50 protein-coding genes and 1 riboswitch (1 of these 51 running past the window's edge) are annotated in these 57,671 nt (G+C 55.4%); of the genes, 21 read left to right on the forward strand and 29 right to left on the reverse strand.

The features are described from left to right. Window positions 1–158: 158 nt before the first annotated feature. The 5 genes from ACRZ9U_RS05840 to ugpB all read right to left on the reverse strand — a co-directional run bounded on the left by ACRZ9U_RS05840 (window position 159) and on the right by ugpB (window position 5,275). Window positions 159–1,106, reverse strand: coding sequence for a glycerophosphodiester phosphodiesterase family protein (locus ACRZ9U_RS05840; RefSeq protein ID WP_480901402.1), 948 nt, complete (start codon window positions 1,104–1,106; stop codon window positions 159–161). Further along, window positions 1,106–2,161 carry a sn-glycerol-3-phosphate ABC transporter ATP-binding protein UgpC gene (ugpC, locus tag ACRZ9U_RS05845; RefSeq protein WP_480901404.1) on the reverse strand — a complete coding sequence of 352 codons (1,056 nt, stop codon included), beginning with the start codon at window positions 2,159–2,161 and terminating at the stop codon, window positions 1,106–1,108. Before ugpC ends, ACRZ9U_RS05840 begins: the two co-directional genes overlap by 1 nt. Window positions 2,162–2,164: 3 nt before the next feature. Next, a complete protein-coding gene (ugpE, locus tag ACRZ9U_RS05850) occupies window positions 2,165–3,001 on the reverse strand; it encodes a sn-glycerol-3-phosphate ABC transporter permease UgpE (RefSeq protein ID WP_170392936.1) in 837 nt (278 codons plus the stop codon). A gap of 20 nt (window positions 3,002–3,021) precedes the next feature. Then, window positions 3,022–3,903 (reverse strand): sn-glycerol-3-phosphate ABC transporter permease UgpA, encoded by an 882-nt coding sequence (gene ugpA / locus ACRZ9U_RS05855; protein ID WP_155150415.1) that lies wholly within the window; start codon window positions 3,901–3,903, stop codon window positions 3,022–3,024. 61 nt (window positions 3,904–3,964) lie between these two features. After that, window positions 3,965–5,275, reverse strand: a complete 1,311-nt coding sequence (ugpB, locus tag ACRZ9U_RS05860) for a sn-glycerol-3-phosphate ABC transporter substrate-binding protein UgpB (RefSeq protein WP_170392713.1) — start codon at window positions 5,273–5,275, stop codon at window positions 3,965–3,967. A 181-nt stretch (window positions 5,276–5,456) separates the two neighbouring features. On the opposite strand from ugpB, the gene ACRZ9U_RS05865 reads away from it, so the two are divergent. Beyond that, the gene (locus tag ACRZ9U_RS05865) at window positions 5,457–6,359 is read left to right on the forward strand and encodes a LysR substrate-binding domain-containing protein (protein ID WP_170402476.1); all 903 of its coding nucleotides are present in this window, start codon (window positions 5,457–5,459) and stop codon (window positions 6,357–6,359) included. 206 nt (window positions 6,360–6,565) lie between these two features. Here ACRZ9U_RS05865 and ACRZ9U_RS05870 read toward each other — a convergent pair whose 3' ends face one another. Both ACRZ9U_RS05870 and ACRZ9U_RS05875 read right to left on the reverse strand, forming a co-directional pair. After that, window positions 6,566–7,600, reverse strand: coding sequence for a hypothetical protein (locus ACRZ9U_RS05870; RefSeq protein WP_170402479.1), 1,035 nt, complete (start codon window positions 7,598–7,600; stop codon window positions 6,566–6,568). Beyond that, the gene (locus ACRZ9U_RS05875; RefSeq protein WP_170402481.1) at window positions 7,597–7,896 is read right to left on the reverse strand and encodes a hypothetical protein; all 300 of its coding nucleotides are present in this window, start codon (window positions 7,894–7,896) and stop codon (window positions 7,597–7,599) included. Before ACRZ9U_RS05875 ends, ACRZ9U_RS05870 begins: the two co-directional genes overlap by 4 nt. A 375-nt stretch (window positions 7,897–8,271) precedes the next feature. Between ACRZ9U_RS05875 and ACRZ9U_RS05880 the strand changes: the two genes are divergently transcribed. Beyond that, a complete protein-coding gene (locus ACRZ9U_RS05880) occupies window positions 8,272–11,364 on the forward strand; it encodes a hypothetical protein (protein WP_480901407.1) in 3,093 nt (1,030 codons plus the stop codon). A gap of 226 nt (window positions 11,365–11,590) precedes the next feature. On the opposite strand, the gene tcuB is transcribed toward ACRZ9U_RS05880, so the two are convergent. Genes tcuB through ACRZ9U_RS05895 form a run of 3 tightly spaced genes read right to left on the reverse strand, consistent with a single transcriptional unit; the run spans window position 11,591 to window position 14,737 of the window. Further along, on the reverse strand, window positions 11,591–12,661 hold the full coding sequence (gene tcuB / locus ACRZ9U_RS05885; protein ID WP_170402484.1) for a tricarballylate utilization 4Fe-4S protein TcuB: 1,071 nt from the start codon (window positions 12,659–12,661) through the stop codon (window positions 11,591–11,593). Next, window positions 12,651–14,045, reverse strand: a complete 1,395-nt coding sequence (gene tcuA / locus ACRZ9U_RS05890; protein WP_170402488.1) for an FAD-dependent tricarballylate dehydrogenase TcuA — start codon at window positions 14,043–14,045, stop codon at window positions 12,651–12,653. The genes tcuB and tcuA overlap by 11 nt, the downstream gene beginning before the upstream one ends. An 11-nt stretch (window positions 14,046–14,056) precedes the next feature. Continuing rightward, complete coding sequence (locus ACRZ9U_RS05895) at window positions 14,057–14,737, reverse strand: GntR family transcriptional regulator (protein WP_170402491.1); 681 nt, start codon at window positions 14,735–14,737, stop codon at window positions 14,057–14,059. A 78-nt stretch (window positions 14,738–14,815) separates the two neighbouring features. Between ACRZ9U_RS05895 and ACRZ9U_RS05900 the strand changes: the two genes are divergently transcribed. After that, window positions 14,816–15,880 carry an AbrB family transcriptional regulator gene (locus ACRZ9U_RS05900; RefSeq protein ID WP_170402494.1) on the forward strand — a complete coding sequence of 355 codons (1,065 nt, stop codon included), beginning with the start codon at window positions 14,816–14,818 and terminating at the stop codon, window positions 15,878–15,880. On the opposite strand, the gene ACRZ9U_RS05905 is transcribed toward ACRZ9U_RS05900, so the two are convergent. The 5 genes from ACRZ9U_RS05905 to ACRZ9U_RS05925 form a co-directional block, all read right to left on the reverse strand. Beyond that, a complete protein-coding gene (locus ACRZ9U_RS05905; protein WP_170402496.1) occupies window positions 15,849–16,829 on the reverse strand; it encodes a D-2-hydroxyacid dehydrogenase family protein in 981 nt (326 codons plus the stop codon). The two genes, ACRZ9U_RS05900 and ACRZ9U_RS05905, sit on opposite strands and share 32 nt — an antisense overlap. Next, entirely contained in the window at window positions 16,826–17,062 is a 237-nt protein-coding gene (locus ACRZ9U_RS05910; protein WP_170401171.1) for a hypothetical protein, read from the reverse strand. Before ACRZ9U_RS05910 ends, ACRZ9U_RS05905 begins: the two co-directional genes overlap by 4 nt. Before the next feature lie 51 nt (window positions 17,063–17,113). Then, entirely contained in the window at window positions 17,114–18,202 is a 1,089-nt protein-coding gene (locus ACRZ9U_RS05915) for a 4-oxalomesaconate tautomerase (protein WP_170402499.1), read from the reverse strand. Window positions 18,203–18,294: 92 nt separating this feature from the next. Then, on the reverse strand, window positions 18,295–20,325 hold the full coding sequence (locus tag ACRZ9U_RS05920; protein WP_170402503.1) for a tripartite tricarboxylate transporter permease: 2,031 nt from the start codon (window positions 20,323–20,325) through the stop codon (window positions 18,295–18,297). A gap of 79 nt (window positions 20,326–20,404) precedes the next feature. Further along, a complete protein-coding gene (locus tag ACRZ9U_RS05925) occupies window positions 20,405–21,493 on the reverse strand; it encodes a type 2 periplasmic-binding domain-containing protein (protein ID WP_170402506.1) in 1,089 nt (362 codons plus the stop codon). 139 nt (window positions 21,494–21,632) lie between these two features. Between ACRZ9U_RS05925 and ACRZ9U_RS05930 the strand changes: the two genes are divergently transcribed. From ACRZ9U_RS05930 to ACRZ9U_RS05975, 10 genes are all read left to right on the forward strand, one after another. Then, the gene (locus ACRZ9U_RS05930; RefSeq protein WP_170402509.1) at window positions 21,633–22,301 is read left to right on the forward strand and encodes a response regulator transcription factor; all 669 of its coding nucleotides are present in this window, start codon (window positions 21,633–21,635) and stop codon (window positions 22,299–22,301) included. Window positions 22,302–22,354: 53 nt separating this feature from the next. After that, window positions 22,355–23,665 carry a sensor histidine kinase gene (locus ACRZ9U_RS05935; RefSeq protein ID WP_480901490.1) on the forward strand — a complete coding sequence of 437 codons (1,311 nt, stop codon included), beginning with the start codon at window positions 22,355–22,357 and terminating at the stop codon, window positions 23,663–23,665. 421 nt (window positions 23,666–24,086) lie between these two features. Further along, complete coding sequence (locus ACRZ9U_RS05940) at window positions 24,087–25,274, forward strand: hydroxymethylglutaryl-CoA reductase (RefSeq protein WP_480901411.1); 1,188 nt, start codon at window positions 24,087–24,089, stop codon at window positions 25,272–25,274. Further along, complete coding sequence (locus ACRZ9U_RS05945; RefSeq protein ID WP_170402515.1) at window positions 25,271–26,182, forward strand: UbiA family prenyltransferase; 912 nt, start codon at window positions 25,271–25,273, stop codon at window positions 26,180–26,182. Before ACRZ9U_RS05940 ends, ACRZ9U_RS05945 begins: the two co-directional genes overlap by 4 nt. After that, window positions 26,179–28,635: a PEP/pyruvate-binding domain-containing protein gene (locus ACRZ9U_RS05950; RefSeq protein WP_170402518.1), complete on the forward strand. Its 2,457-nt coding sequence runs from the start codon at window positions 26,179–26,181 to the stop codon at window positions 28,633–28,635. Before ACRZ9U_RS05945 ends, ACRZ9U_RS05950 begins: the two co-directional genes overlap by 4 nt. After that, entirely contained in the window at window positions 28,610–29,728 is a 1,119-nt protein-coding gene (locus ACRZ9U_RS05955; protein WP_480901413.1) for a BtaA family protein, read from the forward strand. The genes ACRZ9U_RS05950 and ACRZ9U_RS05955 overlap by 26 nt, the downstream gene beginning before the upstream one ends. Next, window positions 29,725–31,056: a hypothetical protein gene (locus ACRZ9U_RS05960; protein ID WP_170402521.1), complete on the forward strand. Its 1,332-nt coding sequence runs from the start codon at window positions 29,725–29,727 to the stop codon at window positions 31,054–31,056. Before ACRZ9U_RS05955 ends, ACRZ9U_RS05960 begins: the two co-directional genes overlap by 4 nt. Then, window positions 31,053–31,898 (forward strand): hypothetical protein, encoded by an 846-nt coding sequence (locus tag ACRZ9U_RS05965; RefSeq protein WP_170402524.1) that lies wholly within the window; start codon window positions 31,053–31,055, stop codon window positions 31,896–31,898. The genes ACRZ9U_RS05960 and ACRZ9U_RS05965 overlap by 4 nt, the downstream gene beginning before the upstream one ends. Further along, window positions 31,891–33,312 (forward strand): AMP-binding protein, encoded by a 1,422-nt coding sequence (locus ACRZ9U_RS05970; RefSeq protein ID WP_170402527.1) that lies wholly within the window; start codon window positions 31,891–31,893, stop codon window positions 33,310–33,312. Before ACRZ9U_RS05965 ends, ACRZ9U_RS05970 begins: the two co-directional genes overlap by 8 nt. 504 nt (window positions 33,313–33,816) lie before the next feature. Next, window positions 33,817–34,440, forward strand: coding sequence for a transglutaminase-like cysteine peptidase (locus tag ACRZ9U_RS05975; RefSeq protein ID WP_255611833.1), 624 nt, complete (start codon window positions 33,817–33,819; stop codon window positions 34,438–34,440). A 105-nt stretch (window positions 34,441–34,545) separates the two neighbouring features. Here the strand turns inward: ACRZ9U_RS05975 and ACRZ9U_RS05980 are convergent, their stop codons facing one another. Next, on the reverse strand, window positions 34,546–35,229 hold the full coding sequence (locus ACRZ9U_RS05980) for an energy-coupling factor ABC transporter permease (RefSeq protein WP_170392744.1): 684 nt from the start codon (window positions 35,227–35,229) through the stop codon (window positions 34,546–34,548). Between the two features lie 76 nt (window positions 35,230–35,305). Further along, window positions 35,306–35,518, reverse strand: a riboswitch (cobalamin riboswitch). Window positions 35,519–35,733: 215 nt separating this feature from the next. On the opposite strand from ACRZ9U_RS05980, the gene ACRZ9U_RS05985 reads away from it, so the two are divergent. After that, entirely contained in the window at window positions 35,734–36,396 is a 663-nt protein-coding gene (locus tag ACRZ9U_RS05985) for a L,D-transpeptidase (protein WP_170402530.1), read from the forward strand. A gap of 41 nt (window positions 36,397–36,437) precedes the next feature. On the opposite strand, the gene ACRZ9U_RS05990 is transcribed toward ACRZ9U_RS05985, so the two are convergent. Beyond that, window positions 36,438–36,737: a hypothetical protein gene (locus ACRZ9U_RS05990; protein ID WP_480537045.1), complete on the reverse strand. Its 300-nt coding sequence runs from the start codon at window positions 36,735–36,737 to the stop codon at window positions 36,438–36,440. A 318-nt stretch (window positions 36,738–37,055) separates the two neighbouring features. Between ACRZ9U_RS05990 and ACRZ9U_RS05995 the strand changes: the two genes are divergently transcribed. Next, window positions 37,056–37,484 carry a MerR family transcriptional regulator gene (locus ACRZ9U_RS05995; protein WP_170402534.1) on the forward strand — a complete coding sequence of 143 codons (429 nt, stop codon included), beginning with the start codon at window positions 37,056–37,058 and terminating at the stop codon, window positions 37,482–37,484. 71 nt (window positions 37,485–37,555) lie between these two features. On the opposite strand, the gene ACRZ9U_RS06000 is transcribed toward ACRZ9U_RS05995, so the two are convergent. The 4 genes from ACRZ9U_RS06000 to ACRZ9U_RS06015 form a co-directional block, all read right to left on the reverse strand. Beyond that, a complete protein-coding gene (locus tag ACRZ9U_RS06000) occupies window positions 37,556–38,011 on the reverse strand; it encodes a hypothetical protein (protein WP_480901417.1) in 456 nt (151 codons plus the stop codon). Between the two features lie 134 nt (window positions 38,012–38,145). Then, window positions 38,146–39,027, reverse strand: coding sequence for a cation diffusion facilitator family transporter (locus tag ACRZ9U_RS06005; protein ID WP_170402537.1), 882 nt, complete (start codon window positions 39,025–39,027; stop codon window positions 38,146–38,148). A gap of 158 nt (window positions 39,028–39,185) precedes the next feature. Beyond that, window positions 39,186–40,094 (reverse strand): c-type cytochrome, encoded by a 909-nt coding sequence (locus ACRZ9U_RS06010; protein ID WP_480901419.1) that lies wholly within the window; start codon window positions 40,092–40,094, stop codon window positions 39,186–39,188. A 13-nt stretch (window positions 40,095–40,107) separates the two neighbouring features. After that, window positions 40,108–40,575, reverse strand: coding sequence for a cytochrome c (locus tag ACRZ9U_RS06015; protein WP_170402540.1), 468 nt, complete (start codon window positions 40,573–40,575; stop codon window positions 40,108–40,110). Window positions 40,576–40,661: 86 nt separating this feature from the next. On the opposite strand from ACRZ9U_RS06015, the gene ACRZ9U_RS06020 reads away from it, so the two are divergent. After that, entirely contained in the window at window positions 40,662–41,510 is an 849-nt protein-coding gene (locus ACRZ9U_RS06020; protein WP_170402543.1) for a LysR family transcriptional regulator, read from the forward strand. A 737-nt stretch (window positions 41,511–42,247) separates the two neighbouring features. Here ACRZ9U_RS06020 and ACRZ9U_RS06025 read toward each other — a convergent pair. Continuing rightward, window positions 42,248–43,258, reverse strand: a complete 1,011-nt coding sequence (locus ACRZ9U_RS06025) for a LacI family DNA-binding transcriptional regulator (protein WP_170402546.1) — start codon at window positions 43,256–43,258, stop codon at window positions 42,248–42,250. 203 nt (window positions 43,259–43,461) lie between these two features. Between ACRZ9U_RS06025 and ACRZ9U_RS06030 the strand changes: the two genes are divergently transcribed. The 4 genes from ACRZ9U_RS06030 to ACRZ9U_RS06045 are packed head-to-tail and all read left to right on the forward strand — an operon-like array spanning window position 43,462 to window position 49,327. Next, window positions 43,462–45,687: a DUF1989 domain-containing protein gene (locus ACRZ9U_RS06030; RefSeq protein WP_480886794.1), complete on the forward strand. Its 2,226-nt coding sequence runs from the start codon at window positions 43,462–43,464 to the stop codon at window positions 45,685–45,687. Between the two features lie 35 nt (window positions 45,688–45,722). Further along, window positions 45,723–46,691, forward strand: coding sequence for an ABC transporter substrate-binding protein (locus ACRZ9U_RS06035; RefSeq protein ID WP_170392767.1), 969 nt, complete (start codon window positions 45,723–45,725; stop codon window positions 46,689–46,691). Between the two features lie 58 nt (window positions 46,692–46,749). Then, window positions 46,750–47,799, forward strand: a complete 1,050-nt coding sequence (locus ACRZ9U_RS06040; RefSeq protein WP_170392768.1) for a quaternary amine ABC transporter ATP-binding protein — start codon at window positions 46,750–46,752, stop codon at window positions 47,797–47,799. Between the two features lie 10 nt (window positions 47,800–47,809). Continuing rightward, window positions 47,810–49,327: an ABC transporter permease subunit gene (locus ACRZ9U_RS06045; RefSeq protein ID WP_170402552.1), complete on the forward strand. Its 1,518-nt coding sequence runs from the start codon at window positions 47,810–47,812 to the stop codon at window positions 49,325–49,327. 331 nt (window positions 49,328–49,658) lie between these two features. Here the strand turns inward: ACRZ9U_RS06045 and ACRZ9U_RS06050 are convergent, their stop codons facing one another. From ACRZ9U_RS06050 to urtA, 7 genes are all read right to left on the reverse strand, one after another. Beyond that, window positions 49,659–50,168, reverse strand: a complete 510-nt coding sequence (locus ACRZ9U_RS06050) for a hypothetical protein (RefSeq protein WP_170402555.1) — start codon at window positions 50,166–50,168, stop codon at window positions 49,659–49,661. After that, on the reverse strand, window positions 50,123–50,620 hold the full coding sequence (locus tag ACRZ9U_RS06055) for a hypothetical protein (protein ID WP_170746918.1): 498 nt from the start codon (window positions 50,618–50,620) through the stop codon (window positions 50,123–50,125). Before ACRZ9U_RS06055 ends, ACRZ9U_RS06050 begins: the two co-directional genes overlap by 46 nt. Before the next feature lie 292 nt (window positions 50,621–50,912). Then, on the reverse strand, window positions 50,913–51,608 hold the full coding sequence (gene urtE / locus ACRZ9U_RS06060; protein WP_170402562.1) for an urea ABC transporter ATP-binding subunit UrtE: 696 nt from the start codon (window positions 51,606–51,608) through the stop codon (window positions 50,913–50,915). Window positions 51,609–51,611: 3 nt separating this feature from the next. Then, window positions 51,612–52,352 carry an urea ABC transporter ATP-binding protein UrtD gene (urtD, locus tag ACRZ9U_RS06065; RefSeq protein ID WP_170402565.1) on the reverse strand — a complete coding sequence of 247 codons (741 nt, stop codon included), beginning with the start codon at window positions 52,350–52,352 and terminating at the stop codon, window positions 51,612–51,614. Beyond that, window positions 52,349–53,578 (reverse strand): urea ABC transporter permease subunit UrtC, encoded by a 1,230-nt coding sequence (gene urtC, locus ACRZ9U_RS06070; protein ID WP_170402569.1) that lies wholly within the window; start codon window positions 53,576–53,578, stop codon window positions 52,349–52,351. The genes urtD and urtC overlap by 4 nt, the downstream gene beginning before the upstream one ends. A gap of 3 nt (window positions 53,579–53,581) precedes the next feature. Next, the gene (gene urtB / locus ACRZ9U_RS06075) at window positions 53,582–55,534 is read right to left on the reverse strand and encodes an urea ABC transporter permease subunit UrtB (RefSeq protein WP_170402572.1); all 1,953 of its coding nucleotides are present in this window, start codon (window positions 55,532–55,534) and stop codon (window positions 53,582–53,584) included. 62 nt (window positions 55,535–55,596) lie between these two features. After that, on the reverse strand, window positions 55,597–56,877 hold the full coding sequence (gene urtA, locus ACRZ9U_RS06080) for an urea ABC transporter substrate-binding protein (RefSeq protein WP_170392782.1): 1,281 nt from the start codon (window positions 56,875–56,877) through the stop codon (window positions 55,597–55,599). A gap of 395 nt (window positions 56,878–57,272) precedes the next feature. On the opposite strand from urtA, the gene ACRZ9U_RS06085 reads away from it, so the two are divergent. Then, window positions 57,273–57,671 carry the start of an urease accessory protein UreD gene (locus ACRZ9U_RS06085; RefSeq protein WP_480901424.1) on the forward strand. 417 nt of this gene lie beyond the right edge of the window, so 399 of the gene's 816 nt are visible here — the first part of the coding sequence; it begins with the start codon at window positions 57,273–57,275; its stop codon lies off the right edge, out of view.

Here is a 57,671-nt window from a genome sequence, read left to right on the forward strand (position 1 = left end):
AAATGCTCGACAGTTCTTCCAGTCTTATCGGCTACCTGTCAATTGCACGGCACTTCAAGCGATGGTGCTTTTTCAGATTTAAGCTAGTTGAAGTGTCTGATCCTTCCCAACTGCAACTGAAAAGAACATGAACGGCGTCAGCTTTTGTGGCGCGGTGCTCACCGGCAATCGACACTCCACCTCATGCCCAAATCCGACAGATGCCTTTGAACCCGCCCAGGATAATCAGATACAATTGCATCCACGCGCAGGTCGATCATCCTGTCTATTTCTTCGTGCTCATTGACCGTCCAAACGGCAACACATAGGCCCAGTTCTTTTGCGCGCGCCACATTTTCATCCGTTACATCCGTGTAGTATGGGCACCAAAGCGAACCGCCAGCTTGCTTGACCAAATTTGGAATTTCATCACGACGACCACGAAAGTCAGGGCAAACCGCTTTCGAGGAATCCTCACCAACATCCGCCGCGTTTTCCGGAAGCTGCGTCAGGTAGGAAGACGGCATGTCAGGAGCCTGCCGCTGACACTCCTCCAACAGGTTCCAATCAAAACTGTGGAGCACCGCGCGCGAAGACAATCCTTTGTCGCGTACTTCTTGAAGAACCCGCTCGACAAATTTCCTCCTATAAAGCGCATCGTGAGCCAAATCCGGATCCGACTTCAGTTCGAGCATCAAATAGGCGTCGCCATATTTTGGATCATCAACCAATTCCAGCAAATCCTGCAACTTTGGAACACGGATGCCATCCAGTTGAGCTTGGTCCGGAAACCGTTGGCCATAAGCCGAGTGACCATCCAACCGCCCGATGTCAAATTGCTGGATTTGCTCGAACGTCAATGACGAGACCTTCGGCTCTTCTCCGGTTAGAAACAGGCCATTTGCGTCACGAAAGCTAGGAGCGTGCAGCCGATGGTTGTGGGTTATGACCGGTACGTCATCGGCCGTCAGGACAACATCAAACTCAAGCAGCGGGACGCCGATAGAGAGCGAAAAGTCAAAGCCAATCATACTGTTTTCGGGCAGCACACCCCGCGCACCTCGATGCCCCACAACCCGGATCAGGTTTTTGCCACCACGAAAGGCTTCAACCTGTGGAAAGACCATCAGCCTTCCAACCTCTTGCCGGATGAATGGTCAAACAGATGCATGTGCTCTGAGGCAACTGAGAACCGCATGCTCGGATGCCGGCCTTCGATTGGGTGGACACCCGGAAGACTTATCGTAATCGCGTCGCCTGCATCCGTGAGCTGGCCATGCAATAATGTGTTTGCGCCTAGCGGTTCCGCCATCTGAATAGCGGCTTCCAACGGACCATTGTCGTCCAGAAACAGATGCTCTGGTCGGATTCCAAGCTTTAGTGGGGTATCAGGCCCCGTGGATGGGCCAATCTCTAAGCCCCCTATCTTAACCGTTCCGTTTTCACGCTGAGCATTAAAGATATTCATTGCAGGGCTACCAATAAACTGAGCCGCGAAAAGGGTTCCTGGTGTTTCATATACCTCCAATGGCGTCCCAATCTGCTCAGCGATGCCTCCGTTCATCACGATCATCCTGTCTGCCATCGTCATCGCTTCGACCTGATCGTGAGTCACGTAAAGCGATGTAATTCCTAACTTTTCCTGAAGCTCGCGGATTTCTAAACGCATCTGAACACGCAGCTTGGCATCAAGATTTGAGAGTGGTTCATCAAACAGGAAAACCGCCGGCTCGCGAACAATTGCCCGCCCCATTGCCACCCTTTGGCGTTGACCGCCTGAAAGCTGCCGGGGTTTGCGGTCCAACAAAGCTTCCAGCTGCAACAGTTTGGCGGCCTCGGTCACCTTCTGGTCAATCTGGTTCTTTGGAAGCCCCGCGATTTTCAGCCCATACCCCATGTTCTGGCGCACCGACATATGTGGGTAGAGCGCGTAATTCTGGAACACCATCGCGATATCGCGATCCATCGGCTCTTTGTCGTTGGCTCGTTCTTCTCCAATCCGGATTTCACCGGATGTCACGGTTTCCAGGCCGGCAACCATCCGCAACAGCGTGGACTTCCCGCAGCCCGAGGGTCCAACGATTACGATGAACTCACCGTCCGCGATATCTATATCGATGCCGTGGATAACGTCCGTCGGGCCAAAGCTCTTTTTGACATTCTCAAGGGTTACTGTTGCCATTTCTTACTTCTCGCTATCGACAAGGCCGCGGACAAAGAGCTTTTGCATCGACACCACCACGATGACCGGCGGGATCATTGCCAAAATCGAAGTGGCCATGATGACGGGCCATTCCGCTACGTCGTCGCCGGATGGGAACATCTGTTTGATACCCATCACGATGGTGTTCATTTCAGGATCGGTAGTGATGAGCAGCGGCCAGAGATATTGATTCCACCCGTAGATAAAAAGGATCACGAACAGCGCCGCGATATTCGTTCGGCTCATGGGGACCACGATATCAATGAAGAACCGCATCGGGCGGGCACCATCGACGCGTGCAGCTTCGGCCAGTTCATCCGGGATCGTCAGAAAGAACTGCCGGAACAGGAACGTTGCCGTGGCCGAGGCGATTAAGGGGAAGATCAGCCCATAGTAGCTGTTGAGCATGCCGAACCCGGCGACAACTTCGAACGTCGGCACAATACGAACTTCGACCGGAAGCATCAGCGTTAGGAAGATCAGCCAAAAGAACGTCGTTCGCCCGGGAAAACGGAAATAGACGATCGCAAAAGCTGACAGCAGCGAAATTATGATCTTGCCCACTGCGATTCCGATGGCCATCACGAGACTGTTGAACAACATTGTGGCGACCGGGACGTTCACGCCGGAAAACAGCGCGGCCTTATAGTTTTCCCAGAATTGATCGCCGGGAAGAATGGGCATGGGCGGCGACACGATTTCCGGCTGGGTCACAGTCGATGCCACGAACGCCAGCCAGATCGGGAAAAAGATGATTAAGACGCCAAGGATCATCATGGCATGGGTCAACCAGATCCCCATGCCACGTTTTTCGACCATTCCGTGTTGTTGGGCTGCCATCAGTAGTGCACCCTTTTTTCCACGTATTTGAATTGGATGACGGTCAGCAGACCAACGACAATAAGCAGGATGACGGACTGAGCGGAGGACGAACCGAGATCTTGTCCAACGAACCCATCCGAGAAGACTTTGTAGACTAGAATGGTCGTCGCCTGCTGTGGGCCACCGCCAGTGATCGTGTGGATGACGCCAAAGGTCTCAAAGAATGCATAGACAACATTCACCACTAACAGGAAGAACGCGGTTGGCGACAAAAGCGGCAGCACGATTGTGAAGAACCGGCGCCAGAAGCGCGCGCCGTCAATTGCCGCAGCCTCGATCACCGATCTTGGGACCGACTGCAGCGCTGCGAAGAAGAACAAGAAGTTATAGCTGATACGCCCCCAGGCTGAGGCTACAACCACCAGGCCCATGGCCTCGGTGCCGTTCAGAACGTGGTTCCAGTCATATCCAAGCTGGCCGAGGTACCACGACACGACACCAACACGCGTGTTGAACATGAACAGCCACAGCACGCCTGCAACAGCGGGGGCAACGGCGTAGGGCCAGATCAGCAGCGTCCGGTAAACACCCGATCCTTTGATCAGGCGGTCCGCTATGACCGCCAGAAACAACGCCGGGATCATTGAACACAGTGTTACGAGCGTTGAAAACACCGCCGTCGTCACGAAAGATGCGCGATAGAACTTGTCGCTCAGCAGAAACTCGAAGTTACCCAATCCAACAAATTGGGACGACAGCCCAAATGGGTCAGGAATGAACAGGGACTGCCACACCGCCTGCCCGGCCGGATAGAAAAAGAAAACGGCGGAGATAATGACCTGAGGGGCGATTAGAGCCAATGGCAGAAGCCAGCCGCGAAAGGTGACGCGTTTTTCCATCCCGATAAACCACCGAATAAAGAAGATGCGGGCCCGAAACAGGCCCGCATCGAATTAGGACTTATTGATTGGCAGACTCGAACCGGCGCAGCAGGGCATCGCCGCGTTCTTTCGCACTGTCCATTGCTTCCTGAGCGGTCTTTTCACCGGACCAGACAGCCTCGAGCTCTTCGTCGATGATGCCGCGGATCTGGTCAAACGACCCCAGACGCAGACCCTTCGAATTCGCAGTCGGCTCTTTGGCGGTCATCTGTATGACAGCAATGTCAGTACCTGGGTTTTCTTCATAGAAACCAGCATTTCGGGTCGCGACGCCAGCTTCGGCGGTGATTGGAAGATACCCTGTGTTCTGGTGCCAGTTCGCCTGAACGTCCGAAGACGACAGGAAGCTCAGGAATTCACCGACACCTTTGTATTCTTCAGGATCGTGACCCTCCATCACCCAAAGCGAAGCGCCACCAATAATGGTGTTTTGCGGCTCGCTTACGACCGCCTCCCAATAGGGCAATGGGCGCACGTCGAATTCGAACTCAGCCTCAGAGCTAATGCCGGCATAGCCTGCCGAACTTTCGGTGAATAGCGCGCATTCACCTGCCCGGAAGTTCGCGCCACCTTCGTTTCTGCGGCCGGTATAGATGAATTTACCATCTTTGGCCCAGTCACCCATCGCGGTCAGGTGCGCCACCTGCGTCGGTCCATTCAACATCAGTTCGGTATCAAGACCGGCAAATCCATTGTCCTTCGATGCGAATGGGACGTCGTGATAGGCCGAAAGGTTCTCAAGGTGAATCCAGCTTTGCCAAGCAGTGACCAGCGGACAGTCTTCACCCCCAGCCTTAAGCTGGTCAAGAACGTCACCAACCTTTTCCCAGGTCGACAAATCCGTGTCAGGGTCAACACCCGCCGCTTCCATAGCATCGCGATTGACCCAGAGAACGGGTGTGGACGAGTTGAAGGGCAGCGACAGCATGTCCCCGTCAGTGGTCGTATAGTAGCCTTTGACGGCACCAATGTAGGCATCAGGATCGAATGATGCACCGCTTTCAGCCATCACTTCATACACGGGTTTGATAGCCCCTTCGGCCGACATCATCGTTGCCGTGCCTACTTCGAAAACCATCAGGATATGTGGTTGTTCACCTGCTCGGAAAGCAGCAATACCCGCATTCAAGGTTTCCGAATAGTTGCCTTTATGGCTTTCTACTACAGTGAACTCATCTTGGCTGGCATTGAACTCTTCAACCTGAGCCTTCACAAGATCGCCTAGTCGACCGGTGAAGGCATGCCAGAACTGAATTTCGGTTTGCGCCATAGCCGCCACCGGCGACAGAGCAGTTGTTAAGGCGAGAGCGCCTAGAAAATTCTTTTTCATGATTCCTCCCATGCATCAGGGGTTGATGCTTCGTTGAATACCGACCGCAACGCGTAATCAGCACACATGACGATTTCACGACGTTAACGTTACAATTTTATAATTCAAGCATTTAATTTTTGAGAAAAACATAACATTACATTATAAACCAACCAGGGAAACAACGAACCAGGTTCAAAATATGAGTCAAACTTTGCGGATCCGGCAATTGGAAGCGCTCATGGCCGTTTCCACCAATGGGTCGGTCACTGCTGCGGCAACGGATCTTGGGATAAGTCAGCCCGCAGTCAGCAGACTGCTTTCTGATTTGGAAAAATCACTTGGCTTTCAGCTTTTTGATCGCCGCGAAGGTCGCTTGGTGCCGTCGCAGGAGGTACGATATCTGCAACCCAGCGTAGAGCGCGTTCTGGAATTGATGAAGCAAATCTCGGATGTCAGTCAGGACATCACACAGCGCAAAGCGGGTCACATCCGCGTCGCTTGCTTACCGGGGTTCGCCACAAGTCATCTTCCCGATGTCGTCGCCAAGTTTTTGCAGGATCGGCCCGGCGTCACCCTGACGATTGAACCAGACCGACCGGAACGGATTCTCGAGTGGATGATAGGTGAGCAGTATGATTTCGGGATCACGGACAGCTTTAACGGTCACCCGGCCGTTGAAAGCAGAAACATCAATGTCCGCACAGTTTGCGTGTTTCCCACCGGGCATGAATTGGAAAGCCTCTCTGAGGTGACACCAGCGGATATTACAACGGCTAAAATTATACATACACGACGCGACAGCGACTTTTTTGGGCGGCTTTCCAAAGCGTTTCAGAACGCCAACGTAGAGTTGAATTCCCACATCGAAGTCAGGCAGTTCACCGCAGCTTGTGAGTTGGCACTAAAAGGTGTCGGAGTTTCCGTGGTAAGCGAGTTGGACGCCATCCAGTATTCAACGCGTGGATTGAGCTATAGGCCGTTCAAGCCATTGCTTCCACATACACTATCGCTTGTGCGCCCAATATTGAAACAACCGTCACTAGTGACACTCGAATTCATCGAACAGTTTCAAGAAAGCTTAAAACCGTTCAAAGCCCAATGAGCCCGTCAAAAAACCACGGCACATGAAAGAGCCTTTGCGCTGCCGACAAATCACCTACCCCTTTCTGCATAAGAAACATCAGAGTTTTGAGACCTCTGGGCATCATCCGGATCCAGCACCAAAGCGATCCACACCCATTCAGCCATGACCAGTGAATACGCCCAATGCGTATGTCTATGTGTTGATGATGGGATTCTTATCATTCGCTAAAGGAATAGATATGGCGACCCGTTGGGCCAGTGATCTTCGATCCTGGTCCGCTGAGCGTCGTCAAAGTTCAGGTGTGCGACCTGAGCATTTGTGAACTCTTCTCGCATGGCATGGATTAATCCTGCGGGTTTTATGGCATCGGGATTCTCTGCCGCCTTTTCAACACGGGGCTCGACTGCTGTTTCGCCCAATTTGATCGCCGGTCCGAGCAGTGCGAAGGCAGGATTGATGGACAGAGCTGCGATCGCACCAATGAATTCAGCGATGCCCGCGCCCCATTTCAATCTGACTGGTATTTTGGTGGCTGCAACAGCCTTTGCGTAGGCCTTAACCAGCGTCTCCATGCGCTCGCGCGCCTCTTGTTTGCTGGTTCCTCTCAAAGCTTCGACCGATGTCCAGGCACGCAAGGCGTTGCGGTGTTCCTGCACCTCAGGCATTGCGCAAAGATCAAGCGCGGCCTTGATCTGATCTTGATGAGAGCGTGTCTTGCCCTCAGCAGTTTCGTGATGTGGAACCAGAAATTCCCAACCAAACGCGCGCAGCAAAGGTTCCTGCTCTGGAGTGTCATCAAGGAAAGCCTGAGGGCCATCATAGGCCGGGATAACTGCGACCTCGGTGAGAGGTATTCCCTTGATTAGCGCCCGGTTCCGTTTGGCATCCACGAAATCCTGAAGAACCCGACGGGTTAGGTGAAACGCAGGCGCATCGAAATCCTCTTCCTTTTGCGCTGCTTCGAATCCGGGCTGTTGCTGAAGATCGACCACATCCATTTCGGCGTCCGTAGCGATCTTTCGTTTTTTCCACTCCAAGTGGTGCGCGTTGTCCCAGGAAACCTCCATCAAACGATCTCTGGGAATCCAGCTTAGTATCTTGCCCTGGCGCACCGGGTTCCATTTTGCAGGCCAAGTCGCTCCTTGCGGTGGCCGGGGGATCACCAGTGTCTCGAAAAGCACCAACTCGGCGACGAAAGCGCTCGGTCGAAGATGATCGCGCACTGACATGGTGCCCCAAAGCTGCGACGAATTGTTCATGGCATTTCTCCTGCAATCGTCTTGCAGATCAGGTTACCATCTTTGTGCACCAACCCAAGATGGTTGCTTGGGTATGCCCAAACAAAGCTGATGTAGCTTATGCAACAGGAATGCGGAAAACTCATCTCGCCGCGCTCGCAATTCCGCGCCACCATTTCTAATAGCGCCCAAAATGCCAAGCGTTGTCGCGAACGACTGGTCAGGCAATGCAGCGGTGCGATAGGACGGTATTTCCCGAAAATCCGGTCGCACCATTCTAGGCCATCAATGTGAATGTCCGCGTAGAGGATATTCATGGCTTCCTAGTCTGATGACCCTCTTCTTCAGCAACACAGTGATTACATCCGCAATGGCTTTGCAAATTCGATGCCAGTTGTAAGGCGCTAGCCGTTGCATACCTGCACCTACAGCTCCGCATTGACCGAGAGCCTCGGGTGAGCGGCGATAGCAAAACAAAGGTGATCGCGCCTTCCGGCTTAGCGGGCAGATTTTTGCGGGAATCGGCAATAAATGTTACGATAGATTTGTTGGCAGGATCGCCGCTGGGTCTCTCCGGCCATCGCGCTTCGTTATTCTTTTTTATTACAACAAGTTCTTTTTCTTTGCCGTTCGGCCGGGCGATCCGGGGCCTCTGGGCCAGCGTTTCAGATTGCTTTTGAACGGAGGCAAACATGCCCGAAACAGTATTTGAACGCGCGCCAGACGGCGCGATCATTGGACTTCAGCATCATGGCGACCCTCTTCGAGGGCGTTCTAAAGGAAACAGTGCGCTGGATGTGGCGCAGGCTTATGCCGCCGAAGTGGCGGGGCTTTACCGGATAAAGCCTGATTTTCTTGACAGGCTCGGCGAGAGTGTTTCAGGCAAGTACAATCGCGAGGAGGGCAGCAAGCTACGGCTGGAAGAAGCCAAGGCAGTACAGTCTTTTCTGGTCTACACCTTTCGTCAGACCCATCACGGTGTTCCGGTCTGGGAGCGCGGTCTGACACTACGCATGGCCGGCCCAGACAATGTGGTCACCGGTTCGTCCTCAAGTGTTGCTGCCGATATCGAACTCAGCAACGCCCCTACTCCGCCTGCTGGCCGCGACAAACAAGCTGGCACGGTTCTGCGCGAAGCTGTGAAAGGGGCCAAGTTCACAAAATTCAAGGTTAATGACACCCGGGACTTTGTCTATCGCTACGACGCAGAACATCGCCTGCCACACAAAGAACCGGGCGAGATCGAAGGGGCCGAGTTAACCCCGCTGCCAGAGATTGGTCGTGTGCCAAAGGGCATCAAGGACGGCGAATGGCGTTTCGTAAGCCTTGTGCATTTTGGCTGCAAAATTCCCGACTACGGAGAGCTGAACTGGCGAGCATTGGTCGATTGGGAGACCGGCGCGGTGCTTTACATCCGGCCATTGGTGGGGTGTGTTTCGGGCTACGTCTTCACAGACGACCCGATATCACTTTCAGGAGATTCAGAGCTTGATCCGACGGCCCCGGTTGCGCTTTTGGATGCGCAACGCGAACTGGTGGCGCTGGAACGGTTGATATTACCGGGCGGAGGCGCACCGGTGGAACTAAGCGGCGAATTGGTGGCGGTACGGGATCTCGACACACCGAACATCGCCCCACCGACTGAAAACGCCGGTGCCGCATCGATCTTTGATTATCCCGCCGACAGCGACGATTTCGCGGCGGTCTGTGCGTACTACAACCATGATTTCCTGTATCGCTTCGTCCAGTCTTTGGGCTTCGATCTGCCCAGCTATTTCGACGGGGTGACCTTCCCAGTGGATGTTGATCACCGCTGGTTCAATCCCATTGCAGGACCGGTGAATGCTCAGGCGCCAGGCAATGCCATAGGCAATGGTGTACTACGCTTTCGTTATGCGCTTGCGGCAAATGGCTCCACAGTCGGCATGGCCACAGACTCGCGCGTATCGGCGCATGAATTCGGGCATGCGGTGCTGTGGGATCATCTCAATTGGCCTAATTTCGGCTTTTGTCATGGCTTTGGTGACGCGCTGGCGGCAATACTTTACGATCCGCAGGGTATCGCGCCGGATCGTTTCCGCACCTTCCCCTTCAGCAACCTGATCACCCGGCGATGGGATCGGTCGGTCGCCTCGGGTTGGGGCTGGGGTGGCACGATGGACGTGGGCGGATATCGGTCAACCGAGATCAATGCCACTACTTTGGGCCGAATCTATCGATCTCTCGGAGGTGATTCCACAGAACTAGACGACAGGCTGCATGCCAGCCGCTACACGATCTATCTGATCCTGCAGGCGGTGCCGCTTTTGGCCGGGATCGTGCCCAACACAGTCGAAGGTTTTTCCCGCGCCTTGCAGGAATCAGACGAGAACACTGCTCAATTCGACGGTGCAGCCGGAGGCTGGGCACACAAAGTGGTACGCTGGGGCTTTGAGAAACAGGCGCTCTACAACGGATCCCCGCCTGATGTTGACGTCTTCATTGATGACGGACGGCAGGGTGAATACCCTTGGCACCAACCGGGCAACAATGCTCCCGGCATCTGGAATCGGCACCGCCCTGACGGCGGCACCGACCACGAGACTCCGCGCCGCTGCGTCGAGAATTATCTGTATGTCCGGATCGGCAATCGCGGCAACTACCCAGCCCAATCAGTGACTTTGTCACTAGCCCGCGCGACGGAAGGCAAGGGCACCACATGGCCGGATGACTGGGATCCGCTTATCGTAGGCGAACCTATCGGCCAATCAGTGCATTGTGGCGACGAAGTGATCGTCGGCCCGATCCCATGGTGCCCCGAGGACCTGTGCGAGGAATACATTCTTGCCAGCGTGGATACGCCAGAAGACCGCAGCAATGTCGAAACGATCGCAGACAGTCTGCCTGTCGATCGACTGGCGCTTGGTGACAACAACGTCGCCCTTCGCCGAATGGAGGTGAACCGCGCCGAAGATGACACCCCTTGCTGCGAGGAGGAAGAAACGAAGATGACCTATCGTTACGCCGTCAAGTTCGTCTGCGGCTGTTCCAAGGGCCGCATTTTGTCCCAGGGCCGCTATCACACAGCAATCAACATCGGAAACGGCAGCGGCGATGCTGTGCGTTTTCGTAAACGGGTGTCGTCGGCCTTGCCAAACGAAAAACCGGGCAATGTCTCGGCCAGAACGAAGAACAAACTCGGTCCCTGGGAATCGATGGAGATCGATTGCGAAGATGTGGCACGACACCTGCGGGTGGCCGAATGCTGTTTCTTAAAAGGGTTTGTCTTTATCGACAGCGAAACACCGCTGGACGTGGTCGCGGTCTACACCGCCGCCCATGGTGAAGGCGAAGTGGAAACCATCGATGTCGAACCGGTCGTGCCTCGGCTGATCAAAAAGGTACCGCCCCCGCCACCGCCACCTCCGCCGCCGCCCCCACCCGAGGACAAGCCGGACCTAATCCCGGTGCAGCCCTTCCCGCCCGGCCCGCCGCCCTTCCCGGCTTGGTATTGTGAGGAGCCGCGCAAGTTGAGGATCATCGTGCGTAACATTGGTGCAGGGGCTGCCGGGCCTTCGACCACGCGGGTCGATTTCTTCCAGAGCGGCGTGGTGGTCGATCTGCCGACACCAGCACTGGGGCCAAACGGGGATGAGACCACGCTATCGCTCGAATTCCCGGACGAGGTCAAAGGTGGCGAGCAGATCCCCTTCAAGATCACCGTCAATGCCAATCCGGCCGATGGTGTGACGGAAACAGACACCACCAACAACAGCGACTCTTCCTCCTGCGGCCTGGCCAGCTAAAGCAATCTGGGGGTGGCCCGGGCCATTATCGGCCCGGGCTGCGCGATCTAGAGGTGCCTGTCGCTAGGCTGAATCATGATCGTGATTGCGCTCTACATACAGGAGGGCAATTTGCTTCAACGACACCAAGGTGGGACCGCCCTGTCTGATCCCAAAGTCAGACCTCAAGCTGCGATTTAAGTATACTTTTCTACCGCTTCCCAAGGGGCGACAGGGTCGCCGCAGCCTAGTAACTATCTCTTTTCCGTTGCGCATCTTTGATAAGAGCAGCAAGCCGATAGAAACCGTGGGCCATCTTGGTGTAGGGCGTTAGCAGGAAGAATGTCAGGACCGATCCAAGATGAATAGCAAGCAACGCGGGCATCAAAGCCGTTGATCCGAAAGCGTAAAGAGCAAGTCCGCTAAAACCGACGAATCCCAGCAACAGGATGAAACCGATATCGCCGCCCCATGCCGAAGCATCACCGAGATTGCGATCGGACCTTTGCTTGAGAATTGCCATGGCGCAGCAACCCACTGTCAACAACACACCGCCGGAGATTCCGAATAGTTTGGGCAAAGACCAGAACCCGTACGGCGCATGCATTCCAAAGCCATAATGCATAACCGTTGCAATCGAGGTCGACGCGAAGCAAAGCAGGAAGCCATACATGATCGCGTGGTGAATATGACGTCGCGCCTGACTGAACCGGTCTTCGTCTTCAAAATTACAGCCTTCACCATGACCTGCGGCAAGATCCTGCATTTTACCCGCTCGTTTGAAGGCGGCCAGCAGGTCCGCCATTTTGATGGGTTTTCCCCCCACCTCGGCCCAATAGCGCCTTAGGCTGATGGCAATGCTAAAGAGTGGCAGCAAGAATGCCGGAGCAAAAATCGCAACCATCGCATTATGCGACAGAACGGCATAAAACCCGTCCCCTCCGCTGGAACCTATCGCGCGAATTGCCCAGAACAACAGGGCAAATCCGACCACAAGTGCCAGCGCAATCGCCCCGCCATGGGTGTGAAATCGGCGCGCCAACGGCTGCGGCCATGCGAAGCTTTCCCAGCTGTCCCTCCGCACCTCGGCCAGAGCCTTCGGCAAATTCAGGTCGAACTCGTGCGGGACTGTGTACTGGCAGGCGTAGTAGCAGCCGCGGCAGTTGTGGCACAGGTTGGCCAGTTGCGTGATGTCCCCATCCGAGAACGCGCGTTCCGCATGAAGCGACGGAAAGACCGAGCAATAGCCCTCGCAATAGCGGCAGGCGTTGCAAATTTCAGCCTGACGGCGGGCTTCCTGTATCAATTCAATTTGCATAAGCGGCGGCCTCACGTCCTGCGATGCGTCCAAAGACGGTTCCGATGGTCATGCCGAAACCGGCTAGATAGCCTTGCCCAAGGATCGAGCCCGCCATGGTTTCGCCAGCCGCCCACATGTTTTTGATCTTGCCGTCGGCGCTCGAACATTGCGCGGCGTCGTCGACTTTGAGGCCCAAATAGGTGAAGGTTACGCCCGTACGCAGCGAATAACCGTAAAATGGCGGCTCGGTGATCGGACGCGCCCAGTTGGTCTTGGGCGGGTTCAAGCCAGATGTTGAAACGCCGTCCAGCTCTGTCGGATGAAAGGCGCTGGTGTCTCCGCAGGCGGCGTTGAATTCAGCGATTGTTGCGGTCAACTTTTCGGCAGGCAGGCCCATCATCCCGGCCAGTTCTTCCAACGTATCTGCCTTCAGCGGTGGAAACACCGACGGCATGAACAGATTCAACGAATTGGCGTCGATGATCACATAGCCAACTTGATCTGGTTGGGCTGCCACCAAGCGCCCCCAGATTGCATAGCGCTTGGGCCAGACATCCTCGCCCTCATCGTAGAAGCGCTCGGCATCCTTGTTCACGACGATCGAAAACGGCACACAATCCAGACGGGTGACAATACCACCGTCAAATTTCGGTGCACGCCCATCGATAGCAACGGCGTGGCATTGGGTCGGGTCGCCAACACTCTCGACGCCTTGATCCAGAAGATCAGCCAGGACCACGCCTCGGTTATAAGGAGTGCCTCGGATCAGAAAGTTTTTTGCAGGCTCACCCCATGCACGGGTCAGCCAATCCGTATCGGCCTGAAACCCGCCCGAGGCGACGATGACTGCCTTTGGCATTATCCGGTGGTTTTGACCTTCATAGGTATAGTCGACCCATTCGATCCGATCCCCGTTCCGCTCCAAATGCGTGACGGCGGCTTCATACAAAACATCGATACCCAAACCCGCCGCAGTTCGGTAATAAGCATTCACCAGAGACTTCCCGCCTCCCATAAAAAAGGCATTTGTCCGTGCCAAAGAAAGTGTTCCGGAAAGAGAGGGTTGAAACCTGACACCGTGCTCTTCCATCCATGGCAGGCATTCCTCGGAAGTGCGGATCGCAAGGCGGGCCAGATGCTCGTCAGTTTTGCCGCCGGTGACCTTCATCAAGTCCGCGAGATATTCGTCTTCGCTATACTCTTCGATCAACGGGCCCAAAGGGCCACCATGCATGCAGCGAAAATTGCGCGTATGGCGCGAGTTTCCTCCGCGATAGGGTTTTGGCGCGGTTTCCAGTATCAGAACGCGGGCACCGGCTTCGGCGGCGGTTATCGCGGCGCATAAAGCAGCGTTCCCGCCACCGATCACAGCGATATCGTAAGCTTCCTTTTGGGTGGCCATATCCTGTCTACCTAGTGATTTTCGTCGGTTGTCCGATCGCGTTCCTGCAACGCCCGGATACGCATTCGTTGTGCGGCCTGAATATGCCCGCGCATTTCTGTCTCGGCCGCCGCGCCATCACGTGCCTTCAGCGCGGCCATGATACGCCGATGTTCAGCGACTGCCGCTTCGGCCCGATCTCCGTCCAACAATTGCGACGGCCCAAGGATCAGCAGCGCCTTCTGCAAGGACAACATGGATTTCGCGAGAAAACGGTTCTTGGCTGCATCCAAAAGTGTGGCATGAAATATCCGGTTGATCCGAGCCGCGTCTGGACCTGTGCCAGCCTCGGCCAAGCGATCATTCAAAACGTCCAACTCGTCCAATTCGACATCCGACGCCGCACGCGTTGCTAGACGGGCCGCAGTGCCCTCGAGCACTGCGCGCATCTCATAGAGTTCCATCACCTCGGCGTAATCCAGACTGCGGACGGTCGCGCCCTGCCGCGGTACATGCGTGACCAGGCCGTCGGTCTCCAGCTGCCGGATCGCCTCGCGCACCGGTGTTCGGCTGACACCCAACCGTTCAGACAGCTCAATCTCGCGCAGGCGCTCGCCGGGCAGAAGGGTGCCCTCGCGAATCTCATCCAACAGGCGTTGATACGCCGAATTGCCTTGCGGGCCAGGCTGTAAGGGGTCGTCCTGAATGGTCATCGCGTGCTCACTTGTCTTCTTGAGTCCAATTGTATACATTTGGATACATAGTGAGTCAATATAGTCGGAAGCTGCACTTTGCCCACCCAGAACAAAACACCTTCTCTCCTAGCGAAGCGGGCCCTAACACTGGGCTTGGCACTTCTTGGCACAGGGCTATTCTGGGCGTTGGATCTGCCATTGCCTTTTCTGTTCGGCCCGATGAGCGCGTGTCTGATCGCGGCTCTGGCTCATGCTCCAATGGAAGGCTTTGGTCAGGTCTCGATTGCGGCGCGCACCATACTCGGCGTGGCTGTAGGGGCTTCGATTACCCCAGCCCTATTTGCAGAACTGCCGAAGATGGCAGCGTCGATTGCACTGATCCCGTTCTTTATCCTGCTGATCGCGCTGGTCGGAGTGCCATTCTTCCGCAAGGTCTGGGGCTTTGATACCACGACCGCGTTTTACGCAGCCATGCCCGGCGGATTGCAGGATATGATCATCTTCGGGGCCGAGGCTGGCGCTAACCCGCGAACGCTGTCCCTGATCCACGGAACCCGCGTTCTGATTGTTGTAACGCTGGCCCCTCTGTTTCTTACGGTGTTTTACGACGCCCAACTCACCAACCCAATCGGAGAGCCCGCGCGCAACCTGCCGATACATGAATTGGCGCTGATGGTTCTTGCTGCCTTTGTCGGCTGGAAAGGCGGTGAGCGGATCGGCTTGTTCGGAGCGTCGATTCTAGGGCCAATGATCCTGACGGCTGCGTTGTCACTGGGCGACTTCATTCACACCCGACCGCCTCGCGAGGCCATCCTTGCAGCTCAGTTCTTTATCGGCTGCGGTATCGGCGTGAAATTCGTAGGTGTCACATGGGTCGAACTACGCCGTGTGGTGGCGGCGGGCTTCGCCTATGTCATTGTCCTCGCCGTTCTGGCGGCCGCTTTCACTGCCGTTGTCACCACCTTGGGGCTGGGCCAACCGGTCGAGGCATTTTTAGCCTTTGCCCCCGGCGGGCAGGCAGAAATGACAGTTCTGGCCATCGTCTCAGGCGCGGATCTGGGCTTTGTGATCACGCATCATCTGACAAGGATCGTGTTGGTAATCATCGGTGCGCCGATAGCGGCCAACCTTATCCTGCGCTGGTCCAAACCTCGGGGTTGATCATGTGAACCGGAGCGCCTGCAGCGTAGGCGTTCACTTGATCGAAAATGTCCGAAAATTGCAGATCGAACTCATCCTCGGTCACAAAGCCGATATGCGGCGTCGCAATCAGATTTGGATGCGAAAGCAAGGGGTCTTTCGGATCATTGAGGGGTTCGGAATCGAAGACATCGATTGCGGCCTTCCCGGGATGACCGGCATTCAGCGCCCCAAGCAATGCCCCTTTTGCAATAAGGCCAGCACGAGATGTATTCACAAACAGTGATCCCGGCTTCATGTGCGCGAAGTCTGACGCAGTAATGATGCCGTTTGTGCCTGGCTTTAGGCGAACATGGATCGAGACAACATCGCTGTTGGCAAAGAAAGCTTCGCGGTTCGCGGCGACCTGAACACCATCTGCCTGCGCCCGAACCCGGCCTTCATCTGAGGACCACCAGACTACATTCATTCCAAATGCCTCGGCGTAGCCCGCGACAACGCGTGCGATACGGCCATAGCCGTACAGTCCCAGCTGCCGCCCTCTCAGCGTCTTGCCAACTCCGGCCTGCCACCGCCCCGCTTTGACCGAGGCCATCTGCGCCGGTAAATCGCGCATCCCAGCCATGATCAGCGCCCAAGTGAGTTCGGCTGCAGCATATGAAGGCGTTCCACCATGCATGTTCGAACACAGCAGAACACCGTTGTCCGAGCATGCCTGCACATCAACGTGCGGATACACGCTGCGCTGACTTATCAATCTCAGGTTCGGCAGCTTTTCGATCAACTCGCGGGTAACTTTGGTGCGTTCGCGAAACAGAACCAACGCTTCGGCCTTCTGCAACCGTGCTGCCAATTCATCGGTATCCTCGACATGATCTGTCCAGATCTTCACTTCATGGTCGGATAGCTTTCCAAAACAAGGCAAGCCCTGCAGAGTATCAAACCAATCATCCAGAATGTGAACCTTCATCGACTTTCCAAACCCTGCCCGGTGTTCAGTTTTCTTGGCGTCGGCACAAAATGCAGCGTATCGAGTGCTGCAAGCGCATTGCGGACCCGCTCGCTTTGATCCAGCAAATAGTTGAACTGCTCATCGCACCCGGCGATCGGCGTCGGGTATTCTGCAATATCCCGCCGCAGGACCGACTGCGCCAGCCTGAGTTCCTGACGCGCAATATCGAGGCATTCAGAATAATTGTTCATCGTGGCACCTTCATATTGTATACCTTAGTATACATAACGGAGATCCCAGTTTCAACTGCCGCTCCACACAGATCCGGGTATGTAAACATGCCCATCTGCAAGCTTTCGCGCAGTCCGCACCAGACCAGCAGAGTTTACGTTGAAGTCCCCGTCATTCGAGAAGTCCACCAGCACATCAATCTTCCCAGAAGCGTGTTCCAGCACAACTTCAGCCGGGCTTGCCTTAGGTCGGTCCAACAACCCATCAGCGACGGTTCCGGGCGTCAAAGCACAAGACGCCATGCACTGCGCACCCGTAACGGCCATTGTCGGGTGAGTTTTCCATGGCATGAAATACCGAACTGCAAGGGTTCCGCCCTCTTTGGCTGGTGCCAACAGCCCGAATTTGGGGGTTACCGATTTCGATACATCCCCCATACCCATCAGTTCCCCGGCTTCGATCCGAACTGCCTCCATCTGGGCAAAGAAAGAGCGGTTGGCGTCCAGTTCTTCCGCGCTTTCATACCCAGTTAGTCCAAAATCGGTGGCGCGGGCCATAGCCATAGGCATCGCGACATCCATACAGGTCAGTTCGACCCCTTGCACCGTATCGCGCAGATTTCCGGTGGGCAGAAATGCACCCGTTGCCGAACCCACAACTCCCATAAAACTCAGTTGTACCGGTGCAGATTGCCCAGGAACTCCGGCAATCTCGGCATCGCCCTCATAGGCCAGTTCACCACCCGGGGTCTGCACTTTGGCAACCACTCGCGCACCCGTATTAACTGCGCGTATCCGGACCACGGTCTCATCGCCTTGAGGCTGAAACAAACCCATTTCAATTGCGGCCGGAGCGACGCCGGAAAGAATGTTTCCACAAGTTGGCTTGAAGTCGACCAGCTTTTCCTCAACCGAAACCTGCGCGAAGAAATAATCGATATCGGCCCATTCATCATCGCTGACAGATAACATGGCTACCTTGGTCGTCACAGCAGTACCGCCACCGATTCCGTCAATGTTAAACGCCTGCCCAGCCCCTAGGGCAGCGACCAGCACATCAGCCAACGTGTCCATATCCACGGGCAGGTCAGAGCGACGAAAATAGGGGCCCCGCGAAGTGCCGCCACGCATAAAAATATACGGGATTGCTGTCTGGGTCATCTCGAACCCCTCCTCTACAAACCGTCAAAAACTGTTGTGTTTTCAGCTTTGTCCGACCTGTCTGCTTCGCAGGCCGGACCTCAGTGGAGCATTCATTTCAGTGGCCATGGCAGGCTCACCATGTCTTGCAACAGTCCCGGTGGGAAATCCCGGTTCAGAGCGCCTGCCATGATGCACATGAAACCGATGCCGCAGGCTGTCAGGATCAGCGTCATCTGCCAGCTTGAACCGGCTCGAATGCGGAAGAAGGCAATCAGAAACCCGATCAGGGCTAGGATGAAACCAACAACCCACGTTGCCGCGATAAGACCTGCAAACCACGCCAACGTCGACCAAAGCCCATGCGGAGCGCTCGCATCTTCACCGGCAATTTCCTTATCGGCAAAGATTGCATCACCCTCGGGTCTCCGCATCATCTGGATCAGCAGGATCACGCAGCAGAACAAGGACACACTGCCGATCACCAACGGGATGATCTTGTCGGTCATGTTGTAGTCTGGGATCATGTTGGCGTTGATCAATGCCGCGATTAGGTAGGCCATGATCACCAGCAGGAAGATCAACGGCGCGCGCTTGCTGCCAGACTGGACTTCACCTTCGGCCATGATCATCTTAGCCTGCCGAATTCCTAAAATGACCGAAGCCACAGTGACCAAGATCAGAACAATCACGATCGGGCTGAAGACATACTCCATGCCCTCACCAAAGCTTTTGCGGAACCGGAATGAGGCAATCTGGAACGCCTGATTGGTAAACTTCTCAACCGGGTTCGACAGCACGAACCCAATAAGAAAGGCAGGGCGCGACCAATCGAACCGGCGCAGAAAGATCCCGATCAGGCCGATCACGAACAGCGCCAGAAGGTCTTCGAAGTTCTGACCGGACTGGAAGGCTGCAAAGCTGATCAGCATGAACAGGAAAGGTGCCAGATAGGTGAAGCGGATCGTTGTCAGCTTAGCGATGCCTCCGGAAGCCGCGATGCACAGGATGGTGCCCACGACGTTAGCAAGCGCCAAAAGCCAAACGATCGAATAGGTGATGTCGAGATTGTCCTTGAGCATGCTTGGACCGACCTCGATGTCGCCAGACCCCAACAGAGCCACTGCGCCGATGAAGATCGCCATCGAGCCCGAGCCGGGAATGCCGAACAGTAGCGTAGGCACCAGCCCGCCGCCTTCCTTGGCGTTGTTTGAGCTTTCCGGCCCGATGACGCCACGCACTTCGCCCTTGCCGAAGTTGCTTTTATCTTTGGTCGATTGAACCGAATGGCCGTAAGCGATCCAGTCGACGACCGAACCGCCTAGGCCGGGAATGACGCCAACGACCACCCCGATGATCGAGCAGCGAACAGACAGCCAGATATTCGCGGCCCAGTCTTTGACGCCGTCCAGCCAACCCGCCCCCAGCGAAGCCCCTTTGGCAATCGATCGATCCTGCCGCAGCAGCGAGACGATTTCGGGAACGGCAAAGATGCCCAATCCAACGATGACCAGCTTCAAACCATCTGTCAGATACGGAATGTCATAGGTTGCCATACGGAGCGAACCGCCAGCGTCCGCCTCACCAATTGTGCCAACCATCAACCCAAGCCCAGCAGCTGCGACGCCCTTTAAGGGGATGCGCCCAGCCAGAATGGCAACCATGGAAAGGCCGAGGATGGTGATCATCAGCATCTCTGGTAGACCAAACGCCAGAACGATGGGCCGCGCGACCAGAATGAACATTGTTAGGAAGGTTGCGCCGACCAAACCGCCAAACAGCGATGAAGCGAACGCGGCAGATAGTGCCCGCGCAGCCTCACCCTTCTTCGCCATTGGGAAGCCGTCCAGGACAGTTGCCTGAGAGGCGGAACTGCCGGGGATCCCCATAAGAACAGAAGCAAAGGTGTCAGAGGTCGGAACAACGGCGACCATCCCGATCATCAGCGCCAAACCAAGGATTGGGTCCATCCCGAACATGAAAGGCAGCAACAGGGACAAACCGGCAATACCGCCAAGTCCCGGGAAAACACCTACGGCCAGTCCCATAACGACACCGAGAACAAGATATCCCAGTACGATAGGTTGCAGGATCAAACCCCACGCATCATTGAGCGCAGGAAGAGCGGTGGCGAAAACCTCCATAGCGGCCGCCTTTCATATACTGTCTTGTGTTTGAAAAAGCGCGCACCCGACATTGGGGTGCGCGCTGTGGTGTGTGGGTTTAGTTCAGCTCGACACCGTAGGCTTCTTTGAGCCAGTTCAGAACGTAGCCTTTGGCATTGTCGTCGACGTTTGTCGCGGTTTGCAGCGCCGCCTTGGAACCGTCGCCCACAAATACCGGGTACTTACCGACGCGTTTGGACGAAATATCAGCAAAGTCGCCGCGCTCGGTCACAGCCTGAAACGCTGCGGTGTAGGCGTCGACCACTTCCTGTGGTGTATCACCAGGCAGAAAAGCCAACTTTTGAACCGGGAAACCCGCGACAAAGAACGCTTTCCAAGCGTCCCACGCCTCGCCACTGGTTTCACAACCATCCGTTGCCTCGCAAACCTCTTTGAAGGTTGGAATATCAGGGAAGGTCGGGTCGCGGACGATGTTTCCATCGGCATCCAGCGCCCCCCAGGTCATCATCGGCACAGCCTGACCGGCCTCAACCAGCGGGGCGGATCCACCCAAATAGCCGGATGAGGTCTGATAGTCGATGTTAGCTTCGCCACGTTCGAACATCAGACGACCATCGCCACGGCCTTTGATGCCGAAGACTGGCTCAACGTTCATACCCAGCATTTGCCATGCCAACAGCGGCACGAGATCCAGACGCGTTGCGCCCTGCGAGCCGTAGATGAAGTTCGTGTCTTTCAACGCATTTGCGGAGCCATCAAACTTGGCACCATCTTCTGCGTTCAGATAGGCGACACCACCCGTCCCGGACGCCATAACCGGGATCCAGTCGTTGTATTCATAACGCACGCGCGGATCGCTCAGCAGATAAGGGAATTGAGTTGAACCGGAAGTGCCGAACAACAAGGTTCCATCATCGTGGCTTTGTTCCTGGAACCAGTTTGCACCTTTGGTCGAACCAGCACCTGGCATAAATTTCACGACCACGGTCGGTTGACCCGGAAGAGCTTCGGACAGAAGCGGCGCAAAGAAGTTGGCCCATTTCGCCGAACCACCCGTTTCCGAGAACGGGATGACCCATTCGATGGTCTTGCCAGAGAAATCAACCTCGGCAGCGGCAGGTGCAGCGATACCGGCGGCGGCGATCAGCCCCACGACGGCGCGACGGGTGAAGTTGGAAATGGTCATTGGTTCCTCCCTGTTGACCAGACAATCACGTCATCGCCCCCGGCGCTACCGTGATCGCAAATAGAACTGTGGGGTTGATTCCCCCTCCCATCTGGCAATCATGGAGCGCCAACCTTGCGCGAAACTTGCGGGAGACCCGATGCGGATCGTCATAGTCGAGGACAATGAGCCACTCGCCAATGCCATTGCTTATCGCCTTCGTGACCGAGGTCATGCGGCAGATATACTGACTGACGGAGATGCGGCCGACCTTTACCTTCAACAAGAAGGCGCGGATTTGATCGTTTTGGATATCAACCTACCCGGCCGGTCAGGGTTGGACATCCTGAGGTCGCTTCGCGAACGTGGTGACAGTGCGCCCGTGATCCTGCTAACAGCGCGCACCGAAACAAGCGACCGGGTGACCGGTTTGGATATGGGCGCAGATGACTATCTGGTCAAACCCTTCGAAATGGACGAGTTAGAAGCACGCGTCCGAGCACTTTCTCGGCGCAAAGAACTTGACTACGGAGCGCGGGAGAGCATCGGTAGCCTCGAATTCGACCGCGCATCGCGTCAGGTTAGTGTTCAGGGCGAAGTCATGGATATACCACGGCGGGAAATAGCGGTGCTTGAATGCCTGTTGGAGCGTCGGGGCAGAATTGTTCCTAAAAGCCAACTCACAGATTATGTCTATGGCGTTGGGGCCGATGTCGATGACTCAGCCGTTGAACCTCATGTGTCGCGGTTACGAAAACGCCTTCAGCCTCTCGGCATTAAGATCAAGGCAGCGCGCGGTCTGGGGTACCTTCTTGAGGTGCAGAAGTGATCAGGCACGGCTCCCTCAGGCTACGACTCTTCATTCTTATCCTGACACCCTTGGTGTTGCTTGCGATCCTTCTTGGGCTTTGGCGCTTTATGATTGCCCAGGAAACGGCTCAGGAGCTGTTCGACGACAGCCTGCTATCTGCCGGTCTTGCAATTTCACGAGATGTCGCGATTTCAGGAGGTGACGCACTTTCGCCCACCACGCGCAGCTTGATCCGCGACGCGTCGGGCGGAGAGATCTTTTATCATGTTACGGGCCCGGGTGGCATCTACGTGACTGGCTATGCATACCCTCCGGCACCCGCGAACCCGTCTGCTCAAGAGGCGAACAGGCCGCAGTTTTTCGAAGCACTCTATCGCGACGAGCCGGTGCGAGTTCTTAAGCTGACAGAACGTGTGACCATAGAAAATTTGATAGGAGATGCGACGGTCACAGTTTGGCAACGTATGGCGGATCGCAACGCGTTTGCAAATGAGCTGTCAATCCGCGCAGGAATTCTCATGGGAATCCTACTTGCCACTCTGGCATTTGTGGTATGGTTCGGAGTTGCTCGCGGCCTGCGGCCCCTCCTGGATTTACAGGACGCAATCGACCTGCGCTCCCCAGATGACCTGAGTGAGATCAAACGCCCTGTACCGGTCGAAGTTCAAGGTGTCGTCAAAACCTTGAACCGACTCTTTGGACAGGTGGAAAAAAGTATCAATGCCCATCAGGTGTTCATATCCGAAGCCGCACATCAGCTACGGAACCCTGCGGCCGCCGTTCAGTCGATGGCCGAAGCGCTTCGAGATGCGAATACCGATGAAGACCGCGATAAACGCATCATCGAGCTTGTCGCAGCGGCAAAGAACTCAGCAACAGTCGCTGAACAACTGCTATCACTTGAACGGCTCAGGCAACCGACGCACCAAGATCAAATGGTTGAAATTGATTTCCGCTCGGTTGTCGAAGAAGCCTGCGCAGAAATGGGAGTTCACATTCTTGCAAAAGGCATCGAGTTTGATGTCACTATGCCCGAGACGGCGGTCATAGTATCAGGTGATCGGGTGTTTCTAACTGAAGCTCTAAAGAACCTGTTAGACAATGCTGTTAAGCACGGTGGCGCTAAACTGAGCCGCATTTCAGTCGTGCTGCGTTCTGACGGCGGAAACGTTGGGCTTACTGTCGCTGATGACGGCGCTGGCCTTTCGCCCGACCAAAGCGAAGCTGCATTTAGTCGGTTCTCCCAGTTGGAATATTCCGAAGGCAGTGGCCTGGGTTTGTCAATCGTCTCTGCGGTTGCCCAGCGCCACGAAGGATCAGTCTTAATCAACCAGGTCGAAAGAGGAGCGAGCGTTACGTTTGAGCTTCCGATAATCCTTTAAATTGTTTCGTTTTTGACAAATCCGGCCCCTATCAGGATTGAAATACATTATTTAAAATTGCTGCGAATGTAGGTTTTCCGCGTCCTTTTTGCTGCGACTGAGATGTTCACTAAACGTGCCGGCCCCGCGCGAGTTGGGGGCCCGCATTGGCGATGCGTGTCGTGCCAAGATCATCGTCCTCAGGCCTACCGGTAATTTCAACTGCGACAAATGCGAGACCCTTTGGGATCAAACACTTGATCGATGAACATTTGACTGGATTTCGATCAAACGACTGATAACTTGCCTCGCAGCGGTTTTTGGTTGCAACAGCGTTGCACAGAAAATCTATTGGAGCGCGCTATTGGTAATTCCGTTTCATGTCCGGGAAATGCTTCAACGCATAAAAGCACGATTTGATGCTGACCAGATACCTCAGCAGATGGCGCCAAGCGATGCAGAGTTTTCAACCTTACGCCCATCTCGCAAGCCGACCAAGGAGATGGTCGCACGATTCTGGGAAAAGTTGAAACCAACGGCCAGCGACAAGGATCAGGCACAAATTGCAGATTTGGCGGCTATCGAAGATGCCGAAACCTATGGCGCCAATATCGAGAATTTCATCGGGACGGTTAAGCTTCCAGTCGGGGTTATTGGCCCCTTACGCCTGAACGGAATGAACGCCAACGGCGACTTTCATGTCCCCCTCGCAACAACCGAGGCAGCGCTGGTCGCATCTTATGCCCGGGGCGCCTACGCCGCCACTCGGTCGGGCGGTATCAGTACCGCTGTTTTATACGAAGGCGTGCTGCGGACCCCGGCCTTTGTGTTCGATAGCCTGCTAAGAGCGGGGCAATTTGTGGATTGGGTGGTGACCAATGTTGACAGGCTCAAATCTGCGGCCGAAGCGACGACCCGTCATGGCAAGCTTGTATCGCTGGAGCCATTCATTGACACCAACGTCGTTTTCCTGATTTGCCGCTATACCACTGGTGATGCTGCAGGTCAGAACATGGTGACCATCGCCACCGACGCCCTTTGCCATGCAATCGCGGATAGCTGTCCTGTTGCGATTGAGAACTGGTATGTCGAAGGTAATTTCTCGGGCGACAAAAAGGCCTCGGCGCTGGGGTTGGTGACGGGGCGCGGGCGGAAAGTCAGCGCCTCGGTTACGCTTCCGGCTGAGATTGTCGAAAAGACACTGGGAACGACGGTCGAGGCGATGCTGGACTATGGCCGTGTCGCCAATCTGGGCGCACATTTGTCTGGCCAGTTTGGCGCACAGGCGCATTATGCCAACGGGCTGGCTGCGTTCTATATCGCAACCGGACAGGACGCGGCCTGCGTTGCCGAAAGTGCAATGGGCGTCACGCGTATGGAACCTAGGGGCGGCGATCTATTCTGCTCGGTCACGCTTCCGAATATCCTTGTCGGCTCGGTCGGCGGCGGAACCGGTTTGCCAAGCCAGGCAGCAGCGCTGAACATACTCGGTCTACGGGGCAGCGGGTGTGGCACGGCTTTAGCCGAAGTTGCTGCGGCCACGTGCTTATGCGGCGAAATCTCCATTGTCGCCGCGATTGCTGCCGGTCATTTCACCCGCGCCCATGAGAGTCTGGCCCGCCACAGATGAGCTTTCAGAACCGATTTTGGATTTACCAATCCGAGCGCTTTCCGCTTAAGAAAACCGTCCCCCTGCTGCTGGTGTTTTCCTCGGCCAGCATTTGTGTGTCTGCCCGTCTGGCAGACCGCCCTTTGCCCGAGTGGCCTGCCTTTGCCGCCGGTTTTGTGCTGGCCATGGCGCTGTTCTTCCAGATGCGGGTCTGTGACGAGTTCAAGGACGCCGAGGATGACCGACGTTACCGGCCCGACAGGCCGATCCCACGCGGATTGGTCTCACCAGGCGAAGTTTTGAGCTTGGGCTTACTGACCATTCCAATTGCACTTGCGGCTGCCCGGTTCTGGCACCCGTCGGTTTTGTGGCTGTTGGGCGCGGTTTGGATCTGGCTCGCTGCGATGACAATTGAATTCGGTGTCCCGGCCTGGCTGAAGGCCCGGCCGGTTCTGTACCTGCTCAGCCATATGGCAATCATGCCCTTGATCGATCTATTGCTGACTGGCCTCGAATGGCTGCCGGCAGGCGGCGCGGCACCCTCACTATGGCTGTTCCTGGCGTTGTCCTTTGTGAATGGCTGCGTCCTTGAGATCGGGCGGAAATTGTGGGCGCCCGAAAACGAGATTGAAGGGGTCGACACCTATTCCTCCCTATGGGGTCCGCGCCTAGCAGGACTTATCTGGATCGGCTGCGTTCTGTTATCCTACGCGCTTCTCGCCGGCACAGGAAACGCCACCGGAGTTGGCTGGCCAAGCGCCCTGATCGGCGCACTAGCGCTGGTTCCCTGCGGGGTTGCTGTATTCCACTACAGTCAGACACCCACTGAGAAAGCACAGAACAGGATGGACACTGTTTCCGGTCTGTGGGTATTTTTCTGTTATGCCACGGCTGGTTTCCTACCCTACCTGATCGGAGCCGTAGCATGACTTTCATCGTCGACCAAATGGATGCCAATGACATCTCTGTGGTTGGAGGCAAAGCGGCAGCCCTGTCGCATCTGACACAGCACGGGTTTTCCCCGCCCGCATTCTTTGTCATCACAAATGACGCGTTTCGTATGGGGCAATCGGGCCCGATCGCGCAAAAAGGCCTGCGACTGGCTGTGTCCACCGCGCTTGAAACACTCGGGTCCGGGCCTTACGCGGTACGCAGTTCTGGCCAGTCCGAAGATGGCGTGGACCACAGCCATGCAGGACAGTTCGCAACGGTCCTGAATGTTCCCGGCAAGAGTGTGATCGCGGCGGCCAAGCAGGTTTGGCAATCCGGTTTCTCATCAACGGTCGAAACCTACCGCGCGGTCAAATCCGGTGGCGAGGCCGAGGCCCCCGCAATCATCGTGCAACGCATGATCGATGCCAAAGCGGCCGGTGTCGCCTTTTCCGCCGATCCGGTCAGTGGCCGGCGCGATGTGGTCGTGATCTCAGCGATTGACGGGCTTGCAGAGCAGCTTGTGTCGGGGGAAGCGGACGGAGAAGACTGGGTCATCGATGCAGATGGCGTACCGGAAAGCGCTCCTGACGCCCCTGCACATTTGACCGTCTCGGAGGCGCGATCCATCGCAGCCCTCGCCCGAAAGGCCGAGGTGCTATTCGTTTCTCCTCAGGACATCGAATGGGCCATTGATGCGCAAGGGCTGCATATTCTGCAGGCCCGCCCGATCACCACGGCCCTGCGCCCTGCCCCGCTCGAAGATCAGACGCTTACCATTTTCGACAATTCCAATATCGTCGAAAGCTATCCGGGCATCGTCAGTCCGCTGACTTATTCGTTTGCCCTGCACGTGTATTCTCAGGTATATCGAGCTTTCGTTAGGCTGCTGGGCGTGTCCCGGCACACGGTCGCGCTGAACCCCACTGTGTTTGACAATTTACTGGGGCGGGTGGACGGGCGCGCCTATTACAATCTGATCAACTGGTATCGCGCGCTGGCACTGTTGCCCGGGTTTTCACTGAACCGCGACTATATGGAAACGATGATGGGCGTTTCTGAACCGATGCCGCGTGAGGTCACGGATGCTCTTGCCCCACCCCCCACCACCGGCTGGCGCAAAGTCGTGGAGTACGCGAAACTGGCCAAGGTTGCGGGCGGCCTGATCTGGCAGGCCATCCGCCTACCGCAGACCCGGCGTGATTTTTACCGCAGGCTGAACGACATATTACAGACGGGGCTGAACGTGGATGCCTCTAACGCGACCCAACTGGCCGCGGAATACCGGCGCATTGAAAGCACTCTGCTGGATCGGTGGGATGCCCCGCTGATCAACGATTTCTTGTGCATGATTGCCTTTGGCGGCTCGCGCAACCTGCTGCAAAAATGGCTGGGCGAGGCCGGGTTGACCCTGCACAACGACCTCATGATCGGGCAAGGTGATATCGTTTCGGCGGAACCCGCGCAACGCATCGCCCGGATGGGAGAGTTGGTTCGGCAGGCAGGGCTTGCCGCTCCTTTGAAGGCCAATGCACATCTGTCGGTTTTGTCAGGACACCGACAAATCGAAGCCGAGGTTGATGCGTATCTTGAGAAGTTCGGCGACCGGTGTACGGAAGAGCTCAAGCTGGAAAGCGTTCCGTTGCGCGATGACCCGAACAGTCTGTTGCTGGCCATTGCAGCCAGCGCTGAACGTCCACCTGCCGGGCGTCAGGACGGCGATGAACCGGACTGGAAGGCTCTGTTTCCGTCAAACCCACTCAAACGGTACTTCGCCAATTGGATTTTAGGCTGGACCAAGGCGCGGGTGCGCGACCGAGAAAACCTGCGCTTTGAACGCACGCGCATATTTGGTTATGCGCGGCGCGTGTTTCTGGGCATCGGCCGCGAATTCGCTGCGCGTGACCTGCTTTCATCGCCAAAGGATGTATTCTTCCTGACAACACATGAAGTTCTCGGAGCAGTCGAAGGTTATAGCCTGTCACCCGATCTGAAAGGCATCGTTGCGCAGCGCAAACTGGAAGACGAAGCCTCGTCCCGACGCCCCGACCCGCCGGAACGCATTGAAATCCGTGGCCCCGCCATCGCGCCGGTCTGGTCCGAGAGCGCAGACGCCGAGGTGGACCCTGCACGGATGAAGCAGGGCACGGGCTGTTCCGCAGGTCAGATCAAGGCGCGCGCGCGCGTGATCCGCGACCCGCGCACCGAGGCCTTAATCCCCGGAGATATACTCGTGGCGCGCCACACCGATCCGGGCTGGATCGCCGTATTCTCGAACGCATCCGCCATCGTCGTCGAACGGGGATCTCTGTTGTCACATTCTGCGATTGTCGCACGCGAACTAGGTATCCCCTGCGTGGTTGGCCTGAAAGGCGCCACCAACTGGATCGAAGATGGTGAGATGATCCGGGTCGACGGGGCAAGCGGTGCGGTGGAACGCTGCGATGGGTAGCAGTGAGATTGAGAAAAAGGCGGATTTCGACCATATCCGCTATGCCCAACTGTGGGAAGACGCGGATGTTCTTACCTCCGCCTTGGGCGATTGTGCGGGCAAGACATTGGTCTCCATCTGCTCTGCCGGGGATAATGCGCTGGCAATGCTGACACTCGATCCCGCGCGCATTGTCGTTCTGGATCTTTCACCGGCCCAGCTGGCCTGCCTTAAGCTCAGGATCGCGGCCTATAAGGTGCTGACCCATCCCGAATTCATTGAACTCACCGGCTCGCGGCGAAGTACCCGACGGGGCGCATTGCTGAACCAGGTTTTGGAAGCCACAGATGCCGAAACGCGCGCTTTCTGGCGGACTCTGATCACGGAAGTCGAAAAACACGGCATCGGTGGCGTCGGCAAGTTCGAGCGCTATTTTCGCATCTTTCGAACTTGGCTACTGCCTCTTGTGCATTCACGCCGAACGATTGACGCAGTGTTTGTACCCCGCTCGCCCGCAGAGCGACAGTCGTTCTTCGACACACGGTTCAACACGGTGCGATGGCGTCTTTTGCTGAACATCTTCTTCTCTCGCCTCGTCATGGGCCGCATGGGCCGGGACAGTGCGTTTTTCGACCATGTAGAGGGTAGCCCGGCCCAACATGTCGCCCGCCGCATCCGTCATGCGGGAGTCACCACCGATCCCTCGCAAAATCCCTATCTGCACTGGATTCTCAAAGGCGATCATGGCGACGCGCTGCCAATGGCGTGGCGTCCCGAGCATTATGAGACAATCCGATCCCGGTTGGATCGTCTAGACATCCGCCTTGGATCGCTTGAGGCTTTTGTGTCAACCGACGAAAAAGCCAGAGGATTCAACCTGTCCGACATCTTCGAGTACATGTCGCCCGAGACCTTCCATCAGGTTTACGGGTCGATCCTGACCGCTGCGGAGCCAAATGCCCGACTAGTCTATTGGAACATGATGGCACCCCGGAGGGTTCCGCCGGAATTCAGAAACAAGGTTGAAACCCTGACCGACATCGAAACACAGCAGAAGGCCCGCGACATGGCATTCTTCTATTCGGATTTCGTCGTCGAAGAGTTTCAACCGTGACTGTTATTGGGCAGATTCTGCTGGCGGCGGGGTCGGTGCTGGCTCTGGTCGGCGTAATGATGATTATACGCAATCTGGCTAATACAGCGGGCCTGAAACCCGAAGTGCAGCGCAAGCTTATGCATGTCAGCACCGGCCTCTTTGCGTTGCTGCTGCCCTGGTTGTTTCCCGATCGCTGGCCGGTTTACATGCTGATTGCGGCCACAATCCTGGTGATGCTGGTGCTACGCCTGCCTCGTTTTTCGTCGGGTCTGGGTGCAACTTTGCATGGTGTGGATCGTACGTCCTACGGCGACTTTCTGCTCGCCCTGTCAGTTGGGCTTTGCTTTCTGCTAGCCGGGGAAAACACGCTGTTCTACATACTGCCAATCGCCGTTCTGACACTCGCGGATGCAGCCGCTGCGCTTGCCGGGACCACGTATGGAACCAAACGCTACGTGGTAGAAGATGGCGACAAGAGCTTAGAAGGATCAGTGGTATTTTTTGTCGTAACACTATTGGTTGCGATCATCTGCTTCTTGTTCTTATCGAAACTCCCGCCATCTAACATCATGATGTTGTGCCTTATGGTTGCGGCTTTTGGCACATTGGTCGAGGCACAAAGCTGGCGCGGGTTTGACAACCTGTTCCTGCCGCTTGGCTTGTTGATTTTCCTAAACGGCCACTATTTCAGCTCTTTGGCAGAGCTCGCCCTGTTGGCCGCCATGTTCTTTGCCGCCCTTGCCAGTTTCGGCGTAGTGGGAACCAAACTGGGCCTGAGCAAACATGCGACCCGTGTCTATGTTGTCGCGGTTTTTTTGCTGCTGGCCGCCGCAAAGCTGCAGAACACAGTACTGCCGATCATGGTTCTTGCCGCACATGGCTGGGCGCGTACCGCTTCTCCTTGTGACAGTAAGTACCCCGATCTGGATATCATAGCCGCCTTGGGGCTTTTGGGGTTCGGTTGGCTTGCGGCTGGAAATGCAACGGGATGGGATGCGGTTTCCTTCTTTGGGCTCAGCGCGATGGGGCTGGCTATGGGCCTCGCTGCTGTGGCGCTGCGTCCCATTCCTATTGTGATACCACTTGCTGCGGCTGTCCTGTTTCTTATTCGGACATGGGCTGTTTCCCTGAATTCTGAACAGTCGAACTGGGCCGAGCCGCTGACGGTACTGGCCCTGTTTTCATTAGCTTGTTCAGTCGCTGCGCCGTTGCTCCGACCACATTGGTTCGAAAAAGATCGGGTGCTCAGGCTGACGCTGTTGGCCCTCGCGCCGCCTTTGCTTTACTACGTTTGGATCGTTGCTGGATCGCTAAGTGCTGGGTTCTTTGCCGGAGTTTTTTCATGACCAAAGAGATCATCAGAACGGCGGATGCGAAGCTGACCGTTTATCTGAACGGTCCGAACTGGGAAGGCGCGCGCGCCGCGACCTTCGGCGATTTTTCCTGCAAAACGCCCGAAGCCGGTGCCGAAATCCTGTGCAAAGGGATCGAGAGGGTGAAAGACGCCGGCCTCAACCGCATTATTGGGCCAATGTCGGGCGACACCTGGCACAGTTACCGGTTCGTCTCGGATAGCGACGGGTCCGCTCCGTTCCTGATGGAGCCTACCAACAAACTTCATGAGCCCAGGGTTTTCCAGTCGGCGGGATTTACAGAGATCAGCCGGTATTTTTCGGCCCGGGTGTCGTTGCGGACCGCCGCTGGATCAGCACCGCCAGTAACCGATGGTTTTGTCGTGGAAGAATGGGATGGAACAGACCCCGAGGCCCTGTTTCGTCAGGTCTTCAAACTTTCAACCCGTGCGTTCTCAAACAACGCGTTCTACAAGCCGATTGCCGAGGCAGATTTTCTGGCCATGTATATGCCAGTTGTGCCGATGATGAAGCGCGAGCTGATCCTTTTTGCGCGCCGCCATGACGGGACATTGGCCGGGTTTCTGTTTGGCATTCCCAATTATGCCGAAGGCCCCAATCCGGCATCCGCAATCCTCAAGACCTATGCAAGTCTCGAACCGGGCGCCGGACGGCATCTGGCTCACCGGTTTCACAAGGCGGCGTTCAGGATGGGGTACGAAACCGCCATTCATGCGCTGATCCATGATGACAACACCTCCGCCGAGCGCAGTGCAGCGGAAGGCGCGACAATATTCCGGCGCTATACTTTGCTTGGACGGAAGCTGAATGGCTGACCTGCTGTCCCAATTCGCCGCGGCGGTTAAACGGGTTCCTGACCGGACAGCCATAGTGGACGGCAAGGGCCGCGAGATCACCTTTCAAACCCTGCACACGCGCGTTCAGCACTTGGCAGGTCGGTGGCAGGACAAGGGTATCCAGTCAGGTGATCGCGTGTTGTTGGCCATGCCTGTCAACGCGGACCTATATGCGAGTCTGGCTGCGCTTTGGACCCTTGGCGCAACCGTTGTCTTACCAGAGCCAGCCTTAGGGCTGGCCGGTCTGCGCCACGCCGCCCGAACAACGAAGCCAAAAGCGTTCTGTGCAGCGGGTGCGTATTCTTTGCTGAAGTTTCTGGTTCCGGATCTCTGGGCCCTGCCCCTGCTGACGCCTGGTAAAAGCCGTAGCAACCCGGTGGCGCAAAAGGTACAACCGGACGATATCGCCCTTATTTCCTTTACCTCTGGTACAACTGGCCAGCCCAAAGCCATTCCGCGCTCGCACGCGTTTTTGATGGCGCAGTACGATGCCATCGCACCCCTCCTCGACAGCCGCAAGGCCGAGCGCGATCTGGTGGCCTTTCCGGTGTTCACCCTGATCAATCTGGCGGCCGGGCGCACAAGTGTTCTACCCAACTGGAGGTTCAGCAAGCCGGACCGCCTGTCGACTGTGCAGTTGGAAAGCTGGCTCCAAACGCAACAGATCACCCGGGCCCTCATCCCACCATCGCTATGTGAAAAACTGGTTCAATCCGACGATACCGGTCCGTTGCACACGGTGTTTACCGGCGGCGGTCCGGTGTTTCCGAGTCTTGTCGAGGCGTTGAGAACCCGGCACAGCCTGTCAGTTGTGTGCGTCTATGGGTCGACCGAGGCTGAACCGATTGCCCATCTTGACGCCGCGGATATCACGGTGAAGGATCACCGCGACATGGCTGTTGGAAGGGGTCTTCTTGTGGGATACCCGGTGCCCGAAATCACGCTCCGCATCCGCGACAATGAAATTCAGGTCGCCGGCGCACATGTGAATGACGGGTATTTGAACCCGACCCACTCAAAGAACAACAAAATCAAGGAAGGTGACGTCATTTGGCACCGGACCGGTGACGCTGGCGCGCTGGATGATGACGGGCGTTTATGGTTATGGGGGCGCGTCGGGTCCGAAATTGAAGTCTTTTCAGGTACGCTCTTCCCCTTTGCTATCGAAGTCGCGGCACAGCGATGGCCAGGTGTAGATCGATGCGCGCTCGTCAATACCAAAGCAGGCCCCACACTTTGCGTCCAAGGTTCCGCGGATCACATCGACGATTGGACTAAATCTGCGCTTGGTTTTGACGTTCCAAATGTGATTTCGATTAAGCACATTCCTATGGACAAGCGTCATGCCTCCAAAGTCGATCGTACGAAACTTACACGCATAATAGAAACCTGACGCAATATGGCTCGTAGGCCACTGAGCCTGCCCAACTCATCGCTCCCGTCGCTGTGCGCGTTAACAGAGGACTGAGTGTAGCGACGAAGTCATTGTTTTAGAATTTCCAATCAAAACCTGCACACCTTGGTAAGGGGAAATCTGCAATTGCCAGTTACATCTGGCCGCATGAAACATATAATCGCAGATACACTGTTAGGGTGCGCCCCGGCGAACGGTTGATACCCATGTCATTGCACAAAGATGTTCGGCTTGACGCGTCATCCAAATCCGTCCCAAACCTCAAGCGTTTCTAACCCAGAACTACTAGCCGGCTTTCTTCTATGCTGCTGCAAGAATCTCAATTAAGCTCACGCACACAATCACGACTAATAACTGCGCGCTCGCGAACTTTGCTGCTCTGCATTTTAAATTGAATAAGCTGTTGTAATGCGTCGATGAACATAAAAGATTGAAATAGAGTTCTCTTGGCTCGGTAGCTTCGGATACCCAGGAGAAACGAGTATGGGGAAAGCAGATATGACAAAACCTACTTCCGCTCAGAAAAAACTTTCGGAACGGTTACCAGTTTATCTATCGTTGGCCTGTATCATATGCAGCTACCTTGTCTCCGCCGCTTCATTGCAAGCTTCTGAGCTTCCCTGGATCAAACTAGATAGAGAGGTTCAGGCGCCATCGGGCGCCAAATCACTCTGCAAAGATTATTCGTGGGCGTGCGCGAATACTCGTACTTCTGGTCTGCCAGAAGCGCAGGAGAAACAGATCGTTAAAGCGATTAACTTGCGCGTCAATCGGAGGATCCGCGCCGTTTCGGATCAAAACCAATACGGGACAAAGGAATACTGGACGCTACCAATGCAGGGGTCAGGGGATTGCGAAGATTTCGCTTTGCAAAAGAAGTTTGAACTAATGCAGAACGGCTTGGATCCTACGAAGCTACTTATTGCAACTGTCTTAGACACCAATCGCAGTGGCCATGCAGTTTTGGTTTATCGCTCGAGTGAAGGCGATTTGATTCTGGACAATGTCACCAACAGGATCAAATCGTGGAAGGAAACGAGGTATCTTTTCCTACGAATACAGGACCCAAATCACCCTGATCGTTGGGTACAGGTTTCTAGCGGCTAAAAACAATGTGGCGCGCCCTCGAGACGCGCCACAATAAAATTTTGGTCCTGCGGCTACTGGTTGTTTCGCGGCAACCCAAGTTTAGGACACCGCTTCAAACTTTGGTCAAGCTTTCGCAGCGTTGTACAAACGCGGAGTCACCAGACCTGTACTGTTCAAACCGCGCATCGCCTTGGCTGCCGCAAGCACTGCCAGATCAGCAATCGGCTCAATGACAATTACCAGCATATAAGCACCGCCAAAGGACAGAACCGACGCCATGGTTTCTGCGCCGAAACCCTGGCCGTAGAAGGCCCAGAACCCAACCCATGCGACTACTCCTCCCTGATACGTCGCACTTAGGGCAAGAGCTTGGCCATATTTGAGGTCAACATATGCTGTGCCGGGTGCGATGATGCGGCTGGCCAGTGCTTGTAGCGCAAATAGCGGCACCAGCAGAGTGGTCAGGTTGATGAAGTACTGCGGAAGATCGAACGGGGCAAAAAACACACCCTGAATCAGGAGACCAGCTGCCAATCCAAAAGCCGCGGGTGCAGCACCGAGAAGCAGAAACAGCGTCGACCCTAGGATGAAGTGGACTTCAGAGACACCAACCGGGAAATGCGGCAGGACTTCGAAGAAAAGGAAAACCCCAACGGTGGCGAGCACCGAGCGCATAACAAAAGATGCAGGTCCATTCGCTCGCAATGTGGAAAACGTTTCTTTCGCTGCGTAAGTAGCCGCACCTGCGGCGGTAACATAGGAAAGCGCGATTTTGGCACCATTCACGATGCCCGGTTCGATATGCATGTTCTTTCTCCCTACCGCCTCACCCGGCGGCTTGTCAGGTTGAATCGACCGTAAGGCCGACAGGTTCAGTCTGGGCATAGCCCGGCGCTTTACGGCAGGTCTCCTGACTCGCGGGTGCTCGCTCCGCCAACCTTCCCGGTTCCATTACGAACCAGTGGTGTCTTGGCATCGCTCTCCGCTCACAGTTGCGGGGGCAGTTACGGAATTGGCGCCATTGAAAACACCGAACCGTATTCCCTTTTAATCCTTTTGGCTTCCGCCATCAGGAACCGAAAACAAATCACCGCTACAATGGCGGCTTCGCCTGTGTCAATTGTCTTTGCGACCTATTCCAATGTAAACTCGACCGAAGCAGGATTCACGCAACCGGTCACGTGATCAACTGGGTAATCCAAGCGTTACCTGAAACCTCTTGAAGCTCTAGCTGCTAGAGGCTTTAAGATTCGAATTAATTCGCGATAGTGCGATCCAAATACGTTAAACTTGTGAACCAGGACGAGACCTATGCTTACAAGGCGCCATTTCATTCAATCCACCACAGCGCTGTTCTCGGCGTCTGCGGCCAGTCCATTGATCGCCAAAACCTGGCCAACCGCATCGCAGAAGACCTATTGGGACAGTCAGGTCACGCCAATTGGTTACGATCCAATGACCTCAAATCCGTGGGGTGTTCATGACCGTTTTTTACCAAGACGCGTCGCGGCAAATGATGGTTTGGTTCCAGGTGACATCCATGTGGATGCCGTCGCGCGCTATCTCTACCATATCGAAGAAGGCGGGACCGCAATGCGCTATGGCGTAGCGATCGCGCGCGGGAACCTTTACGAGCCCGGCACCTATGTTATCCGCCGAAAGGTCGAATGGCCACACTGGACACCAACCGCTTCAATGATCGAGCGCAACCCCGAATACGCGGAATTCCGGAATGGCATGGAGCCCGGGCCGAATAATGCTCTCGGCTCTCGTGCCCTTTATCTATACGTTGGAGACCGAGACACATATCTCAGAATTCACGGCACGCCTGAGCCAAGAAGCATCGGCGGTCGCGCAAGTTCTGGATGTGTGCGAATGATCATGGCTCATATCAATGACCTCTACCCAAATGTGAAAACCGGCTCGACCGCTTTCCTATACTCTGCCGAAGATAGCGTCACAGCCCGCTCATGAATATTGGGCAGCGTACATGGACGTCGCTGCCCTCATTTCGATCAGGCGTCGCGCGCAATGCAGATCGGAGCGCCATTCGTCGCGCGCAATGGTACCAATGTCGTCTCGACGGGTCCGCTGTGCTCATACCAAAAGCAATTGTCTTCGGGCAGGAGGCGCGCTGTGGTCAAATCCTGCGCCGGCCCTGCCAGCGCTACGACCGAATCTGGCACGTTGCCTGGTTCAAGTGCTTTGCTTTTGGCCCCGGTGAACTGGGCTGAGCAACCAGCCGTAATCGAGACTAACGTGATGGTAATTGCGATGCGTTTCTGCATTGATCTGTTCCAAATTTTTTGCGTCATCTGCAATTAGATTGCATCCACACGGCCGGCCCGCAAGACGAATTGAACTAACAAAATCGCAGGCAAAGAACCCGGATGAAAAAATATTAAAGGTATTGAAGCTCTAGTTACTGTAGGAACTATTTACAAAGGACCATAGAGATTCTTGAGGTCCAATCATGTCATCCGATACCCATAGCCACGACCATGGCCACGAAAACAAACATGGTCACCACGCATGCGGTAGCGGCTGGGTGTCACAGGCCCACCGGCCGGAAGGTGCTATTGTGCGGCGCCAACTCGAACCTACATAAGCTGTAACTTTGTAAGGAGACCCAGATGCTGACGATCGGAACGCTTGGAAAAAAGACCGGAACCAAGGTTCAGACGATCCGCTACTACGAGCAGATCGGACTTATGCCGGAACCGGGGCGCACCGAAGGTGGCCAGCGGCGTTATGGCCATACCGAACTGGATCGTCTGGCTTTTATCCGTCACGCCCGCCAACTGGGGTTTTCGCTTGAGGCAATACGCGAACTGCTTGATTTGTCCGACGATCCAGATCGCCCATGTCATGAAGCTGACAGTATTGCGCGCCGACAACTCAAACAGATTGAGCAAAGAATGGCACGGCTGGAAGCGTTACGGAACGAGCTGGAGCGCATGGTGCATGAAAGCTGTGGCGGCAACACCTCGGATTGTCGTGTTCTCGAAGTTCTACGCGATCATTCCGAATGTCTTACTGATCACGAAGAAATCGGCGCGTAACCCTGGGCAGCGTCGTAGCGAACTGGAATTAGCCCCTTGAAGCTATAGTCACATTAGCAATTACAAGTCTTTTAGAGTTGATTCGACGAGAGACCAAATGCTGAACCGTGACCCGTTGCTACCATTCGCCAAGGACCGAAGCCTTGAAACGTCAGCGCCGGTCGCGGCGCGCTCCTCAACAGTTCGGTTCTGAGCATTCTTTCTCTCATACCGCCCGTTTTCGATCTCTTCCTTGGTTCCGTCGGCGTAACGCACTTACCCGACCCCGAGTTATCATCCCGATCGTCGTCGCGATCATCATCCCTGTCATCGTCACGATCATCATCCCGGTCATCGTCACGATCATCCCCGTCTTTCCCTTTGCCGCTTTTGGCAATGGCATATGACGGTTCAAAATGTAGGCGGCCATCGTCATCAAAGGTTGGCACATAAGGCGTCGCGGCAATCAACGAAGCCAACGCGCGGTACTTAGAAGTTGACCCAGCTTTCTTTGAATTTTCATTTTCGCCTCCAATTTTGATCGACACGCTTCGTGACATTGGAGACAGGCTACTACCGGCCCGACTTTCCCACATCGGGCTTAGGTCTGACGAATTTCAAGCCGAACGTCTTAATCAGATCAGTCAAACCAATAGATTCTTTGCAGAACCAAATGAGCAGTTTAGTGGGGATCAACCCCGTCGCCTTTCAGCTCGTCATCAGGTTCGAGGTGGATGACAAAGACGGAACCCGGGTACAGACACTCTAGTTCTTCCTCTATGTCGTTGCATATATCGTGCGCTGCGCTGACTGGCATCGTGCCATCCACAACAAGGTGAAACTCTACAAAGATAACATTCGCGGATCTGCGCCCTTTGAGGTCATGATACTCTAAGGCTGCGCCGAGATTTGCTTCGATTGCATTAGAAACAGTCTGCAAGTCATGTTCCGACAGGCTCACATCCATCAGGCCATCGACGGATGCCCGAATAACTTTCCAGCCCTCCCACAAGATGTTCAGCGCAACAAGAATTGCCAGGATCGGGTCAAGGATCAACCAGCCGGTGACAAGCGCTAGTATCAGTCCTGCGACGACACCAACAGAAGTCATAACATCCGTAAAAATGTGGCGGGAGCTCGCTTCCAAGGCGGGCGATCCCTCGCGCCTACCTGTCCTAAGCAAGAGGAAGGCCCATGCACCGTTCACACCCGTTGCAACGATATTGACGGCAATTCCAAGCAGCGGCGCATCCTCAAGATGCGGGTTCGGGAGCACCAGTACAGCTTCTCTGATGATCAAGAACGCCGCCAACACAATCAGCGCGCCCTCAACCACGGCTGAAAGATACTCCGCTTTTTTATGACCAAAGGGGTGGTTTTGGTCAGGGGGCTTATTGGCAACCCGAACTGCGAAATACGCCAACAAAGCCGCGACAACATTCACGGTTGATTCCATTGCGTCTGACAACAAAGCCACCGAACCTGTCAGCCACCAAGCCAACAGTTTCAGGGCCAGTACCGCAATGGATATCGGGATAGACCAAAGAGCGATTTTTTGTGTCATTTGGCCGCGACCCTCAGTCAATCATGTACAGAAACTCGGGTGATTGGTGAGCTCCGATGTTCAAAACGTAAAACAGGTGTTTGGCGAAAAGGGAATAGGTCTTACGGCATCCTATTGGCGACAGCATCTGGTCGCCGCTGCGTGGCGCCAAACGACTGTTATTCGGATGAAAGCCCGGTCGACGAAACAGGAACAGCCTTGAGATAGGCGGCAATCGCCAAACGGTCCTCATCCGTCAGCCGTGAGGTGTTCTCGATGACGTCCACCATCTCACCACCCGCACTGTCATAGTCTGGTGTAAAGCCAGATTTTAGGTATTCGGCAATGTCTGCCTCTGACCAATCAAGCTGGTCTGAGGTTAAGCCGGGGATACGACCTTTCCCGTTTGGATTTGGTGCACCCGTCAGCCAAAGGTCTCGTTTCAGGCCCCCTAAACCATTTCGCGGGGTATGGCATTCAGCGCAATGACCCAGCGCCTCGACCAAATACCTGCCATGTTTTTGTTGGTCGGTCAGATCACCTTCGACCACCCAGCCTGATGACATGAACAAGAGCTTCCATCCCCCCAGTCCGCGCCGAACGCTGAAAGGAAAACCTACTTCATGTGCAACACTTTCGGTTGCGGCCGCTGGCAGCGTGCCGAGGAATGCGTGTAGCGAAACCACGTCTTCGGCCGACATGTTGGCGTAAGAGGTATAGGGAAACGCTGGGAAATAGTGCTGCCCTTCGGGTCCGGTTCCATGGATCAAGGCATTGGCCAGATCCAGGGCAGACCAGGATCCGATACCAGTTTCCGGGTCACTGGAAATGTTGGGGGCAATGAACGTGCCGAATTCCGTCTCAAACCGGCGACCACCAGCCAGCGCGAGCTTGTCTTCACCGACCGCATCCGGCGCTGAATGACAGGATGCGCATCCTGCCGCGTGGAACACGATTTCACCTCTGGCAAGATCTGGGTTCAAACCGTCGAGTCGTGATTGTTCCATTCGTTGAGGTCGGGTCAGCACCAAACCGGCCAACCCGACCAACACAATGACGATTGCGACAAAGAAAAGAAAGCGCCGCACCGTTAGTGCCCAATCAGTTCTTTGGAGCTCTGTATGCTTTGTGACATGCCGAACAGCTTCCGCCCAGATCGCCCATCGCTGCTTTCAGGGCATCAACATCTTGACCTGCCGCAGCCTGCATCGCAACAGCGGCGTCTGCCATGGCCTGCCCTTTTGCACCCACGTCAGGGAAGTTCTCCCAGATCGCAGGCAATGCACGGGTGGTCGGATCGGACACATTGTCAGATCCCTGGGGCCACATCGCGGATTGATCGATTTGTGTCAGTACAACAAGATTATTCGCGGCCCGAGTTGCGGCCTCGGCGTCATAATCGACCTCTCCCTTAGCCATTCCGCCCAGTGTACCAAGGTTGAAGGCATAGAGTTGCATGATTGAGGTACGAGCTTTCACAGCCGGGTTTTCACTTTCTTGGGCGATGGCTGTGCCAATGGCGGCCAATGACAAAAGACCTGCCGCGAATACTGAGAACTTCTTCTTCATGATGTGTCTCCCTGTTTAATGCTCCGAATGTTAGCTTGAACAATTTTTCTTGTAATTGTTTGTTATTGGTCGTCACTTGTTAATTTATGAACAACGAAAACTGGGATGATATTCGGTACGCGCTCGCCGTAAGCAAATACGGCTCACTCAATGCAGCGGCAGCGGCACTGGGCGTCACGCATGCGACTGTGTTGCGAAGGGTAGCCGCATTCGAAGAGCGCAATAGCTGTGTGATTTTCCAGAAAAGCCCTTCGGGATACTCCGCCCTGCCCGAGGCCAGAGCAGTTCTGTCGGCTATGGAAAGCGTCGAAGATGCGGTGCTATCGGTCGAGCGCGCGCTTGTAGGAGCAAACCGGTCTCCAGTAGGTCACGTACGTATCGCGTCAACTGACAGCCTTTGTCAGCTTGTCTTGCCCCAGATACTTAAAGAGATATCCCAGTTGTACCCTGGCTTGGAGCTGACTTTATTGAGCGGCAACAGCCATCATGATTTGTCGAGATTAACTGCGGACATCGCCGTAAGACCCTCCATAAAACTTGAAGAAGGGCTTGTTGGGGAGCGCGCAGGTACGCTGTCATTTGGAGTTTTCGACGACGGCGGCACCAATCGAAAATGGTTGCGGCTTGATGGGGCATTGAGTCGTTCTCTTCCAGCAAAATGGCTGGCCGATCATGTCAGTGCGGATGAAATGACGAACGGAGCGGATAGCTTCTTAGTGCTTCAGCAGATGGCTGCATCCGGGGTGGGCAGAGCGTTTCTGCCCTTGTTCATCGGGAACGCGGACCCTCGGCTTCAGCTATCGAGCGAGATGGATCCTGGAATTGATGTTCCACTGTGGGTCGCGACACTTGATGAAATAGCACACACTCCGAGGTTTGCCATTGTACAACGAGCTTTGGTTGATCGCATAGCCGACAAAACACTCTGCCGCTGAGAACAACGGGAAGTCGCGCCCTCGCTCAGGCGGACTGTACGCTTTCAGGCCTTCAAGGGTTTCGTCCAGCGGCAGGAAGCGCGCGATCATTACGGTTACGAACGTCGCAAAAGACGCGGCTGACCTCTAAGGCAACCCGATTGGATAAAACCGTGTCCTCAGCTTGCGTCTGTGGGCTGCAGCACTATTGCCGAATAGCATTGCCTCGCCCCCGAGGCAGCTTCGCTGCCTGACCTACAAATCAGCTCTGATTTTCCGAAAGGGAAGTCAGATCAAACCAAACAGTCCGTCGGAGCATGAACTGGGGGCGGTGGGTTAGTTTATGAAGCAAATGTCAAATTCAACTAATGTGTAACATTGGGGGCGCCTTCTGATGTCGAACGTCCACCGCTTGTCTGGTCCAACTATGACGGTTAGGTCAGGTTCGCTTGACCTTAAACAACAGGAATGTGGGGAGACACATAGCTTTGCTATTCGATAGAGCTTAACTTACTGATTTTATATGTTATTTTTCCTCAGAGGGGTACAGACACAAACATTCGCAAGTCAAAGCCTTTCCGGTAAGTCAGCGCCCTTCTTAGAATTGATCAGGTATTCGCTGCGTCTCGACTAATGAGCAAATGTGCTTCTCGCTAACATCCACCGTGGTTTGTGCCGACTGGCGATCAGAGCCCGCACTAGGCCTTCGGCATCATCAATAGCGTTGTTCGTTTCGCAAATCGTGATGCCCAGGTCGTCTAAATTCGTTTTGTAGAGCCCCGAACAACGAGTCGTGTGGCGAGCTCTTCGGATTTGGGCGCCTGATCAGTAGCGATCCAATCGGCTAGCGCGTCTGCTGCTCGTTCACCCATCTTAGAAACAGGTAGATGCACGCTTGTCAGTGGCGGAACGGTCACGGACGAAATTGGAAGGTCGTCAACGCCCATCATAGAAATCTGGTCCGGGACGCCGATGTTTTGCGCTTGAAGACCAAGCAAAACCCCAAGCGCAACGACGTCAGATAGGCATAAAATTGCATCTGGCTTGGTGTTTAGACCGCCGAGGTGTTTTGCAACGTCTACTCCGCCCTGATGGCTGATCTCGGTTTCGAAGGTTGAAAGATTTCCAGCGAAGGGAAAGGTTGTAATGCCTGCAAGGCGAGCTCGTGTGCGATCATTGTCGTGAACCGGGCCATGTACGACAGCAATGTCCCGATGTCCGAGATCTGCAAGGTGCTGCAATGCAAGTTGCGCCGCGGCTGCGTTATCATACCCGATGGTCGGCAACGGGTTTTCGGGGTCAAAGAAAGACGTAATGATTGTTGGCAACATAGTGCGCTCGATCAGATCGAGCAGCGCGGCATTGTGTGTGGCTCCGGTGATAATCAGCCCCTCAGCTCCGATATCCAGCAGGCTTTTGGCTTTCTTGGCTTCGATATCCAGATTTGCCTCGGTGGTTGCTACGATCAGTGACAATTGGTGGTCCGACAGCTTGCGCTCTAGCGCCGCAAGAAAGCGGGCAAAGATTGCGTTGTCCAGAGTTGGGACCAATGCGCCGACAAATCTAGTGCGTCCGGAGTTGATCGCGCGCGCGGCCGCACTTGGGACAAATTTGAGGTCAGCGATGGTGGCTTGAACTTTTTCCAGAGTATCTTTCTTAACCACACTCGGTTCGTTCAACACGCGCGACACCGTCGCGACAGACACGCCCGCAGCCTTTGCTACATCTCTGAGATTTGCGCGTTTTTTAGGCTCTGGGGCTTTTTGCATCGTAGGATTTGGTGTCCATTTCGCGGATTTCTGAGTAAAGAGTTGACATATGTAACTAGTTTCATCAACCTCTGTAACTAGTTACATTCTGGGAATTCAGCAGTGATATGCAGGGGTCATCCGTCTTACACGCGTTTACCAACTCGGGGTTTGACAGCCCTGGCCGCCTGTTTCCTGGGTTTCAGAACGCTTCTGACACCCGCATGCACATCCTTACCGCACGTGAGGCTGTTCGACTGGTCGTAAAGCACGGTGATTTGCTTTCGATAGAAGGGGTTGGTCCAAAGCAAGCACTGGATGTTGTGGCGTTCACCAATGATGGAAAGTCGGGACTGGCGGCGCTGAGTTTGACAGCAACCGGGCACGTCAAATGGGACGATTTTGATAGTACACAGCTCCTGACTTGGGTTACGGCGCATGGCGGCAGTCGGCAGGTTCCCTGTCACAGGCTGGACCATATACCCGAGCCGCTGATTCTCCGCGCAGACCACACGGTTACTGTCTGGGTGATCCGTACAACCGCGGTCACAGGGTTGATTGAAGGCAGTGCGACCGGGAACATCACAGTCTTGCACAAACCAGCAATGGTCAAAGGGCCGCCTTTGCCACCTTTGCTGGGTGATACACGGGACGAATTCACCGTGCAACGCGGTAGCGCTCTGGCCTATGAACTGAAGGCTGGAGAATTTGTTCAAATCATCGACATTGAAGGCCAGCAGTGTTCTGACTTCATGGCGCTGCGAACTGATGGGCTGGATCGTGGCCAGGAATGGATGATCGATTCAACTGCCACTCGGTCGATGGTGCGCCGCGCCTATCCCGGCCCCGGCTTGCTGGACAAGTTCTTTGATCGTGACATGCGCCCGCTGTTGAACGTAGTGCAGGATACCTGCGGTCGGCATGACACATTCGGACTAGCCTGTACCGCTCGCGGGTATGAAGAGCGAGGGTTCCCCGGCCATCTGAACTGTTCGGATAATATGTCAAACGCCTTGGCCCCTTACGGCGTTTCACAGCGGGCTGCGTGGCCTGCAATCAACTTCTTTTGGAATACATGGATCGACCCGACGAACCATCACATACTAACCGAGGAATCCTACTCGCGTCCCGGTGACTATGTCGCCATGCGCGCGCTTGAGGATCTGGTTTGCGTCTCGACCGCCTGCCCGGACGACATTGATCCCATCAATGGCTGGAACCCGACCGATGTGCATGTACGCATCTACCGCCCCAAAACGCCCATCCGCCGTGCGGTTGCCTATCGTGAAAAGGAAGACGCGCCCATGTCGATCAGTCAGGAGTCGGCCTTTCACGACCGTCTGGCCCCGTTAACCCAGCATTTCGCACCTGCGCGCGACCTATGGGCGCCCGTCAGTTACCCTGCCCACGGCACGTTGGGTGAATACTGGGCCTGTCGCGAGGCGGTGACTGTTCAGGACATGAGCGGGCTTCGCAAATTCGATATTGTCGGCCCGGATGCCGAGGCTCTGATGCAATTGGCCACCACGCGCAATGTGGCGAAGCTACCGGTCTGGCGCGGGTCTTATACATTGATGTGTGACGAGAGCGGCTCGGTGATCGACGATGGCACCCTGTTCCGACTTGCGCCCGAAATCTTCCGTTGGTGTTGCGGCACCGAGGAAAGCGGGCGCGCGTTGCAAGAACTGGCCGATGCGCGTGGCCTGCAAGTGCGGATCCATGCGCTGCGTGGAGCAATGCCCAACCTGGCCATTCAAGGGCCAAAGTCGCGCGAACTGCTACGCAAGATCGCCTTTACGCAACCGCATGTGCCAGGCTTGGATCATCTGAAATGGTTCGGCGTCACCGTCGCGCGGCTACGTGACCGCGAGGGTGCGCCGTTTATGCTGTCACGCTCGGGGTATACCGGTGAGTTGGGGTATGAGGTCTTCTGTTCCAAATCCGACGCCGTTGCGATCTGGGATGCGGTGATGGCGGCTGGGGAAGAGTTTGGGATCACGCCAATGGGCTCGGCCGCCCTGGACATCATCCGGATAGAGGCAGGGCTGGCCGCGGCCAATGCCGAATTTGCGCCGGGTGTCGATGCCTTTGAGGCTGGTCTTGGCTTCGCCGTCGATCTGACAAAAACCGAATTCACTGGAAAAGCCGCACTGGAACGCAACCTGCGCGAGCCACGTCGGGCGCTTAAAGGGCTTTTAATCGGATGCGATGATGTGCCAGCGCACGGTGCACCCGTCTATACAGGTGAACGGCAAGTAGGAGTGGTAACGTCTGCCACCCGATCACCGACGCTGGAACACGCAATCGCAATGGCACGGTTATCCATCGAACACGCGGAAAACGGCACTCAACTTGAGATCGGTCAACTCGACGGGCGGATGAAACGCCTGCGCGCCACCGTCTCGGATATTCCATTCATAGACCCGCAACGTAAGCGGGCGCGCGCCTGAAGGCGCATGCAACTCAACGCAACGGGAGAAAGTACATGAAAAAACTGAAACTTATTGCAACCTTGACCTTTGCTTTCGGCGCAACAACGGCGATGGCACAAGAAAAGGTTATGGTGGGCGAGCCCAGCTGGCCCGGTGCCAAAATAATGAGCCGTGTGATCGGCCAGATCATTGAGACCCGCTTGGGTGGAGAAGCTGGCTATGCCCCCGGAGCAAACGCGGTGATCTTTGCCGCCATGGATGGCGGTCGTGGTGACATCGACGTACACCCGGATGTTTGGCTGCCGAACCAGTCGTCCTTTACGGATGAATATGTCGATCAGAAAGGCACCGTAGGTTTGTCCTCAGGCAGTTACGAAGGCCGCGCTGGGATTTGCGTGCCAAACTACATGGTCGAAGATCACAACATCCGTTCGATCTACGACCTGGCGACACCCGTCGCGCAAGAGCTGTTTGACTCCGATGGCGACGGCATGGGTGAGGTCTGGGTTGGTGCCTCGGGCTGGGCCTCGACTAACACGTTCAAGGTGCGGGTGCGAGATTATGGGATCGAGACATTTCTGACGCCGACCACCGAAGACGAAACCGTGTTCTATTCCCGTCTGAAAGATCAGATCGACCAGAAAAAAGGCGCGGCCTTCTACTGCTACGCGCCACACTACGTGCACGCCTTATATGATGTGACCATTCTGGAAGAGCCCGAGCACGACGCGGCCACCTACAAGATGGTTCAGCCCGATCAGGATGCCGATTGGTATAACAAATCCCATGTCAGCACGGGTGAACCGGTCAAAACCGTGACAGTAGCGCATTCGAAATCGCTGGAACAGCGCAACCCGGCAGCGGCCTCTTTCCTTGCCAATATCGACATGGATGCGGGAGAGCTAAGCGGTCTGACCTATGAAGTCGTAGTCAAGGGCCGTGACACGGATGAAGTCGTAGCCGAATGGATCGCCGCCAACGGCGATATCGTCGACGGTTGGCTGGGACTGACGACCAACTAAAGCCCATGCGCCCCTGACTATCGGGGGCGCGAACCAACACAATTCCAATGGGGCCAATATGACAGCGGAAATAGCAATCGACGCAAAAGGCGTGTGGAAAGTTTTCGGTACACGCTCGCAGGAGGCTTTGAACGCTATCCACAGCGAGGGCCTGAGCAAAGCTGAGGTGCTGGAACGCTTCAACTGCGTTGTCGGCGTGGCTGATGCCAGCTTTGAGATCGAACGGGGCGAGCTGTTCTGCGTCATGGGCCTGTCGGGTTCGGGTAAATCGACCCTTGTGCGTCATGTGAACCGTCTGCTGGAGCCCACTGACGGCCATATCTATCTGGATGGCGAGGATGTGATGGGCCTAAACGATGAAGGTCTGCGCGATCTGCGTAACCGGCGCGTTGCGATGGTGTTCCAGAACTTTGGCCTGATGCCTCACCGCACAGTCCGCGACAATGTAGCAATGCCGCTCGAAATTCGCGGAACCGGGAAAGCACGCCGCTGGGAAGAAGCGGACCGGGTGCTGGAGCTGGTTGAACTGAACGGTTGGGAAGACAAATACGCACATGAGCTGTCAGGCGGTATGCAACAACGCGTGGGACTGGCCCGTGCGATCGCTGCAGACCCTGAAATCCTTTTGATGGATGAGCCGTTCTCGGCCCTAGACCCGCTAATCCGCAAGCAGTTGCAGGATCAGTTCATGGACCTCAGTCACAAGCTGAACAAAACCACGATGTTTATCACCCACGACCTGGATGAAGCAATCCGCATCGGCCACCGCATCGCGATCATGAAGGACGGGCGCATCGTGCAGATCGGCACGCCGGAAGAGATCATACTCAACCCCGCCGACGACTATGTTGCCGACTTTGTGGCGGGAATTTCGAAACTCAATATGATCTTCGCCCATGCGGTCATGAAACCGGTCGATGAGTTCGAGGCGCATCACGGCGAACTCCCGGAGGATGCCAAAGAGGCTCACCCAGATATGGATCTGTCCGACCTGATGAACCTCTGCGTGGACGGACATGGAGTCGTAGCTGTGACGCAGGATGGCAAGACGGTAGGTGTTATTAACCGTGCGGGTTTGATCCGCGCGATTCAGGACAGTCAGGCGTAAGGGCAACGATATGAAACATGTTGATACGCAACAGATCCAACCGGAAACCGCCGACCGCCTGAATGGGCTAATAGGAGATTTTGTCGGTCAGGGGAACGCCTATTACCAGAAGACCTTCGCCTATATGATGCAGGCCCCAGGCTATCGCTTTACATTAAACACAGCTGCAGCAATCCTCGGGCCGATCTGGTTTGGTGCACGCGGGCTGTGGTCGTGGTTTCTCGGGTTTTTGGTTCTGGAAACGCTGGCCTACATCCAGATCGGTCTGGGTTTGTTTGGTGATCTTGGGCGCGAGTTCCGCGAGCGGGCGGTACAGATCGAGCAGACACTGGAGCTGCGTCGACAGCAGATTGCAGCGGCGGAGCAATCCGGGTCGGCCACGTTGGAGTCGTTGAAACGCGCGGCGGAATCACTCGAAGGAGCTCTGGCTGGCGCGCAGGAGGCCGCACGCACAGCGGACTCTACCGGTGTCACGTATCTGATCATTGGGATCGCCCTTCTGCTGGCAGTCAAGTTTTTAGCTGCTTCGCTGGCCAACTGGACGCTTGAAGGTCAATTCGCGCGCTGGCGTTCAGACCCAAGTGTAGCCCACGGCTGGTCTATCTCTCGGCTGATTGTGGCGACGGCGTTGACCGTTGTGGTGGTGATACTGTCTATGATCAAATTTGCACAACCGGACGCGGTGGCTGTGCTCAAGACCTTCCCAACCAACCGGGACTGGCGTCTGAACGTAGGCGATGGTGTGCAAGCGGTGTTCGAGTGGACCAAGACAGCCGGGCGCGGCTTCTTTGATGGTCTGACCTATGGGATGCGCACCCTGCTGGACTGGATCGAGGTTGTGCTGGTCGATACCCCCTGGCCGGTCGTAGCTTTGGTGATCATCATGCTGGCTTACCTGTCGGCTGGTCCCCGTGTGGCGATCTTCACCGGAGCCGCGCTGGCCTATCTAGGCCTGCTGGATTTTTGGGAAAAGGCGATGACTACAATCGCCCTGTTGGGCGCCGCGGCGCTGATTTCGATCACGCTGGGCATTCCATTGGGTATCTATTGCGCCCGTCGCCCACGTGCTTTTGCTATCGTGCGGCCCATTCTAGATTTCATGCAGTCAATGCCCTCCTTCGTCTACTTGATCCCGGTGGTGGCTTTTATTGGATCTGGAAAGCCTGCGGGCGTAGTTGCAACCATGATTTTCGGTAGCCCTCCGGTAATCCGCTTTACCGTACTTGGCCTGCAGCAAGTCCCTGAAACTGTGCGGGAAGCCGCGTTGGCCTTTGGAGCAACGCCTCGTTACCTGCTATGGCGGGTAGACCTACCCTTGGCGCACAAGACCATCATGGCAGGTGTGAACCAGACTATCCTGATGTCTCTGGCAATGGTTGTAGTCGCCTCGCTGATCGGCGCCAAGGGTTTGGGCGAGGACGTGCTAGAGGCACTGCAATACGCAGCGGCGGGACAAGGAATTCTGGCCGGTTTGGCAATCTTGTTCTGCGCGTTAATCTTGGATCGGATTGTGGCCGGAAGAAAATAACAATTGTGGCAAACGCACGATCATCCGACTGAAGTTCTAAGTGTGTTTTCAAAGCCAGTAGGTGGCGGGCACTGATCACACCTGTGTTTGAGCCTCGTCTCAAAAAAAGACCCGGATGAAATCTGGTGGCTCGGCAAGTGGTCCCACCGTCACGAAATCGTTTTTCACACGCGACCGACTAGACGCAAATCCAATGCGCCGACTCGTAGCATCCTGAAAAACGCTGATCCAGAAAACCTTGTCGGGCCCGATGATCGCGAACCCCACCACTATTATTGATGAGCATGTGCGAAGGAGCATCAACTTTGCTCAGCCTCCTGCATTTATTGGTTCAAACAGTCGTTGAGACACTCAGCTTGGTTTGACGCTTTCCCCCCATCGTCAGTTTCCGAACAACATCTAGTGTCTCTTTCGGGTACACCCGAACAAAACCGGCTTCACAGGTGATCGTCTGAATTTCCCTTCGGTTCAGTGTCGGACCCAAATGGACCGCTGCTATCTCAAACTGCCGCGCAATTCGGCCCATCGTTACATAGTATTTTTCAAAAGCCTGAATACTCTCTTCAGTGATGTAGCAACGGTAGTGCTGCATGTCCGGGTTTCGCAGTTCTATCTGCTTAAGGTATCCAACTTCCCGCAATAGCCGGATTGACCTAACACTAATACTCATGCGTGCCGCCTCATCCGTAAGCGACAGATCGCCGGAGAACACGCGCTCCGATTTTTCCAAGATCTCATCGCAGTCGATCAGAAATCCAGCCAACCCATCCATGTCCGGGTCTCGCCAAACGCTGGTCAGTCGACCTGCTGCCCAATCGGCGACAAGGCGAGCCAGGGCCACCTTGCTTTGTCGGCTGTACTCCGAGAGAAGCAACCTATGACGGATGCAATGCGTAGGCCTTCAAGCCCAGTCAGCAGGGTTTGTACCCAGGATGAAGGCACATAGCGCAGAGACGTTCCAAAACGATAGGATTCCAGAACGTTATGCCGGATCAGTGCCTTAACCGAGACCGGATGGATATTCAGCTGGACTGCAGTGGATTTGATATGCTGCAAGCCAGACCAGAAGTCGAGCACGGCAGCCAGATTCTCATGGCTGACATCGTTCATGTTTGACAGGTCGCTCGCGTTTTGACCACGAAGATGGGCGAGAATACCTCGCACCCGAACCTCGCCGACCCCATGCAACTCCCGTACCCGTTCAAGCGTGATCAATTTGGGCGCTGTGATTTCAGCACTAACCATTCTTGCGCCGGCCTGCAGCGGATAGTTTTCGCGCATAAAATCCTGCACTCAGACCCTGAGGACCGCTGTAGCCGGATCCTCTATAGTAGTTATCAGTCAGGTGCCCTAATTGCAGTGCAAGTTGGGAAAGCGTCCATGTCGCACTTCAGCGCGATGTGAAGTCCGTCATCTAATCAAAAGCACTTGCTCTTCTACGCAGGAGACACCGAACGACGGGGTTTCAGAAGAAAATACAGTTTCAATCGAACGTGTTCAGAGGAACAAACTATTTCCTGGGCTTAGACTAAGCAAAATTTTGGATTTCATCCTTCAGTTCCGAAACCAATTTCAAGTATCAGCACTAGACTGTTACAGCCTGCAGCAACTCATCGCGTGTCACGTCTTCCCTGGTGCCGTTGATTATGACTTCTCCTCGTCGCAACGCGATAAATCTGTCGGCAAGTTCATAGGCAAAGTCAAAGTATTGCTCCACTAGAATGATTGCTATTCCTCTCGTGGTTCTGAGGTGTCGGATGACTTCGCCTATCTGTTGGATGATGTTGGGCTGAATACCTTCGGTCGGCTCGTCCAACAGAAGCAGGCGTGGTCGTGTTATCAATGCCCGTGCAATCGCCAGCTGTTGCTGCTGACCGCCAGAAAGGTCACCTCCGCGACGGTTTTGCATCTGTTTGAGGACCGGGAACATATCAAATATCTCACCTGGAATGAAATGTTCGCTGGCAGGCAGACAGGCATACCCCGTTTCAAGATTTTCGCGAACTGTGAGCAAAGGAATTATCTCACGACCTTGTGGGACATAGGCCACACCTTTCCACGCCATTTGATGAGCAGGCAGGACGCCCAGAATTTCCCCGTCCAGTTCCAAACTGCCGCCCGATCGCGGATGCGTACCTGATATTGCTTTCATAAGGCTGGTTTTTCCGACACCATTGGTCCCCATGACGCAAGTCACTTCACCTTGTCTGGCTTCCATGGAAATCCCGTTGAGGATTTGCGAATGCCCATAATGCAAAGTCAGTTCTGTTAGCTTCAGCATTGTTTAGCGCCCTAGATATACGTCGATGACGTCCTGGTTAGATGTCACGTGATCAAGACTGCCTTCAGCCAAGGCGGACCCTTCGTGTAGAACCGTGACTTTGCAATTCAGGCGTCGGACAAATTCCATATCGTGTTCCACCACGACAACGGCACGGGTTCTGGCGGCTTGTACCAGCAAGTCGGTGGTGTGTTCGCGCTCCTGCGGTGTCATGCCAGCGGCAGGTTCGTCCACGAGCAAAAGTCGTGGCTCCTGAGCCAGCAGCATACCAATTTCCAGCCACTGCTTTTGACCGTGGCTCAATTCACCAGCTTTGCGGCTTAGATTCTGATTCAGACCGATTTCGACAGCCAGATCTTCAACTTTTTGCAAATCTTCAGTGGAGGTTCGATAGAAAAGCACGTGAAGCCAGCCACGTTTGTTCTGAAGCGCCATCAACAGGTTTTCCTGCACGGTCTGGTCTTCGAAAACCGTGGGTTTCTGAAACTTCCTTCCGATCCCAGCCTGCGCGATCTTTGCCTCGGACAGCCCCAACAAAGATACCGATTTCTCCCCCCAGATGACACGTCCTTCATCGGGCCGGGTTTTACCTGTAATGATGTCCATGAACGTGGTCTTGCCTGCCCCGTTTGGGCCGATCACGGCGCGAAGCTCGGCCTCGCCGATCTGAAACGACAAGTTGTTGATAGCACGGAAACCATCGAAAGTGACCGAAACGCCGCTAACCTCAAGCAAAGTGCTCATTCGATGGACTCCTTCTCGCGCAGAGCGCCGTCATCCGGTCCCAGATTTGCCCCATGCCTGTCCGGGTGGCGGCTGTCGGTCCACAAGTCGAACAATCCTCCGATACCCTGCGGGGCGAACAGCGTAACCAACACAAAAGTTATGCCCAATAGCACCTGCCACCAGTCGACCCATTTGATCGTGTAAAATCCAAGCGGAATATCCGGGGCCTGTCCGCCCGTGAACCACGTGCTCAGAAGACTGACAAAAGCTGCACCAATTACCGCGCCATACAATCGGCCTCGTCCACCGATGGCGACCCAGACGGCCAAATAGATCGAGGCGATAGGGGCCATTTCCTCGGGATTGATGATGCCTGCTTGCGGGTAATAAAGCGCGCCGGCAATGGCTGCGATACAAGCAGTCAGGGTGAAGACGGCCAGCTTGAATACCTCGACTGAATAGCCAAGGAAGCGCACCCGTGCCTCGTTATCGCGAATGCCGCGGATGACCGAGCCGAACTTGCCTGACACGATCCAGGCTGCCAGCATATAGCCCAGACCCAAGGCCAGCGCCGAGGCCCAGAGGAACCAGATCGACACCACGTCCTGCGAGGCGGTGACACCTGGCAGGTTCTGCAGGCCGGACAAGCCGTTGTTCCCACGCAACCCGCTGTCGTTCTGAAACAGATACAGGGCCAGTGCCAACGTCATCGCCTGTGTCAGGATCGATAGGTATACACCGGTGACACGGCTCCGGAAAGCCAACCATCCGAAGACCAGCGCCAACAGACCCGGGACCAGCACAACCAGGATCAGTTGCAGGGTCAGGCTGTGGGAGAACGCCCAGATCAACGGAAACTCCGACGATCCGACAACGCCAAAGACTTGTGTTCCAATCGCGTCCACCACTTCGGACGACGTCGGTGGAATTTCGGCCTGTGCCAGCGAGTCGACCACGATCAGGCGGGTGCGTTCGTACATCAGCCACATGCCGATCATGTAGCCCCCCAGCCCGAAGAAGGCGAAGTGACCCAGTGACAGGATGCCGGTGAAGCCCCAGACCAGATCCATCGCCACTGCGATCAGGCAAAGGCACAGGGTTTTGCCCAGCGTTTTGACGAAACTGGTCGAGATTACACCGATCCCGAATCCCTCGGACAGGATGGTTACGCTCAGGGTGAACAGGGACAGGATGGCAAGAAAGACCAGCACGGATGGGTTCTTGGCGATAAAGCTGCGTTCCATGGCTCAATCCCCCGCCGCGCGACCCTTGAGGGCGATAATGCCCCGCGGCCGAAACTGGATGAAAATGATGATGAAGATGATCATGTAGGTTTGGGCCGCGAGGGTGTTCGACGGGTTCATCCACTCGATCCCCTTCTGCAAGAAGCCGATCATGCCCGCACCTGCAAGCGCGCCCCAGATGTTACCAACACCACCCACAACCACTGTCATGAAACTTTGCACGATATAGTCGCTGCCCAGATCGGACGTGACCTTGGCGAATAGGCCAATCGCGACCCCGGCGATGCCGGCAATGCCGGAGCCAAGCCCAAAGGTCAGCATATTCACTCGCCCGGGATTAATCCCCATTGACGCCGCCATGCGCGAGTTCTGCGTTACTGCACGCATCTCAAGCCCTAGCCTCGTCCGTTTGATGATGTAGAGGAAAAGTCCCAGAAAAATAAGCGCCAGAACGAAGATCGCAATGCGGATGTAGCTGATTGAAACCACGTCATTCAGCATCCACGAACCATCCAACCAATCGGGAGCAGTCAGCGGGCGCGCCTGCGTGCCAAAGATATTCTTGGCCAGCTGCTGTAGGGCAATTGAGATGCCGAACGTCGCCAGCAACGTCTCCAACGGGCGAGCGTAAAGCCAGCGGATCACCAACCGCTCCATAGCGACGCCCATCGCGAAGGTGACAGCAAAAGCCATTGGAATAGCGACCATGATCGAAAGCGTATGATCAGGGATAATCTGCTGCACCACGTATCCGGTATAAGCACCCATCATGATGAACTCGCCATGGGCCATGTTGATCACGCCCATCACGCCGAAGGTGATGGCCAGACCGATGGCGGCGAGGAAATAGATCGACGCCAGTGAGATCGCGTCCAGCGTCAGGTCGAGTGCTTGGTTCAGGCCGACCTTCAGTTCGATCTGTTGCAGGGCTTTCTCTGCTGCTTCAGTGACCTCGGCAGATGGCTCACTGTAGGTTTCGAAGAATACATGCGTGTTAACTGCAGCGTTGACATCCGCGTTCGTGACTAAGGCTGGCACAGCCCCCGCCTCTGCCAGAGAGGTATACGCACGCGCGCGCATTGCATCTGAATTCAGCTGTGCGACGGGAGTACCACCTACACGACCACCTTCTATATTGGCCGCCAGTGCCGATCTGATATCTTCCGCCGAAACACGCGGTGCGGCCAGGTTTCCTGCAACGAGCAAGTCATATGCTTCGTCAGATTTTAAGGCGTCTGACCCCGCTTCAAGAATAACGGCGACGTTCAGGTCCTGGGGCAATTCGGTAGCGGCTTGGCGGGCAGTGACGACCAACGGGTTCAGAGCCGCACGAACGTCTACGCCCAGATCGCCGGACATTTCTTTGATCGCCGCCACGCGGGCTGCGGTATCTTCGTCAAAACCAATCGTCAGCAACCGTTCCAGCCGCTGCTTTTGCGCCTTCAATTCTGCTTCGGGTTCATCCCCTATCGAAGCGCGAAGTGGCTCCAAGAGTGCACTTTCGGGATCACGTTGGATGGATTGCAATGCGGCCAAACGTTTTGCGCGATCCGGATCGGTCAGTTGGAACTGGACCAGAGCGGTCCCGATCATCGCGCGGATACCGCTGTTGGGCTTCAGCTGCCTAAGCTCGGATTTCTCAAATGTACCGACGACTTCTCCGGTATCGAAGTCGGTCAATTCATACGACCGCCCCTCTCCTTTCTGGCCAGAAAAGAACAGACCGTCCGACTTGCGCATCCACATGTTCTTGGCTGCCCATGTCTCAAGCATCACTTGCGCCTGAGGCAAGCCGCTTGACGCAATCGCATCAATCGCCGGTTTGATCGTCTTGCGCGAGCTTTTGGCGATGATCTCCTGATGCTCTTGCAGGATCGGTTGTAGACCGACCTCTTGAGCGTTGGCAGTCAGGCAGGCGCACAGGATTGCGAGGCCCGCAAGGAAAAGTCGTACCATGTGGTGAAACCCGAATGTCTTTTGTGGCAAGGCGGGCAAACAAACCCGCCTTGCGTGGTCTGTTAGTAGTTCGACAGGGTCTGAACGCAGGTCTTGGTCTCGGTGTTGTACATACCGCAACCCAGCTCTTTCCAATCCGAGACGAGCACAGCCGACTCCGGCAGGAAGTCGGTCCAGGCGTCACCCGGCACGACATCAGTCTCACTGATGATATCGAACTGGCCGTCTTCCTGAATCTCGCCGATCAGAACCGGTTTCGCGAGGTGATGGTTCGGCAGCATCACAGCGGTGCCTCCGGTCAGGTTCGGGAATTCCTGCCCATACATCGCGGCGCGCACGGCATCGACTTCGGTCGAACCGGCCTCGGTCGCGGCGTTTACCCACATGTTGAAGCCGATGTAATGCGCCTCCATCGGGTCATTGGTCACACGTTCATCACCCATGGTGGCTTTCCAGGTGTCCACAAATTCCGCGTTGGCCTCAGTATCCGCCGACTGGAAGTAGTTCCAAGCGGCGAGGTGACCGACGAGGTTGGTGGTATCCAAACCGGACAGTTCTTCCTCACCGACCGAGAAGGCCACGACCGGAATGTCATCTGCCGAAACACCAGCCGCTGCCAGTTCCTTGTAAAAACCAATATTGGCGTCACCATTGATGGTCGAGATCACACCGACTTTTTTACCATCCGCGCCCAGCGCGACCACGTCCGCCACGATCTTGGACCAGTCGGAATGGCCGAAAGGCGTGTAATTAACGAAGATATCTGCTTCCGCGATACCTTTTTGCTTCAGATAGCTTTCCAAGATATTGTTGGTGGTCCTGGGGTAGACATAGTCTGTGCCGAGCAGAGCGAATTTCTCGACCCCGAGTTCCTCCAGGAAATAGTCCGTGGCGGGGATGGCCTGTTGGTTCGGAGCGGCACCGGTATAAAAGACGTTTTTAGAGCTTTCTTCGCCCTCATACTGGACCGGATAGAACAGAAGACCGTTTAGTTCCTCGATCACTGGCAGAACCGACTTGCGGCTCACCGAAGTCCAATTGCCAAAGATTACATCCACCTCGTGGACGGTTAGCAGCTCACGCGCTTTTTCGGCAAACAGAGGCCAGTCAGAGGCCGGGTCGACCACGACAGCTTCAAGCTGTTTACCCAACAGACCGCCCTTGGCGTTTTGCTGGTCAATCAGCATCAGCATGGTGTCTTTCAACGTCGTTTCCGAGATCGCCATCGTACCGGAAAGCGAATGCAGCACTCCAACCTTGATAGTGTCTTCGGTCGACAAGGCGGCGGTGGCCATGACAGCAAATACTGCCGATCCGGCGAGTGTGGATTTGAGCGATTTCATGTGATCCTCCTGGCGGGGCCGGGAGAGAGGGCTTGCACAAAGGCACACTCTTCTTCTACCTGATCCCCGCAACTGTTGTTGCGTTCCGTGTGGCGGTTGTGTTCGAGGTCCAATTCGCGCAGCCGTCACACACCCCCGGGTCATCTCCGCGGTGGCACCCATACGGTTTCTGCATCGCAGCAAGCTTGGCAACTTACCTTTAACCCAATTCGGAAAATCGGCGCGATCCGCCTATTTTTTCATCCAAGACCGAGGTCGCTGTCTAAAATTTAGCCGCGCGATGTCGAATTAAGCAGATTTCGACTCTGTAGATTAGTGTTCCGCCCCTTCAACAGAGAAACAAGTGGCACTAATCAAAGCTCCAAAGGTGCCCTATTACCCACGTTGCAGCCATATTGCCCACGCACAGTGCTATTCCACCGCGCGCTGCAGGCGCCGTCAGTTTGATTACCAAGCAATTGGGTGACAGGACGGTGCTGAACAAGTTTCGCCAGTCCGGGTCTTATAAATGTCTGTTCCCCAGAACCAACACACCTGATCTTGACGCGGTTCTTCTTAACACGGCAGGCGGCGTAACCGGAGGCGACTCATTTCGACTTTCCGGTAAGGCAGCAAAAGGAACGGCGCTGACTTTGACAACACAAGCCTGCGAGCGCGCCTACAAGGCCAAGCCGCAAGAATGTGGCCAGATTACCAATCATCTGACTGTTGAGACTGAAGCCCGGCTGAACTGGTTGCCGCAAGAGACTATTCTGTTCAATGGCAGCGCTCTGGAGCGACGCCTGAAAATCGAG

It is taken from the genome of Ruegeria sp. D7 (assembly GCF_056534355.1).

Coding starts and splice junctions, on each gene's coding strand:
- urtE (WP_170402562.1), bottom strand. CDS start 51,608: ATGCTGAAGCTAACAGAACTGACTTTGCATTATGGGCATTCGCAAATC.
- ACRZ9U_RS06020 (WP_170402543.1), top strand. CDS start 40,662: ATGAACAACGAAAACTGGGATGATATTCGGTACGCGCTCGCCGTAAGC.
- ACRZ9U_RS05940 (WP_480901411.1), top strand. CDS start 24,087: ATGGCGCCAAGCGATGCAGAGTTTTCAACCTTACGCCCATCTCGCAAG.
- ACRZ9U_RS05895 (WP_170402491.1), bottom strand. CDS start 14,737: ATGACCATTCAGGACGACCCCTTACAGCCTGGCCCGCAAGGCAATTCG.
- ACRZ9U_RS06005 (WP_170402537.1), bottom strand. CDS start 39,027: ATGACACAAAAAATCGCTCTTTGGTCTATCCCGATATCCATTGCGGTA.
- ugpA (WP_155150415.1), bottom strand. CDS start 3,903: ATGGAAAAACGCGTCACCTTTCGCGGCTGGCTTCTGCCATTGGCTCTA.
- ACRZ9U_RS05970 (WP_170402527.1), top strand. CDS start 31,891: ATGGCTGACCTGCTGTCCCAATTCGCCGCGGCGGTTAAACGGGTTCCT.
- ACRZ9U_RS05915 (WP_170402499.1), bottom strand. CDS start 18,202: ATGACCCAGACAGCAATCCCGTATATTTTTATGCGTGGCGGCACTTCG.
- ACRZ9U_RS05985 (WP_170402530.1), top strand. CDS start 35,734: ATGCTTACAAGGCGCCATTTCATTCAATCCACCACAGCGCTGTTCTCG.
- ACRZ9U_RS06035 (WP_170392767.1), top strand. CDS start 45,723: ATGAAAAAACTGAAACTTATTGCAACCTTGACCTTTGCTTTCGGCGCA.
- ACRZ9U_RS05980 (WP_170392744.1), bottom strand. CDS start 35,229: ATGCATATCGAACCGGGCATCGTGAATGGTGCCAAAATCGCGCTTTCC.
- urtA (WP_170392782.1), bottom strand. CDS start 56,877: ATGAAATCGCTCAAATCCACACTCGCCGGATCGGCAGTATTTGCTGTC.
- ACRZ9U_RS06045 (WP_170402552.1), top strand. CDS start 47,810: ATGAAACATGTTGATACGCAACAGATCCAACCGGAAACCGCCGACCGC.
- ACRZ9U_RS05965 (WP_170402524.1), top strand. CDS start 31,053: ATGACCAAAGAGATCATCAGAACGGCGGATGCGAAGCTGACCGTTTAT.
- ACRZ9U_RS05840 (WP_480901402.1), bottom strand. CDS start 1,106: ATGGTCTTTCCACAGGTTGAAGCCTTTCGTGGTGGCAAAAACCTGATC.
- ACRZ9U_RS05905 (WP_170402496.1), bottom strand. CDS start 16,829: ATGAAGGTTCACATTCTGGATGATTGGTTTGATACTCTGCAGGGCTTG.
- ugpB (WP_170392713.1), bottom strand. CDS start 5,275: ATGAAAAAGAATTTTCTAGGCGCTCTCGCCTTAACAACTGCTCTGTCG.
- ACRZ9U_RS05920 (WP_170402503.1), bottom strand. CDS start 20,325: ATGGAGGTTTTCGCCACCGCTCTTCCTGCGCTCAATGATGCGTGGGGT.
- ACRZ9U_RS05870 (WP_170402479.1), bottom strand. CDS start 7,600: ATGAACAATTCGTCGCAGCTTTGGGGCACCATGTCAGTGCGCGATCAT.
- ACRZ9U_RS05875 (WP_170402481.1), bottom strand. CDS start 7,896: ATGAATATCCTCTACGCGGACATTCACATTGATGGCCTAGAATGGTGC.
- urtB (WP_170402572.1), bottom strand. CDS start 55,534: ATGGTACGACTTTTCCTTGCGGGCCTCGCAATCCTGTGCGCCTGCCTG.
- ACRZ9U_RS05995 (WP_170402534.1), top strand. CDS start 37,056: ATGCTGACGATCGGAACGCTTGGAAAAAAGACCGGAACCAAGGTTCAG.
- ACRZ9U_RS05925 (WP_170402506.1), bottom strand. CDS start 21,493: ATGACCATTTCCAACTTCACCCGTCGCGCCGTCGTGGGGCTGATCGCC.
- ACRZ9U_RS05950 (WP_170402518.1), top strand. CDS start 26,179: ATGACTTTCATCGTCGACCAAATGGATGCCAATGACATCTCTGTGGTT.
- ACRZ9U_RS06015 (WP_170402540.1), bottom strand. CDS start 40,575: ATGAAGAAGAAGTTCTCAGTATTCGCGGCAGGTCTTTTGTCATTGGCC.
- ACRZ9U_RS05975 (WP_255611833.1), top strand. CDS start 33,817: ATGGGGAAAGCAGATATGACAAAACCTACTTCCGCTCAGAAAAAACTT.
- ACRZ9U_RS05880 (WP_480901407.1), top strand. CDS start 8,272: ATGCCCGAAACAGTATTTGAACGCGCGCCAGACGGCGCGATCATTGGA.
- ACRZ9U_RS05930 (WP_170402509.1), top strand. CDS start 21,633: ATGCGGATCGTCATAGTCGAGGACAATGAGCCACTCGCCAATGCCATT.
- urtD (WP_170402565.1), bottom strand. CDS start 52,352: ATGAGCACTTTGCTTGAGGTTAGCGGCGTTTCGGTCACTTTCGATGGT.
- ugpC (WP_480901404.1), bottom strand. CDS start 2,161: ATGGCAACAGTAACCCTTGAGAATGTCAAAAAGAGCTTTGGCCCGACG.
- ACRZ9U_RS05910 (WP_170401171.1), bottom strand. CDS start 17,062: ATGAACAATTATTCTGAATGCCTCGATATTGCGCGTCAGGAACTCAGG.
- ACRZ9U_RS06040 (WP_170392768.1), top strand. CDS start 46,750: ATGACAGCGGAAATAGCAATCGACGCAAAAGGCGTGTGGAAAGTTTTC.
- tcuA (WP_170402488.1), bottom strand. CDS start 14,045: ATGGCCACCCAAAAGGAAGCTTACGATATCGCTGTGATCGGTGGCGGG.
- ACRZ9U_RS05990 (WP_480537045.1), bottom strand. CDS start 36,737: ATGACGCAAAAAATTTGGAACAGATCAATGCAGAAACGCATCGCAATT.
- ACRZ9U_RS06025 (WP_170402546.1), bottom strand. CDS start 43,258: ATGCAAAAAGCCCCAGAGCCTAAAAAACGCGCAAATCTCAGAGATGTA.
- ACRZ9U_RS05945 (WP_170402515.1), top strand. CDS start 25,271: ATGAGCTTTCAGAACCGATTTTGGATTTACCAATCCGAGCGCTTTCCG.
- ACRZ9U_RS05865 (WP_170402476.1), top strand. CDS start 5,457: ATGAGTCAAACTTTGCGGATCCGGCAATTGGAAGCGCTCATGGCCGTT.
- ACRZ9U_RS06030 (WP_480886794.1), top strand. CDS start 43,462: ATGCACATCCTTACCGCACGTGAGGCTGTTCGACTGGTCGTAAAGCAC.
- tcuB (WP_170402484.1), bottom strand. CDS start 12,661: ATGCAAATTGAATTGATACAGGAAGCCCGCCGTCAGGCTGAAATTTGC.
- ugpE (WP_170392936.1), bottom strand. CDS start 3,001: ATGGTCGAAAAACGTGGCATGGGGATCTGGTTGACCCATGCCATGATG.
- urtC (WP_170402569.1), bottom strand. CDS start 53,578: ATGGAACGCAGCTTTATCGCCAAGAACCCATCCGTGCTGGTCTTTCTT.